Below are 56584 nucleotides of genomic sequence, written 5' to 3'. Positions count from 1 at the left end.
GCAGCAGGCCAGCGCGGCGATCACCGGTCACCAGGTAGTCCGCATCGCCTGCCAAGGCCATGGCCAGCAGAAACGAGTCATCCGGATCATCGGCTTCGACCTCGATGGTCAAACGCTCCAGTACCACAGCCCGTTGCAGGTTATTGATCATGGCTCCCACTTTGGCGGGCTGAAGAATGGCCTGGAGCTTGGGGTAGCGGCTGGCCCGGCGAATTTCATCGAGCTGCATCCACGAGGTCACCACCTCGAAACGCGAGGCGCGCCAGGCACGGTAAATCGCATCGGGCGCGCCATGCGGCGAGATCAGGGCGCTGAACAGGATGTTGGTATCCAACACGACCCGCATCAGCGCTTACGTGCCCAGGCGAGCGCTTCGTCAACCGCGTCGGTCAATTCTGCCTCACTCAGATGGGCATTGGCGGCCTTGGCCTGCTCGGCGCTCAGTTCCAGGATGTGCGCCCGCACAGCCTCTTCGATGAAGCGCGACAGGTCGCCTTTCCGGCCACCGCCCTGGCTGGCCAGAAACATCCGAAGCGACTGGTCGGTGTCGGCCGAGACGGCGACATTCCAGCGAATGGTATTCATGGCGTTCTCCGCTAATAGGTGTTTATGTGTTTATACGCCAACCACAACGGGCAATGCAACGGTTCGACAAAACGAACGTATATGTGACAGGAGAAACATGCTGATCGGCTACATCCAGGTATCGAAGGCGGACGGCTCCCAGGCCACCGATTTGCAGCGCGACGCGCTGATTGCGGCCGGCGTCGATCCGGCGCAGCTCTATGAAGATCAGGCGTCCGGCAAGCGCGAGGATCGCCCTGGCCTGACGGCCTGCCTGAAGGCGCTGCGGGAGGGGGATGCGCTCGTCGTGTGGAAGCTGGATAGGCTCGGGCGCGATCTGCGGCATCTGATTAACACCGTGCACGATCTGACCGGGCGCGGCGTCGGCCTCAAGGTGCTGACCGGCCACGGCGCGGCCATCGACACCACAACCGCCGCCGGCAAGCTGGTCTTCGGCATCTTCGCGGCGTTGGCCGAATTTGAGCGCGAACTGATTGCCGAGCGCACGATTGCGGGCCTAGCTTCGGCACGGGCGCGTGGCCGGAAAGGTGGTCGGCCATTCAAGATGACTGCCGCCAAGCTGCGGCTGGCGATGGCCGCGATGGGGCAGCCCGAAACCAAGGTCGGCGTTCTGTGCCAAGAACTCGGCATTACGCGGCAGACCCTGTACCGGCATATCTCGCCGAAGGGTGAACTGCGCTCAGATGGCGAGAAACTGCTTAGCAAGCCATGACCCCAACATCCAGCCGGATGCTGGGAGCCCCTAGAGCAAGCCAAGGGCCAACCCCGTTCCTATGCCTAGCATGGCTATAGCAACGGTGTGCTGTACCGTGCGCAGCGTGACCTTCTGCAAGACGCGCTTGCCCACGAAAGCGCCGATGAATGCGCAGATTGTCCCAACGGCAACAGGCAGTACCAGTGCCTGAGCCTGGGAAAATTGACCGGCAAGCATGGCGGTGCCATACACCACGAGGCGCACGGCATCGACGATCACCGCCGAGACAACCCCCGTCGCCACGAACGCATCCTTGGACAAGCCAGCTTTCAACAGAAACGCCGAGCGCAATGCACCCTGATTGCCTGAGAGCCCTCCGAAGAAGCCCGAGAGCGCCCCACCAACGGGAAGCCAGCGTGAAGGAAAGGCCAGTGCTTGAATACGCGGGGATAGTTCCAGCAGTGCAAACAGCACGATCAAACCGCCGATAACCGCCTTCACAGGTGTGATCTCGAAAGCCGAGTCAGCGAAGCTGTACTGCCACAAGGCCGGCAGTCGGTCGAACAACGTCAGGGATGCTGCACCAAGAATCGCCGCGATAGCCGCAGGCACGCTGAACTTCGCCACGACAGGCCAATCGGCTTGCCGGGCCATCAGTCCAAACTTGAAGAGGTTGTTGGCGAAATGCACCACAGCAGTCGCCGCGATGGCTAGCGGCAACGGGAAGAACAGCGCGAACACCGGCATCAGGATCGTTCCCAAACCGAAGCCTGAGAAAAAGGTCAGCCCTGATGTCAGCAGCGCCGCAAGGCCGATCAGAACGAGTTCCATGATGCGTACCTTTATGTATCGTGTTTCATTATCGAAATTCGATTATTATGGCCCAACGAAACCAGAAATCAAGATGCGACCATGACCGATACCACCAAGACTGACCGCAGCCCTTGGGCTGTATTTCTGATCTTTCTCCGACTGGGCCTGATCTCCTTCGGCGGCCCGATTGCCCATTTGGGCTACTTTCGCGATGAGTTCGTGATGCGGCGGCAGTGGTTGACCGAGCGCAGCTATGCGGATTTGGTCGCCCTCTGCCAGTTCCTGCCGGGGCCGGCCAGCAGTCAGGTCGGCATCGCAATTGGGCTGTCCCGATCCGGCTATGCCGGGGCGTTGGCTGCGTGGGCGGGTTTCACGCTGCCTTCAGCGATTGCGCTGATCCTGTTTGCGCTGGGCATTGCCAGCTACGGGGACGCGATGCCGTCCGGTGTACTGCACGGATTGAAGGTGGTCGCCGTGGCGGTGGTCGCACAAGCCGTATGGGGAATGGCTCGCAATCTCTGTCCAGACGCACCGCGCATCACCATTATGGCGGCGGCAACCTGTTTTGTTCTTCTGGTGCCGTCCGCCTGGGGGCAGGTGGGGGTCATCGCCATTGCTGCGGTCATTGGCCTGTCGCTATTCAAACCTCAGAAGGGGGCACCGCATGATCCGTTGCCGATTGCCATCCGGCGTCGCGTTGGCTTGTTCTGGCTGACGCTGTTCTTTGCGCTACTGATGGGGTTGCCGTTGTTGACAGCCATGTTCCCGAATCAGACGCTGTCGATGGTGGATGCCTTTTACCGGGCCGGATCACTGGTCTTTGGTGGCGGGCACGTCGTGCTACCGCTGTTACAAGCCGAAGTGGTGCCTTCCGGCTGGGTCAGCAATGACGCATTTCTGGCAGGCTACGGCGCCGCGCAGGCCGTTCCTGGCCCTTTGTTCACCTTTGCGGCGTTTCTCGGTGCTTCGATGAACCAGGCACCCTCCGGCTGGTTGGGTGGCTTGGTCTGCCTGCTGGCGATCTTCGCGCCGTCCTTCCTGCTGGTCGTGGGTGCGTTACCGTTCTGGGAACGTCTGCGCCGCAACACCCGAACTCAAGCGGCGTTGTTGGGCATCAATGCGGCCGTGGTTGGCCTGCTGCTGGCAGCCCTCTATCAACCGGTATGGACGAGCGCGATTCACGTACCGCAAGACTTCGGCTTGGCCCTTGTGGCACTGGTTGCCCTGATGTTCTGGAAGCTGCCGCCCTGGCTGGTCGTAGTTGGTAGTGGTGTCGCGGGCTGGTTGTTGAGCGTGACCCTGTGAGGTTCCGAGCGTGACCGACAAAGACCTTTACGGCGGATTGATCCGTTTGCACATCCTGCATCACGCAGCCGAAGAACCCATCTTCGGCCTCGGCATCATCGAGGAATTGCGACACCACGGTTACGAGATTAGTGCGGGCACCTTGTATCCGATGCTGCACGGATTGGAAAAGAAAGGCTATCTCACCTCACAGCATGAGCGCACCGGTCGACGTGATCGGCGGATGTATGAAATCACCGAACAGGGCCGCGTGGCGCTGACCGATGCCAAAGCCAAGGTCAAGGAACTGTTCGGCGAACTGATTGAAGGCAAATGATGCTGCCATGATCTGTAGTGCAGTTGACTTCTGATGTTTCGTGCATTCGCCTTCCGAAAACGACAGCAGGGCCGCCGATTTGATATGGGCCGAAGACCGGCCAGTAGCAGTTAATGTGAGCCAGACGGCTCCGTCAATTGCAGTTAATCTGAGCTGAAAATTGTGTAACGGCTTGCAATCGAAAACCGCCGTGCTCGCTAGGAGTACCCAGCTCAAACTACCGCTTCCATCAATCCGCCCCTTTTCGGGGCACTAACGCTTAGGGGCACGTCGAGCAAGCCTGACGAGTTCCTACCTCCGGGCACCCATCTCTACCAGGTTCTGTTGGTGGATGACGAACAATTAGTCCGGGAGGTGGCAGCTAATCTCCTCAAAACGATGGGCCATAGAGTCCTTCAGGCGAGCAACAAGATTGCAGCCTTGACCTTGGCATCGCCGGACATCGATCTAGTATTGACTGATTTCGCGATACCCGAGAAGATCGGCAAGGTAGCTCACAGAGCGTATGGAAGGCACCGGGTTCCAGATGTTATTGGCGACCTTGGCGCGGACTCTGTTAATTTCAGGTGTGAACGACGCCCACTATGAATGAGTAGCCCCTGTAAAAAGCTGAATTATTTGGCTATATGCATGCGGCTGACGCTTATCGTCCATCACCTAATCGTTTAGCTCACAGGAACTTAAAATGAAAAAAATGCTGCTGACCGCATTGATTTTGGCCACTGTCACCTTTGGTGCCCAAGCCACGGAGATCTCCGGAGCCTTAGGCGCGACTAGCCAAGGCGGCCTCACGGCTAGGGCCGGTGTAGGGTTCGATTGGGACAAGTCCTGGTTAGAAAGCTCAACGGGCAAGCTGACTGGCTACTGGGATCTTGGGTACACCTACTGGGAAGCTGGTGATGAGGCGGGAGGGCGTCATTCACTCTCATTTGCGCCAGTATTCGTGTATGAATTTGGGCAGGGCTATGTCAAGCCATTCGTTGAAGCAGGCATTGGTGTGGCAATGTTTTCGGGCACTACTGCTGGCGATCAGAAATTCGGTTCATCCTTCAATTTCGAGGACAGGCTTGGTGCGGGTTTGAAGCTTGGAGATACACAGCGAGTGGGGATTCGAGTGATTCACTATTCAAATGCTGGCATCCAAGAACCGAATGACGGCATTGAGTCGTACTTCTTATTTTACAGCCATCAGATTTGATGGTCGAACAAAGTCACATGGGGCATTGGACTTTCCCTCTTGTGGTTTTGATGCAGGTTTGGGATCTTCATCATGGCACCTGAGATGGACGCCTGGGAAGAAGGAACTGAAAAGCGCTGGTAGGGCTTACGTTGGTTTTTGGTTCCATTGCTCCCCAAACCCCACGTTCAAAATTAGTAACGACCCTCATTTTGCCGAGAGGTAGTCGATGTGGTTGGGCTCTACCTGAACCCGCCGGATAACGCTCTGGCGTTGTCGGTTGACGAAATAACCCAGATCCAGGCGCTGGATCGTACTCAGCCGATGTTGCCGCTGAATATAAAGAGACAGACCAGCTTGGCGAGGCGATTTTACTGATCACCCATGCGGCCATTGGAATGATCTACGGGCAGTGCCCATGGAACAACAATGAAGTGGCCGAGCAGCACTTGGCAGAGAAGCTGACTAACTTTATAAAGGGCATTATCGCCAGCGGCGAATAGAATCAGCGCCAAAGGCGGCTCAAGAAAGGGCCAAAAGCAATGTTCACTCACAGCTATTTAGTTGAGGCCTTGGCTCATGCATGACTGATTCTCAAGCCCTTGGTCGAAGGTGTGGTGCCCCGAGTCGATCGTTGACTAACGGTCCTTTCGTGCCGGCAACATTTACTTCAACCAAGTCTACATTTGGTGCCAGATACGAACGGCGCCTATGTAATTTTCGATCTCCCCGGATCATAAGCTGATCCGCAATGTATTGATGCCCTGCGAGAATAGCCCCGTTTCGAGCGGTGTTTTCCCTCGCTGTTCTTCGCAATCATATCAAGGCCCTCCAACCTCATCCTATGCTCCGCGGCCACCTTCCAGCTGAACATTTGGCTGGCAAAGCAAAGCCCTGACGGTTCGTGGCCGTCAGGGCTTCTAATTCCTCAAGCATCTCAACATGGCGGAATGTAAAAATATGATAGCAAGCTAACGATCAAGCGTCGAGGTTCGCAGCCACTATATCGTTTCGACTACAAATTTCAGCTATGCAGCCACGGGCTGCTGTATTTAGTTTCCCAGCCAACCCTTAAGGCCCGGAACTCGTAACTGGTCCTTTTCTATGCGCTTTGAAGAGAGGCGCTCTCGCTACTCCTCAAAGTAAAGCACGCGGCCATAACAGCCTCATGGAAATTAGCTGACGTAACGGCCTCAATCGGCGCGCGGCCATCCAGTACTCCATGGGGATTCAGTAATGCTCGGTAAATCGCCCAGGAATCAGCGTCCTGCGAATGCTTCAGAACAGCCTGCACCAACTTATGTTTCAGAGGATCTAGGTGCCAATCTGGAACGCGCCGCCCTTGGTTACCCAGGCTCAACGCAAGCACTCTTTTGGCCTGAACCTCGTGGCTGATCCACCTGCGTGATTTACCAGCCATCTCAGCAAACACCGCCGCCGGGAGATTATGTGGTGCATTGAACATCTCCAGCATTTCCATTCGCTCTCGCTGTATATCCGAAAGCCCAGGCGCTGATCCTGAAACAGCCGATAGGCGTTGAGCGGCTGCAGGCAGCGTCTGCATTGCGCTTCCTGCGCTTGCCACCCCTAGGATGGGAGCCCGCGTCGCGGTAGGGACCACTTCATCAAAACCTCCCGCCAACTGCGGAACACCTTCTAGGTGAATGGTGATCGGCATGCTAGCCGCTTCAACCTGGCACTGCTCAAAGAGATCCAGTCTATCGGCCCAATCCTGCATCATCCTGCGGCGCTGCTCGACATACTCGGCATGGTTGTACGCTGCGCTCACCTTATCAGGGTCGGCGTGCGAGAGTTGCGCATCTATCCAGACCTTCGGGTAACCAATTTCGTTGAGTGCGGTGGAAATGGTCCCCCTGATGCCATGGCCAGTCAGCTGATCCTTGTACCCCACCCGTTTCAGCGCGGCATTAAGCGTGTTTTCGCTGATGCGCTTTTTCAAGTCACTGTAGTGGGCAAACAGGTACCGCTGGGCCGGCTTCACTTGATCCAGCAGGTGGCGAACGACCTCTACAGCCTGCACAGAAAGGGGCACGATGTAGGGCGGGATATCACCGGGGCGCTTGCCCTCCTTGCGCAGTTCAAGCTGCAGCTGTTTCACCACTTCTGGGGGGATGATCCAGAGGCCCTTATCGAAATGGAATTGATCCGGCATCGCCAACCGCAGCTCCCCCGTACGCACTCCCGTCAAAAATAGCAACCGAAGGCCAAGCTGGGTCTGCAACTTGCCGGGGTACTTGCGTAGTGTTTGGAGCATGGCCGGGAGCTCGGGCATGCGCAGGAATGGATTGTGGCGTACAGGCGACTGAGGCAGCGCGACGACATCCAGATCGAACGCCGGATTCAGCGGTAACCCGGGAGCGATGATCAATGCGTAACGGAACATTTGCCGAAACCAGGTCCGGACTTTTTCGGCAGTGGTGAGCGCCTTTCTGCGTTCTATCCTCGCCACGACCTCCAGCAGGTCGGACCGCTGGATTTCGTAGATTGAGCGCTTCCCAAGAGCAGGAAGGACGTCTTTGACAAAGATACGCTGGATCTGTGAGATCGTGCTCTGCCGCCCTTCCTTAAGGACGAGACTACGATGCTCGACCCACTTGTCGAACACTGCCTTGAATGTGTTTTCGTCCGCGAGGCGGACGGACTGCCGCTTCTGCTTACGGTGTGCTCGGGGGTTGATGCCCTTGGCCAAAAGAGCTCGGGCTTCGTCGCGCAAAGAACGAGCCTCCCGGAGACTGACCTCGGGGTAAGTGCCCAGCGACATGCGTTTCTGCTTACCGGCCCAGTAGTAGCGGTAATGCCACGACTTGCCGCCTTCAGGTGCCACCGCCAGGGATAGCCCATCAAGGTCACCGAGGGTGTAGGGCTTTCCGGTTGCTTTTGCTTGCCGGACAGCCAGATCTGAGAGTGCCATGTTCTAGCTCCTGAACTCTTGGTCAGGACTAGATACTTGTCGCGTAGGCCTCGCTCCTCCAGCAACAATCCGGAAACCGCGACACCCATATTGATGGACTTAAAAATGGACTTAAAAGTCGTGGCTGTCGGTAGTTTTCAGTGGAACTCACTGGAATGAAAAAAGGACCCAAAGGCCCTGATTTCAACGACTTACAGAACCCAATGGAACTCTGCAGACCATAATTTGGAGCGGGAAACGAGACTCGAACTCGCGACCCCGACCTTGGCAAGGTCGTGCTCTACCAACTGAGCTATTCCCGCAAATGGCGTCCCCTAGGGGACTCGAACCCCTGTTACCGCCGTGAAAGGGCGGTGTCCTAGGCCACTAGACGAAGGGGACACACTAACTGAAACACATGGTGTGTATTTCAGTGCCCAAATCCGCATCCGAAGATGTCGGCTCTGGCTTCACTCAGCCTTGCCCGAAAGCAACGCTGTTTAAATTGGAGCGGGAAACGAGACTCGAACTCGCGACCCCGACCTTGGCAAGGTCGTGCTCTACCAACTGAGCTATTCCCGCATTGGCGTCCCCTAGGGGACTCGAACCCCTGTTACCGCCGTGAAAGGGCGGTGTCCTAGGCCACTAGACGAAGGGGACACACGTACAACATTCACTGCTTATCGCGTTTAGCTGAGTGCTTTACGCTGTAAGTGGCGCGCATTCTATGGATGGATTGGAGGGTCGTCAACCCCCGAATATAAATTTATTTAAATCAATGACTTCGCCCGCTTTGGGGCGGCTTCGCAGATTTTCTTCGTCCGGTCTCTGGCGCCTATATTCTGTCGCCCGCCAAGGCGTTATAGTCGCGCCAGGCAAATGGTGGCAATGTGCACCTACTCCGCTACAAGCTCCATAAACAGCACGACGCCCGTCTAATCGCGTCGTTCGGGCCTATGCGCTTAAAAGCCAAGCCACTACACTCATGACATGCGTACCCTATTAAAGAGGTCTTACCGGTGACACCACTCATGATCACCCTGCTCGTCGTAGCCGGGATCGCACTGTTGATCGCCATTGGCTACATGAACCATGTGGTGGAAAACAACAAGCTGGAAAAGGTCCGTACCAAGGTTGAGCTAAACGATCGCTTGCGTCGTTGTGGCGAGCTCACCGAAACCTTCCCCGGCCAGTTGATGAATCCGGCCCTGAAGCTCTTGATCACGCGTCTTGAGCTGAATGTCTGCCAGCGCCTGCTCAATCTCGACAAGTCCAACGCTCAGGTCAAGGCTCGACTGGACGAACTGACGGCGCTGGCCGCCCAGGGTGAGTCGATTCCGGTGAACAACCCGCCGGCGCCGATCCAGACCGAAGCGAAGGCCAAGGATGTGCGGTTCCTGCTCGAGGCCCTGCACGGCCAGATCACTCGCGCCGCCCAGGACGGGTTCCTCCCGCCCAACGAGGCCAAGCGCTGGATCCGTGAGGTGCGGCACATCCTGGTGCTGCTGCACATCGAATTCTTCAACAACCTCGGCCAGCAGGCCTTGCAGCAGGAGCAGCCGGGGCAGGCTCGACTGGCGTTCGAGCGCGGTGTCCAGTATTTGCGCAAGCAGCAGGAACCGCAGGTCTATGCCGAACAGTTGGCTTATCTGGAGAAGCTCCTGGCGCGGGCCAACGCCCAGGTCCTGGCCAGCACTCAGCCTGTGGAGGGTGAGGTGAACCAGTTGACCGAAGGGTTGAAGGAAGACGAGGCCAACGATGAGTGGAAGAAGAAGAAGGTTTACGACTGATCGTTGGGCCTCGCCATCGATGCCGGGTCGCCCACGCCTCGATACCTGATCCTGGTGGCACACCGCTTTTTTGTTGCAAGCGAGCCTGCTGCGAAGGCGGTGTGACCGTCGATGAAGATGCTGAGTGGATTGGCCTGCCAGCAACAGCGATGGCAGCCCACCGCCAATTCACAATCTGAAATGCCCCACCATTGCTTTCAACTCAACCCCAAGCTGCGCCAGCTCGATACTTGAAGCGGCGTTGCCTTGCATCGCAATGGACGATTGATCGGCGCTCGCCCGGATGCTGGTGACGCTGCGGTTGATTTCTTCGGCCACGGAACTCTGTTGCTCGGCGGCCGCGGCGATCTGTTGGTTCATTTGCTGGATCAATGACACCGCCGCCGCGATGCTGCCCAGAGCGCTTTCAGTCTGCAATGCGTCGCTGACCGCCATTTTCACCAGCTCGCCACTGCTCTGGATTTGCTGCACGGAGGCTTGTGCAGCTGAGCGCAGCGCACCGACCAGGCGCTCGATCTCCTCGGTGGACTGTTGCGTACGCCTGGCCAGCGCCCGCACCTCGTCGGCCACGACCGCGAATCCCCTGCCCTGCTCACCGGCCCTGGCCGCTTCGATGGCGGCGTTGAGGGCCAGCAGGTTGGTTTGCTCGGCCACGCTCTTGATCACGCCCAGCACGGTGCCAATGTTTTGTATCTCGGCGCTCAGGCTTTCGATGCTGGTGCTGGTCATCGTGGCCGAGTCAGCCAATTGCTCGATACGCACCATGCTCTGGCGCACCACCTGCTGGCCGCTTTCAACCTTGTCATCCGCTGTCTGCGCCGCTTGCGCCGCCTCCTCCGCATTGCGGGCCACATCGTGCACGGTGGCGGTCATCTGGTTCATCGCCGTAGCGACCTGCTCGGTTTCCTCTTTCTGGCTGCTGACTTCCAGGTTGGTCTGTTCAGTGACGGATGACAATGACTGGGCAGAGCTGGCCAACTGCTCGATGCCGGACTGCAGACCACTGACGATACTGCTCAACCCGGCCCCCATCTGCTGCATTGCCAACATCAACTGGCCAATCTCGTCCCGGCGCGTCACCTCGACCTTGGCGCTCAGGTCACCGGCGGCTATCTGCTGAGCAACACGAATCACGCTGCGCAGCGGGGTGACAATCAACCGGGTGATCACCCAGGCCGCAACCAACCCCACCAACAGGGCCAAGGCCGACGAGCCGATGATCATCAGCGAGTTTTTCTTCAGTTCCGCGTGCATGGCGCTGTCTTCGGCGCTGAACGCCTGGTCGACCCGCGCCACCACCTGATCGGCGCGTTCGTGCAATTGCTGGTAGACAATTTTTTCCTTGGCCAGCAGGCCGGTGTATTCCGCCAGTTGCTGGTTGAACCCGGCGATGTGCCCGGCGACTTCGTTGAGCACCGTTTGATAGCCAGGATCCTTGACCGCCTCCTTGAGTTCTTCAGCCAGTTTCATGGCCTGCTCGGCCTGTTCGATATTGCCTTGCCCAGCGGCTTCATCACTGCCTTTGCGGCTTTGGTCCAGCCGAACACGCGCTTCGTTCATCGACTGCAACATGAGTCGCGACACTTCGCTGACCTGGTTGGCCTGCTCGATAAATTGCACACCCTCCTTGCCCTCGGAGTCCTTCAGGGTATAGGCGCCGTCATCGGCCAGCCCCGCCTGCAAGACATCCAGGTTATTGGCGACGCTGGAAACCGACCAACTGGCCATCTCCAAGGCGAGGTCCTTGCTTTGACTCAGCCCGACGAATTCGTCGAAAGCCTTGCGATAGGCCGCCAAAGCCTGCTGGACATCATCCATCACCGGTACATTGCTGGCAGACTGCGCCTTGAGTTCATTCGCCAGGGCTATCAACCCATCGACGCCCTGGCGCAGGGCATCGGCGGTCTTGGGGTCGGAGCGCAAGGCAAAGTCTTGCTCCAGCAGCCGGACCTTGAGCAACTCGCTGTTAAGGAACGACATCTGCTTCAAACCCGCGAACCGATGGCTGATGGTTTGCAGGGACCAGACGCCAATGGCCGCCACCACTGCGGTGAGCAGCAACACCAGGACAAACCCGATACCCAATTTCTTTGCCATACCCAGATTGGCAAAACGTCCTTGCACGGCCGAAATCATTGCGCCCAATCCTCTGCCGATGTGTGTTGATTTGCAGATTCGCAACGAGACACCCCGCAACACAAGATGCTGGCGTCGGAATAATGGCAAAAAGCTACAGGCGCGTCGTTTTCAGGACACTTGAGGTCGATCCAGGGCCGTGGCTCGGAAAAATGCCAAGGCCCTGGGATCCCGCGCATAGGCGACGTTGACCCGCAGCCAATCCGTCTCGGCACCCGAAGGGCTGAACGCTGTGCGAGAGGACAACTGAATGCCGCACCGCCCGGCCAGATGCTGCAACTGAGCATAGTCACACGACGGCGGACGCGCCCAGATGAAAAGGCCACCCGCCGGTTTGCCAAACACTTTCCAATCGGCGTCTTCCAGCAGTTGCAACGTCACCGCCATGTCGGCATTGAGTCGCTGGCGCTGGCGCTGAACCAGCTTGCGATAGGCGCCGTTGACCAGGAGGCTCGCCAGCACCGACTCGGCGAATCGCGACGCTCCCATGCAGGTGATCTCCTTGACCTCGCCCAGGCGCGCGACAACGGACGGCTCGGCCACTATGAAGCCGACGCGTAAAGAGCTGCTCAAGGTCTTCGAAAAACTGCCCAGATAGATCACATCGGTATTCAGTGCCGCCAATCGGGCCCGCGTTGAGCCCTGGAAATCGGCATAGACATCGTCTTCGACGACCAACATGGCGTGCTCGCTGGCCAGTTGCAGCAGCCGCTGGGCCACGGACGGTGCCAGGCTGCTGCCGGTCGGGTTGTGGCAGGCACTGTTGATGAAAATAGCGCTGGGCCTATGGATCACCAGCAAACGCTGGAGGGCATCGACGTCCGGGCCACGCGGTGTCCTGGGCAATTCGATCATGTCTATCTTGTGCAGCCTGAGCAGGTTGAACAGGTTCGAATAGCCGGGGCTCTCCACCACCACGCTGCACCCGGGCCGCAGGAGTGTCCGCACGATCAGGTCGAGCGCGTGAGTGGCGCCCTGGGTGGTCAGGATGCGATTTTCATCGGCATCGATATCCAGCTGCTTCAACCGCTTGGCGAGTTGCTCGCGCAGGGCGGGTAATCCCAGTGGCGTGTTGTAGTTGAACAGCCCCGCCATGTCGGTCCGCGTGACCTGACGGATCGCATAACCCAGGTCATCACTTTCGCGCCAACTCTCGGGAAGCCCACCGCAGCCCAACTTCAATACGTGACGAGCAGGGTCTACCGGGGCCTTCTGGCCCGGCATTCCGTCTTGCGGCCAGACGAGCTCCGAGCCCCCGGCGACGCAAGCGGCCTGGGCGACAAAAAAACTCGAGCCGTGACGTGACGCCAACAAACCTTGGGCGACCAGGCGCTGGCAGGCCTCATGGACACTGGCCTGACTTAATAGATTATCCCGTGCCAGCTGCCTGATCGATGGCAGGCGAGTCCCCGGTTCCACCGCGTCCTGTCGAATCCAGCCAGCCAACGCGTCGACAATTTGCTGCACGACGGGCACCAGGGCCTGCCGGTCGATTCTCAACTCCATGAGTAACCAAGCTCCTAAGCGTTTGTTTTATTTGCACAAACAGTTAAGCACAGGTCGATGTGGGAGGATGTAAGAGAAAGGCGCGAAAACGCCTCATTCTCATTCTTTGAAATACATTGGCGGAACCCTCAAGGGAACCTTCGTTCTTAAAGGAAAACCCGCAACCAGTGCGGGCTTTGTCCTATCACGAGACGGCAACTCACGCTAGATTGCCGTAGCCCCGCCATCCACCGCCAACGAATGCCCCGTGGTAAACGCCGCGCCATCGCTGCACAAATACAACACGGCGCTGGCGATTTCCTCGACTTTGCCGATTCTCCCCACTGGATGCATCGCGTTGGCGTATTCGCCTTTTTTCGGATCCGCCTCATAGGCCCGACGGAACATATCAGTGTCGATCACCGCCGGGCATACCGCATTCACACGGATTTTCTTCTTGGCATATTCAATCGCCGCCGACTTGGTCAACCCGATGACGGCATGCTTGGAAGCCGCGTAGATACTCATCTTCGGCGCCGCCCCGAGCCCTGCAACGGAGGCCGTGTTGACGATGGCGCCACCACCCTGGGCCAGCAGCAATGGCAGCTGATATTTCATGCACAACCAGACACCCTTGACGTTGACGCCCATGATCGCGTCGAACTCATCCAGCGTACCGTCGGCCAGCTTGCCCTTCTCGATTTCGATGCCAGCGTTGTTGAACGCGTAATCGAGGCGACCGTACGCGGCGATGACTTCGTCCATGAGATCTCGCACATCGCTTTCCAACGTCACGTCGCAACGCACGAACACAGCCTCGCCACCCGCCTCGCGAATCAACTGCACCGTGCCCTCGCCGCCCGCAACGTCCAGGTCGGCGACGACTACTTTGAGGTGCTGCGCCGCGAACGCCTGGGCCGTGGCGCGGCCAATGCCCGCCGCGCCGCCCGTCACCACGGCGACCTGTCCGGAAAACGTCATGCTCATGATCCTGCCTCGAAGAATTACTGACGCTGCGATTTAGCCACCGACCGCAACGGCACGGCAGCACTATCCAATCGCCGGTTGGCTCTGCATGAACGCCAGTGATAACACCACCCAGGGCATCATCACCGTTTTGGATCAACCCGCATTCGCTGGATAGGCAAACCTTGCGGTGAACGCATCAAGGGTCTATCAACAAAGCTCCATTCATCTTGAGTGCCTGTCATGACCGCCCAGATCAACCGCCAGTTCCTGCTCGCCAAACGCCCGGTGGGCGCCGCGACCCGCGAGACGTTCACTTATCAACAAGTCCCGGTTGGCGAACCGGCAGCGGGCCAGATACTGGTCAAGAATGAATACCTGTCCCTGGACCCGGCCATGCGTGGCTGGATGAACGAGGGCAAGTCCTATATCCCACCGGTGGGCATCGGCGAAGTCATGCGGGCATTGGGGGTCGGCCAGGTGGTTGCGTCGAATAACCCGGGATTTGCGGTGGGGGATTACGTCAACGGCGCCCTGGGCGTGCAGGATTACTTCCTCGGCGAACCGCGCGGTTTCTATAAAGTCGATCCGAAACTGGCGCCACTGCCCCGTTATTTGTCCGCGCTGGGCATGACTGGCATGACCGCTTATTTCGCCCTGCTGGATGTCGGCGCGCCGAAGGCCGGTGAAACCGTGGTGCTTTCTGGCGCCGCCGGCGCGGTAGGCAGCATCGCCGGGCAGATCGCCAAGATCAAAGGCTGCCGTGTGGTCGGCATTGCCGGCGGTGCCGACAAGTGCAAGTTCCTGATCGATGAGCTGGGCTTCGACGGTGCCATCGACTACAAGAGCGAAGACGTTCACGCCGGCCTCAAGCGCGAGTGCCCCAAAGGCGTGGATGTGTATTTCGATAACGTCGGCGGCGATATTCTCGATGCGGTGCTCAGCCGCCTGAACCTCAAGGCCCGCGTGGTGATCTGCGGCGCCATCAGTCAATACAACAACAAGGAAGCAGTGAAAGGCCCGGCAAACTACCTGTCGCTGTTGGTCAACCGTGCGCGGATGGAAGGTTTCGTGGTCATGGATTATGCCTCGCAGTTCGCCGCCGCCGGGCAGGAGATCGCCGGCTGGATGGCCAAGGGGCAGCTCAAGAGCAAGGAGGACATTGTCGAGGGGCTGGAAACCTTCCCCGAGACACTGACCAGATTGTTCAGTGGGGAAAATTTCGGGAAGTTGGTGTTGAAGGTCTGACGCGAAACATACGGTGAGACCCGATACCCAAGGCCTGACATAAAACAAATGTGGGAGCGAGCAAGCTCGCTCCCACAAGGTTTACAGCATCCTGGTCAGGCCAGTTCAGCCACAACCGCAGCCAGCGCCTTGGCCGGATCGGCAGCCTGGCTGATCGGACGACCGATCACCAGGTAATCGGAACCTGCGTCCAAGGCCTGGCGCGGGGTCAGGATGCGCCGCTGGTCATCCTGCGCGCTGCCGGCCGGGCGAATCCCAGGTGTCACCAGTTGCAGCGACGGGTGGGCCGCTTTCAGGGCGCCGGCTTCCAGCGCCGAGCAGACCAGACCGTCCATCCCGGCCTTTTGCGCCAGCGCCGCCAGGCGCAGCACTTGTTCCTGGGGCTCGATGTCCAGGCCGATCCCTGCCAAGTCCTCACGCTCCATGCTGGTCAGCACGGTCACGCCGATCAGCAGCGGCTTCGGGCCACTGCGCTGGTCCAGCACTTCACGACAGGCAGCCATCATGCGCAGGCCACCGGAGCAATGCACATTGACCATCCACACGCCCATCTCCGCAGCAGCCTTGACGGCCATGGCGGTAGTGTTGGGAATGTCATGGAATTTCAGGTCGAGGAAAACCTCGAATCCCTTGTCACGCAACGTCCCTACGATTTCCGACGCACAGCTGGTGAACAGCTCCTTGCCGACCTTGACCCGGCAAAGCTTGGGGTCCAATTGGTCGGCCAGCTTCAGGGCGGCGTCACGGGTAGGAAAATCCAGGGCGACGATGATAGGCGTCTGGCAGGCGGACATGAGCGGGCTCTCAGGCAAGTCGAAATCGGCGCGCATTGTAGCGGAACCAGCGCCCGTGCGGGACCCAATGATCGGTAAATCGTCGATTGTCCTTTCGGCCATTTGTGTCAGGGCCGATACATTCATGACACGCACGCAACACGACGGGACGCTACCCTGCGCCGCCGCAACCGCTTCACGGCCCACCGTCCGAAGCTTATGCTCAAACCACGCCCTCGCCGCCTTCTATGCGGTTGGCAGCCCAACTGGCAGATGACGCCCCCATGCAGAACACCCCTGTTGCAAATGCTGGCGACCCAAGAGCGTCCGACGACGATAAGCGTTGGAGCACCCGCGCGCTGATCGTCGATGACGACGTACCGCTCCGCGAATTGCTGATCGGCTACCTGGCCCGCTTCAACATCCGCGCCAGTGGCGTAACCGATGGCGTGGCCATGCGCCAGGCAATGGAGGCCGAACATTTCGATGTGGTCGTCCTGGACCTGATGTTGCCAGGAGAAGACGGTTTGCAGCTGTGCCGCTGGTTGCGGGCCGAGTCGGACATTCCCATCCTGATGCTGACAGCGCGCTGCGAGCCCACCGACCGCATCATCGGCCTGGAACTGGGCGCAGATGACTACATGGCCAAACCCTTCGAGCCGAGGGAGCTTGTGGCGCGAATCCAGACCATCCTTCGCCGCGTGCGCGATGACCGCAGCGAGCAGCGGGCCAATATCCGTTTCGATAACTGGCGACTCAATAGCGTGCTGCGCCAGTTGGTCTCTGCCAATGGATTGGTGGTGCCTCTATCCAACGCCGAATTCCGTCTGCTGTGGGTGTTCATCGAGCGTCCGCGCCGAGTGCTCAGTCGTGAACAACTGCTGGACGCCGCCCGCGGTCGCTCGATCGAGGCGTTTGACCGCAGTATCGACCTGCTGGTCTCGCGCTTGCGCCAGAAACTGGGTGACGACCCCAAGGCCCCACAGCTGATCAAGACCGTGCGCGGTGAAGGCTACCTGTTCGATGCGCGGGATATCGGTTGATGCGCCTGCGCGTCGATTCCCTGTTCGGCCGCCTGTTCGGCATGCTGCTGGTGGCGATCGTGCTGGCGCACCTGTTGGCCTTTGCCTGGTTCTTTCATTACGACAAGCCGCCACCTCCCGGGCCGCCACCGGAATTCTCCCATCAAGCCGGAGGTTCCGCGCGCTCCGGCCCGCCACCGGGCACACGCCCATGGTTCGGCGGGCCTGTGGTGCCGCTGACATTTCAGTTTGTGTGCTTGATCGTTGCGGCTTGGTACGGCGCCAAGCTCCTGACCCGGCCGATCCAACGCCTGAGCGATGCCGCCGAACGGCTGAGCGAGGACCTCGATAGCCCACCACTCCAGGAAACGGGTCCGCGAGAGGCCCGCCAAGCCGCCCATACGTTCAACCTGATGCAACAACGGATCCGTGAACAGGTGCAGCAGCGCTCGCGCATGCTTGGCGCGGTCTCCCATGACCTGCGCACCCCGCTTGCGCGGCTCAAGCTGCGCCTGGAGCAGATCAACGACACCCGGTTGCAGGATCAGATGCGCCAAGACCTGGACGATATGATCGCCATGCTCGATGCCACGCTGACCTATCTGCATGAGCAACGCACCAGCGAGGCATGGCAATGGATGGACGTGCAGGCCCTGGTGGAGTCATTGAGCGAAAACGCCCAGGACCAAGGCGCCAATGTCCACGCCAGCGGCAACTGTGCGCCCTTGCAGGTGCAGCCGATGGCGCTGCGTTCCTGCATCAATAACCTCGTCGATAATGCCCTGCGCTACGCTGGCGACGCATCGATTGTCCTGGAAGACCAGCAGCACCAATTGCTGATCCGGGTGATTGACCATGGACCCGGCATCGCTGAAGACCAGCGCGAAGCGGTGTTCGAGCCATTCTTTCGCCTGGAGGGTTCGCGCAATCGCAACTCCGGTGGCGTCGGCCTGGGCATGACCATCGCCCGGGAGGCCGCCGAACGCCTGGGCGGACAATTGAGCCTGGAGCAAACCCCCGGAGGCGGATTGACTGCGGTGATTCGTTTGCCCCGCGTGGCCTGAACCGCTGCGTTACCGCGCCTGGCTCTTGCTCCAATCCGTCAGCAAACTGTACGCCACCGCCAGCAGGGTCGGGCCGATGAACAGCCCGATAAAGCCGAAGGCAATCAGTCCGCCGAACACCCCAAGCAACACGATCACCAGCGGCAGGTTTCCGCCACGGCTGATCAGGTAAGGCTTGAGCACGTTGTCCACGCCGCTGATGATGAACGTGCCCCAGATGCCGAGGAACACCGCCATCCCATACTCGCCCTTCCACGCCAGCCAGGCCGTGGCGGGGATCCAGACCAGCGGAGGCCCCATGGGAATCAGGCTGAGCAGGAAGGTGACGATGCCCAGCACCAGCGCCCCCGGCACTCCGGCGATCAGGAAGCCGATCAGCGCCAGCACGGCCTGGGCCGCGGCAGTACCGATCACGCCATTGACCACTCGCTGCACCGTGCCGGCGACCAACTCGACGTAGTACCCGGCACGGTCGCCGATCAGCCGCTCCAGCAGCCCTTGGACAAATGCTGCCAAGCGCGGGCCGTCCCGGTAGAAGAAGAACACGAACACGATGCTCAGTGTCAGCTCGAGGATCCCACCACCAATCTGCGCGCTACGCGCCAGCAACCAATTGCCGACACGCCCCAGGTACGGCTTGATGGAGACCATCATCGCCGCACCCTGCTGGTCGATGCTGTTCCAGAGGGTGACCAGCCGCCCGCCCACCAGCGGCACCCCGGCCAGCCAGTCGGGCGCTTCGGGCAGGCCATCGACCTGCACATCCCTGATGAACGCCGTGGCATCGCGCACATGATCGGCGAGGTTGAACCCCAGCCACACCAGCGGCACCGCCACCAGCAACATCCAGCCCACCGTCAGCAGGGCCGCGGCCAATGATTCACGACCGTTGACCCAACGGGTCAACAGGCGCATCAGTGGCCAACTGGCGAAAGCCAGCACCGCGCCCCAGAACAGCGCCGACCAGAACGGCGCCATCACCCAGAGGCTGGCGCCGAACAACACCAGGAGCAGGATTTGCACCAACAGTCGATCGTTATTGAGCATGGAAAGTCTCGAAAAATGAACAAGGCCGGGCTAACGACAGCAAACGCGTTTGCCCGTCAGCTTATCGCAACAGCTCAAGGCGCAAGCCCGCCGCGTCAGCGCCGGACGCCTCCATCCTGGCCGCCCGGACGCCCTGCCCGACCAGCGCCTGGCGCCACGCCTCGGCGTGTGGGCCGGCGATGCTGACCCGAAGGCCAGTGTCCAGGTTCAAGGCCCGGGACAGCAGGCGCGACCAGGCATCTTCCGGTTCTCCGGCAAGACGCGGCAAGTCCAGCACACCGGTGTCCTTGAGCTGGCGCAACAACGTGGCCGAGGTCGGCAGCACATCCCCCAACGGCGCGCTCGCTTCGAACTGCTCGACATGCAGGTAGGCCTTGCGGTTGCCACGGGTGATGGCATACAGCGCGATCAGCGTGTTGTCCGCCGGCGGCGCCAGGCGCAGCAACAGGTAGGCCTGGCCATTATCGGCGCCATAGAGCTTGGCATTGCCGAATACCTCGTTGGCCCACAGGCTGCTTTCGCCACAATCGCGGGCCTGGCACCAGAACAGTAGCCCGGCGCCCTGTTTCTGCAACGCTTCGCGGGCAGCGGTAAATGCCTGCGTGGCGGTATGTTCCGGCGGCAGTTCATAAGTCACCGAGGTGGCGTTGCCACGGGCATCCACCTGCCCGTCGAAACGCAGCTGGCCGCTGATCTTGCGGATCGACCCCATGGGGTAGATACGCTCCAGGTCGCTGGTTTGCCGATAATCGACGATCTGCGCGTCGGGCATGCGCGGCACGCTTTCCAGATCCTGGCTGCCCGGCACATCGGCAGCCAGCGATAACGGGCCGAAACTGGCCAGCGCCAGCAGGACGAATGAATGAATGGACAGTTTCATTGGATCGGCTTCGCCAGGGTCCGCGCGACGCAAAGGCGTTCGTCAATGCGCAGCAAGGCGAGTGGACAGGTATCAGTCATGGTTGGCTCCCTTTCAACCCGCCCAGCCTCGACACTTGTCCGGCGCAAGTCAAGAAACGCTGAAGAACCGATTGAAACAGTCTGCTACAAGCGCGGCACCGACCTCATCGTTCAGGTGCAGATGATGGCCGCCAGGTACCTGCTCATGACTGAAGGGTAGACGCTCCAGCAATTCCCGGTGTTGCCCCAGCATGCCCTCGGCCGCAACCACCAGATGGGCAGGACAGGCGACCCGCGCCACGAAAGCCATGGCCTGCTCGTCGGTCAGGCGCAGCGGGGACGGCAGGGTCAGGCGATTGTCGGTACGCCAGGTATAGCCTCCAGGCACCGGCATCAGGCCGCGCTGGGCCAGTAATTCGGCGGCTTCGCGACTGACCGCCACCAGCCCTTTCATTCGGGCCTCAATAGCGCGGTCGAGGGTCTTGTAGACCGGTTTGCTTTTTTGTTGCAGATCCAACTGCGCCTGCAGGGCCATGCCCATGCGCTCCGCCGCATTGTCGCCTTTGCCTGTAGGAGGAATCAGCCCATCGATCAGGCCCAAGTGTGTGATCCGCTCCGGCAAGGCACCGGCCAGCACCAACGAGACAATGGCGCCCATGGAATGCCCCAACAGGGCAAAACGCTGCAGGCCCAACTGTTCGGCGACTTGCAGCACATCGTGGGCATAGTCCCACAAGGCATAGCCGGCGCCAGGTGGACGGTGCCCGGAATGACCATGGCCGGCCATGTCCAGGGCGATCACCCGCACGCCGTGCAACCGGGGCGCCAGCCGGGCGAAACTGTTGGCGTTGTCCAGCCAGCCATGCAGGGCAATCACTGGCCGGCCATCTTCCGGCCCGAACAGATGGGCCGCCAGCTCGATATGAGGCAGGCTCAGGCGGACTTCTTCAACGACGCTCATGGGCGGCGCCCTTCCCAGCGCTGGAAAAGGTCCTTGAGCAGATTGGCAGTGTCTTGCGGACGCTCCAGAGGAAACATGTGGCCGCCAGGCATGCTCAGCGACTCGCCAAAGGGCATACGGCCCACCGACCGGGCGTGATGACGCATCACCACTCGGCTCTGCCGCCCCCGTACCACCGCCAGCGGTACTTCGAGTTTTCGAGCCTTTCCGGGGCTGGTATGCGGCACACCTCGGTAGATGCTGATTTCCGTCGCCGGGTCGAAGCGCAGCCGCAACCGATCACCCACCGGTTGCAAGCCATGTTGCAGGTACGCTTCGAAGCACTCCGGGTCGAAACCGCGAAAAAGCGTCTTGCCGGCGAAATAAGCCCGGGCCGACTCCAGGTCACTGAACTCCTCCCGCCGCCCCAGGGTCCGCCCCGCCGGCGTCAGGCGATCAATGAAGCCCAGGCGTTTGGCGGCCAGGATCAGCCAACGGTCCACCCGGGTCAGCACTGGAGAATCGAGCATGACCACGCCCCGATACAACTGAGGGCTGCGCAACGCCGCGTGCAGATGCAGCACACCCCCCAAGGAATGACCCACACCCCACACCGGTTCCGGTTGCTGCTCCAGATGATGAATCAGCTCGTCCACCAAGTTGTTCCAGTTGTCATCGACCGGGAATCGAGGGTCATGGCCATGCAACTCAAGGTGCGCAACCTCGTACTGCGGCGCCAGGGCGGCGAACAGCTTGCCGTACGTAGCCGAAGGGAAACCGTTGGCGTGAGCGAAAAACACCTGTTGCGACATAGTGACCGATCCATTGCGAGAACTGCGACCGATTGTCCGCAGAACCCGATGGCGCAGCAATGACCGTAACTGACAGGAATGATGACCGCCGGGGTTGGGATATGGAGTCCTGCCCTCGCCACAACGGACTGCTCCAGCCCGGCAGACATTAACGCACTGGCGGCTGTTCTCCCAACGGCACCACCGCCATGGTCAGCCGCGATACGCAGTTGACTTTGCCGTCGTCATTGACCAGGCGGATGTCCCAGACCTGGGTGGTGCGGCCCAGGTGAATCGAGCGGGCCGTGGCCGTGACCCGTCCGCTGCGCACGCCACGCAGGTGGTTGGCGTTGATCTCCAGGCCCACGCAATAGAATTTGCTGGTGTCCACGCACAGATAGGCAGCCATGGAACCCACTGTCTCGGCCAGCACCACCGAAGCGCCGCCGTGCAGCAGGCCGAACGGCTGGTGGGTGCGGTGATCAACGACCATGCTCGCGGTCAGGGATTCGTCGTCGAAGGCTTCGAAACGGATATCCAGCACTTCGCTGATGGTGTTTTTACCGGCGGCGTTCAGTTGTTCGATATTCGGGATAGTGCGCCACAGACTCATCGTTGCCTTCCTATGTGATTTTCTTGTTTTGTTCAACCGGCCACCGGCTGCTCAGGGATGCCTGAGTTCCTTGAGCTTCATCGCACCGGCAAGCAGCAGGTCGCCTTCCAGCTCGGCCAAGCCCGCCGTCGACACTTGTTCAGGTTGCTGCAAATGACCGTGCTGCAAAAAACCCAGCAGGCTGCCCACCAATGGGTTATGGCTGACCAGCAGTACATTGTCCTGATGGTCCAGGTGTTTCAACACGTCAGCCGGTCGGGTTTCCGGCGTCAACCAGTCTACGGTGATCAATTCGGGCTCGAATCCGAGGGCCTCGCGCATCAACTGCGCGGTCTGCTGGGCGCGCACATAAGGGCTGGCATAAATGGCCTGCAATGGCTCGCCCATCAGCCGACCGGCGCTGAGCAACACTTCCTCACGACCACGGACCGTCAACACCCGCTCCGGATCGGGACGGGCCCCGTGCGGCTCGGCCTCGCCATGACGCAATACCCACAGTTTCATAGCTTCGGCTCCTCATCCCGGACCGGATGCGGAGCCGGCGCCACTGCGTGGGGCGCTTCGCCTTCCGGTGTACGTGGGGTCGGCCAGTCGGCGAATGGCCAAGGTTTCTGGTCGCTGTGGAAGGTGCCGAAACGGCCGATCTGCGCCAGGAACTGGCTCAGGCTGTCGCCGAAATTCATCAGGCTGGCGCTGGGTGCGCCGTAGATCAGCCGGTAAATCAGTTGCACCAGCACCACGGCGCCGAGAATGAATTGCGCCACCTGCCAGACCAACAGGTAAATCACCATCCATAGCACGCGCAGCAGGATGGATTCGTATTGGGGCTGCCCTTTCGGATCGTTCATGGTTCGCTCCTGCTTGCGGTAAAAAGAGGCTCAGTTGAAACCACTGGTGGAAATAAAGTCGACGTCAGTCTTGGGTTCGCCACGCATCAACAGTTCAATCACCTGTTCCAGCGTGCGCCCTTCGAACAGGATCGCATGCAGACCGGCGACCAGCGGCATGTACACGCCGGCCTCCTGGGATTTGGCCTTGAGTACCTTGAGCGTGTTGACCCCTTCGGCCACTTCCCCCAGGCGCGACACGGCCTCGTCCAGGCTCAGGCCCTGGCCGAGGGCAAACCCCACCTGGTAGTTGCGGCTCTTGGGCGAGGAACAGGTGACGATCAGGTCACCGACCCCGGCCAGCCCGAGAAAGGTCATCGGATTGGCGCCCTGGCTGACCGCGAAACGGGTCATTTCCGCCAGTGCCCGGGTGATCAGCATGCTCTTGGTGTTCTCGCCCATGCCCAGCGCGACCGCCATGCCGGCAATGATCGCGTAGACGTTCTTCAGCGCCCCGCCCAGTTCCACGCCGAAACGATCGGCGCTGGCATAGACGCGGAATGTGCGGCCATGCAGTGCAGCCTGGACGCACTGGCACAACGCTTCATCTTCGCTGGCCACCACGGTTGCCGTCAGGGCATGTTCGGCAATCTCGCGCGCCAGGTTCGGCCCGGAGATCACGCCGATTCGCGCCTTGGGGGCGATCTCTTCGAGGATCTCGCTCATCAGTTTGAAGGTCTGCGCCTCGATGCCCTTGGTCAGGCTCACCAGCATTTTGCCGCTCAAGCTTTCGGCATGGGGGGCCAGCACCGAACGCAGGGCGCTGGAGGGCAAGGCGACGAAAAACAGGTCGCTGCCTTGGAGCGTGACCTGTAGATCGGTAACCGGTTCGACTTCTGGCCGGATCTTGATGCCTTTGAGGTAACGCGGATTCTCCCGGTTGACCCGGATGGCCTCGGCCTGCTCCGGGTCACGCATCCATTGGCGCACCGCGTGACCATTCTCCGCCAGCAGGTTAGCCACGGCGGTGCCGAAACTCCCGCCTCCCAGGACCGCAATCGGGCGCTGTTCAGTCATATGCAATCCGCTCTTCCATACCAAGTGGCAATGCCGGGCATTATACGGAGCAGCCGGAGCGCGACCAGCCCCGTCCGCAATTACCCATCGCTGTAGGAAGCTGACCACCAATCCCTAGGAAAATGCTGTCAACGTGAATGGAAAAGTCGTTCGGCTCGGTTAACATGCCCGCCATCCTTCTTCTTATCCAAAGGCTGTGCCGTGTCCGTTGGCCCCTCCCGTCCAGGTTCATCCCTGTTATTGGCGCTGATCATCAGCCCGCCAGCGGTGGCCGACGACCTGTTTGTGGATAACCAGCCCCTCCCCCAGGTTCTGACCGCCACGCGCCTGAAACAGTCGCCGGCGGCGGTACCGGGCAGCATGACCGTGCTCGACAGCGAATTAATCAAGGGCAGCGGTGCCCGGGACATCAGCGAACTGTTGCGCCTGGTGCCCGGCATGATGGTCGGCAACCTCAGCGGCAACCAGGCCACGGTCAACTACCACGGCACCAGCGCCAGCGAAGCGCGGCGCATGCAAGTGCTGATCGACGGCCGTTCGGTGTACCGCTCCGGCCTGGCGACGGTGGATTGGAGCGATATACCGGTCGCCATGGAAGACATCGAGCGGATCGAGGTCTTTCGCGGGCCCAACACCGTCAGCTACGGCGCCAACGCCCTGATGGCCGTCGTCAATATCATCACCCGCGCTCCCGCCGACAGCCACGGCACCCGCTTCAAGATGACCCGGGGCCAGAACGGCATCAACGACTGGTACGCCAGCCAAGGCAGTGGCTGGGAAAACGGTGACATGCGACTTTCGCTGTCCGGCCAGGAAGACGACGGCTTCGACAGCGATCGCAACGGCGTCGACTACCGCGACAGCCGGCGCCTGAACCGCTTCAACCTGTCAGTCAGCCAAACCCTGGACGAATACCAGAGCATCGATTGGCAATTGAACGCCAAGGAGGGAACCAATCAGCGGCCCTACACCTATCGCCCAGTATTCGCCGGGATTACCGCGGCTGGTGATAACTCCGACGTCACTGCCAAGGACTACGCCGGTTCGCTGCGCTGGAACCTCGACCTGTCCCCCAATCACAGCCTCTACGTACAGGGTTCGATGCAACACTGGGATCGCCAGCAGACCTGGCGCGCCTGCGATGCCGAGGTGTCCTTCAGCCCGCAGTTGACCGACCTATGGCAGCTCAACCCCAACTATGCCGAGAAACTGGCGCGCAACATTCCGAGTTTCCTGGGCACGGGGGCGCCCGCCGGCACCGCCGAGGAACAGGCGCTGGCCAATCAAGTGCTCGATCAATGGCGCAACGGCGCTTCCCGCACGCTGTGCGGCGACATCGACCAGAGCGCCCGGGAGTCGCGCTATGACCTGGAAATCCAGGACACCCTCAGCCTGTCCGACAGCCTGCGGCTGGTCACCGGGGCGAATTATCGCTACGACCGGGCCGACTCGGAGACCTACTTCAACGGCACGCTGGATGACACCACCTACCGATTGTTCGGCCAGCTCGAATGGCGAGCCAGCGAACATTGGTTGCTGCAGGGTGGCGCGATGTTCGAGGACACGCGCCTGACGGGCAGCTCGCTGACCCCAAGGATGGCGATCAACTACCTGATTACCCCGCGACACGGCCTAAGGGCCGTCTACTCCGAGGCGGTGCGCTCGCCGGACATGTTCGAGAACAACGTCAATTGGAGCTATCAGGTCACCAACCTGCGGCCCACCGCCTTCGGCCAGGACAGCGCCCGTTATTTCGTGCGCACGCGCGGCCCGGGGAACCTGGACCAAGAACACATGCGCTCGCGGGAACTGGGCTACAACGGTTACTTCCTGGATTGGGGCCTGGCGGTGGACGTGAAGCTGTTCCATGACGAAATCACCGGCATGATCAGCGAACCGTTGCGCAACAACCAGTACATCGCCAGCAACAGCAACGAATCGCAATTCAGCGGCGCCGAGACCCAACTCGACTGGCGGGTGACCCAAGCCGATCGGCTGCGCCTGACCTACGCCTATGTCGATGCGCAGGCCAGCAATCCCCTCGACGAACAATTGACCGCACGCAACAGCGGTTCGGCCGGCTGGCTGCGCGACTGGGGCCGGGGCTGGAACAGCGCGGTCTTCTATTACGCCGCCGACGCCCTCAATGGCTATCGCTACGAACGGGTCGATACCCGTCTCGCCCGGCGCATCCCCCTGGGCAAGGCCAGCCTGGAACTGGCAGGCACCCTGCAACAGCGCCTCGATGATCAGCCAACCACGTTCGCCGACAACCGCTACGACTCCCGCCATGTCGTGTATTTCAGCGCGGAGTTGTCCTTCTAGATGGCCCGGGGCCAACCTTGCACGACGCCCTTTCGTGGCGGCCTGTGGTGGTTGCCGTGCCTGGTATTTGCCAGCCTGCTGGTCACGCTCGAGGCCCGCGCCGCTGAGATCCTGTTGACTGGCGCCCAGGACGGCGCCGGCGTGCAGTCATTTACCCAGGCCTTGCAGGCCCGGCGTCCCCAGGATCGCGTGCGATTCGCTCCCTTGGCCAACCTGCCGGCGCCGGATCGGTTGCCTGACGATGTGCGCCTGATCCTGCTCGACCCACCGAGCCTCGATTGGCGCCTGCAAACGCCTCGCGGACCGGCCACCCTGGTGCTGCGCATCAGTCGCCAGCAGGCCCGGGAACGCCTGGGCGATGGGGTACCCGGCCACCTGAGCCTGCTCTGGAGCGATCCGCCGATGGGCCGGCAATTGCGCCTTATTCGTCAAGTCCTGCCACAAGTGCGACGGGTCGGCGTGCTGTACGACAGGCACAGCGAGTTCCTGCTCAAGGACCTTCAGCAGGCCGCGCTGCCGCTGGGCCTGGAGATCGTCAGCGAACGCTGGGACGACACCAACGACAGCCGCCCGCTGCAGAACCTGCTGGGCCAGAGCGATGTCTTGCTGGGCCTGGACGACCCCGACCTTTATAACCCCAAGACCGTGAAGAACCTGCTGCTCAGCAGCTACGCCCGGCAACGCGCGCTGATAGGGCCGAGCGCCGCCTTCGTCAAGGCCGGCAGCCTGGCCAGTACCTACAGCGACCAGGAAGACTGGCTGGCGATACTCGACGAACTGCTGGACCGCCCCGCTTCCACCTGGCCGCGCAGCCTGTACCCGCCCCGCTTCAAAGTCTTGAGCAATCAACAGGTCGCCCGCTCGCTGGGGATCGAACCGATTGACGCCGAATCCGTCGCTGCGCAGTTGGCAGAAGGAGAACACCGCCCATGACCTTGCGTCGCCGTTGGGATATCAATACCCGCACCCAACTCGTAGCCCTTGGCCCGGCACTCCTGCTGACGGTGCTGTTGATCAGCTTTTTTACCTTCGTGCGAATCCAGGACCTGCGCCAGGAACTCAACCACACCGGGCAACTGATCGCCAATCAGCTGGCTCCGGCTGCGGAGTACGGTGTCATCTCGGGCAACAACGACGTACTGGAGAGCCTGCTCACGGCCACGCTCGCCACCCCTCACGTGCGTTTCCTGGAAGTCCAGGACCGCACTGAGCGGGTCCTGGTGTATGTCGAGCAACCGTCGCAAACCCACAATCATTCCCAGCAGGTCGAAGTATTCCAGGCCCCGGTTCGCCTGCAGCGCATTACCCTGAACAATGACTTCCTGCAGGGCAACACCCCGTCCACCGAGGCGCCAGGCGAGGATTACCTGGGCCGCGTCATTGTCGGCATGTCCAACGACGCCTTCAGCCAACGGCAGCAGGAGATCCTGCTCAAGGCCGCGGTCCTGGCCCTGTTTGCGCTGCTGTTCACGTTCCTGGTGGCGCGCCGCCTGGCAGCGAGCCTGTCGCAGCCGATTCGCGACATCGGTCATGCGGTCAAGGCTATCCAACAGGGCGACTACAGCATGCCCTTGCCCATTGTCGACGACGGTGAGTTGGGCGCCCTGTCGCGCCATATCAACAACTTGGCCGCGGGCCTCGAACAAGCAAGCCGCGAACAACACCAGGCCATGGCGCAATTGATCAAGACCCGGGAGGAAGCGGAAAAGGCCAACAGCGCCAAGTCGGAATTCCTGGCGATGATGAGCCACGAGCTGCGCACGCCCATGAATGGCGTGCTGGGCATGCTGCAATTGCTGGAAACCACCCACATGACCGATGAGCAGCACGAATACACCGCGCTGGCATCGGAATCCACCGAGCACCTGTTGAAGGTCATCAACGACATTCTCGACTTCTCGCGCATCGAACGCTCTGCACTTGAGCTGGAACATATCCCGTTCAACCTGGCCGAGCTGGTGGGCAATTGCGCCCAGTCGTTCCAGCACAGCGCCGCGCAGCGCAAGCTGGGCCTGGACCTGCTGGTCCCCGCCGACATGAAGCCGCTGCAGGTACAAGGCGACCCGACGCGGATCCGGCAGATCCTCGTCAACCTGATCGGCAATGCGCTGAAATTCACCGACCAGGGGCGCGTTACCGTGCAGTGCCAATGGCAAGCCCTGGATCACGAACTGCTGTGGTTCACCTGCACGGTGCGCGACAGCGGCATCGGCATTCCGGCCGAAAGCCTGGAGCGCATGTTCGATGCCTTCCAGCAAGCCGACAGTTCGATTTCGAGGCGCTACGGCGGCACCGGCCTGGGCTTGCCCATTGCCCGCACCCTGGCCGAACGCATGGGTGGCACGCTCAGAGCGCAGAGCCAGGAGGGCCAGGGCTCCGTGTTTACCCTGGAAATTCCGTTGGCCCTGTCGCGCCAGGCCCCCGCGCCGCTGACCCCACGCCTGCCGGGAGGAACTGGCGATGGAGAAGGCCGTAACGTCTTGTTGGTGGAGGACAATCCGGTGAACCAGACGGTGATCGAAGCGATGCTGCGCAGCCTCGGCTTCAAGGTCAGCGTCGCCACCGATGGCGCCCAGGCCGTACGCAGCGCCGAGAGCCTGATTTTCGAAGCGATCCTGATGGATTGCCGGTTACCGGTGATCGATGGTTACGAAGCCACGCGGCAAATCCGTCAATTGCCCGGCTGCACCGAGGTGCCCATCATTGCCCTGACCGCCAACGCCCTGCAGGGTGACCGCGAAGCCTGCCTGGCAGCAGGCATGAACGATTACCTGGCCAAACCCTTCAAACGAATTGACTTGCAGCAGATTCTGCAGCGCTGGGTGGGGTAAATGCAGTCCCTTGGACCATCTGCGACTGGCGTGAAAGTCGAAAGTGCGGCAGTCTTAAGCACCCGGCCACGCCTCGATCGGGGAAGGAATAACTATTTCAGTGCACAGGTGTACATCGATTTTCCCGTGTGCTGTGACTTTCACTACAACGCAATAGTCTATGAGTAGGCTGCCGACTCGAGGCGTGAACGCTTCGATCGGCCGGGAAGATTTGCCCCACCCTGCCGCATGGGACTATTGAGGAGCTCGCATGACCAAACAAAACGCCTTTACTCGGGAAGATCTGCTGCGCTGCAGTCGCGGTGAGCTGTTCGGCCCAGGTAACGCGCAACTGCCCGCCCCGAACATGCTGATGGTGGATCGCATCACCCATATCAGCGACGAGGGTGGCAAGTACGGCAAAGGTGAATTGGTCGCCGAGCTGGATATCACTCCGGACCTGTGGTTTTTCGCCTGCCATTTCGAAGGCGATCCGGTAATGCCGGGCTGCCTGGGCCTGGACGCCATGTGGCAGCTGGTCGGTTTCTTCCTCGGCTGGCAAGGCCTGCCGGGTCGCGGTCGCGCCCTGGGTTCGGGCGAAGTGAAGTTCTTCGGTCAGGTCCTGCCGACCGCAAAGAAGATCACCTATAACATCCATATCAAACGCGTCCTCAAGGGCAAGCTGAACATGGCCATCGCCGATGGTTCGGTGGCTGTCGACGGTCGCGAGATCTACACCGCCGAAGGCCTTCGGGTCGGCGTTTTCACCTCCACTGACAACTTCTAAGGGTTATCCGCATGCGCCGCGTCGTTATCACTGGTCTGGGCATCGTTTCGTGCCTGGGCAATGACAAAGAGACCGTCTCCGCTAACCTGCGTGCAAGTCGCCCTGGCATCCGGTACAACCCGGAATATGCCGAAATGGGTCTGCGTAGCCAGGTTTCCGGCTCCATTGACCTCAACCTCGAAGAGCTGATCGATCGCAAGATCTACCGTTTCGTCGGCCACGCGGCGGCTTATGCCTACCTGGCCATGAAGGACGCCATCGCTGATTCCGGCTTGACCGACGAACAGGTGTCCAACGTGCGCACCGGCCTGATCGCCGGTTCCGGCGGCGCGTCGACCCTGAACCAGATGGAAGCGCTGGACATCCTGCGCGAGAAAGGCGTCAAGCGCGTTGGTCCTTACCGCGTCACGCGGACCATGGGCAGCACCGTTTCGGCCTGCCTGGCCACGCCATTCAAAATCAAGGGCCTGAACTACTCGATCTCCTCCGCTTGCGCCACCAGTGCCCACTGCATTGGCAACGCTGTCGAGCAGATCCAGATGGGCAAGCAGGACATCGTCTTCGCCGGTGGCGGTGAAGAAGAGCACTGGAGCCAGTCGTTCCTGTTCGACGCAATGGGCGCCCTCTCCAGCAAACGCAACGACACCCCGCAAACCGCTTCCCGTGCCTACGACGCCGACCGTGACGGTTTCGTCATCGCTGGCGGTGGCGGCATGGTCGTGGTCGAAGAGCTGGAACACGCCCTGGCCCGTGGCGCGAAGATCTACGCGGAAATCGTCGGCTACGGCGCCACTTCCGACGGCTACGACATGGTTGCGCCAAGCGGCGAAGGTGCCGTGCGCTGCATGCAGATGGCCATGTCCACCGTCGACACACCTATCGACTACCTGAACACCCACGGCACCTCGACCCCGGTCGGCGACGTTGCGGAAATGAAAGGCGTGCGTGAAGTGTTCGGTGACAAGGCTCCGGCCATCAGTTCCACCAAGAGCCTGTCGGGTCACTCCCTGGGCGCCGCCGGCGTTCACGAAGCGATCTACTGCATGCTGATGATGGAAGGCAACTTCATGGCCGGTTCGGCCAACATCGACGAGCTGGATCCGGAAGTGGCCGACCTGCCGATCCTGACCAAGACTCGTGAAAACGCCACCATCAATACTGTAATGAGCAACAGCTTCGGCTTCGGTGGCACCAACGCCACCCTGGTGATGAAGCGCTGGCAGGGCAAGTAAGCCCCGCCGCTACGCCGCACAGAAAAACGCCCCGACTGGTTCGGGGCGTTTTTTTGCCTGGCAAATATGCCTGGGTTCTTTGTGGGGACGGTTTTGCTCGCCCCCACATGAGACCTACAGTGGGTGGAATTCAGCGCACGACAAACCGCTGCTGCGTCAACAACCGATCCCCCTGGAACACCATGAACCGCCACTCCCCCGGCACCACTTCGTGGCTTTCGGTGAATTCGTAGGCCATGACATCCTGAGGCGCACCGGGTACCAATTTCTGAATGACTTCGAACTTGTCGTGGCGCACGCCGTCGGGGGTGCGGATACCGGGGGTGAAGTACAACAGGGTCAACGGCTGGTCATCCGCGACCTTGCCCGCCAACTGGTAGCGCATGCCGAACTTGGTGCCCAGCTTGGCCGGAACACTTTCGGTCTGGCGGATCTGCTCATTGCTGCGACGCAGGACCCGCTCGCCCGATTGCAGCTCGGCTTGGGGCCCTTCAAAGACACCGTACTCCACTGGGCCTTCGACACGAACTTCCGCCTGGGCCAGGCCGCAGGTCAACAACAGCGCGAGCAGTGCGCTTGGACGGGTGAGGTGCATGGTGCGCTCCTTGATTGAGATGAGCGCGAGGGTATGACGCGGGGGTGACAGGCTGATGACAAAGCCAAGTTCATGCAGATCGCTTCTGTGGCGAGGGGCAATCTCAACGCGGGACTGAACGGGGCAACACTGCCAGGAAGTTATCCCGCGCCACTTTCCTCGCCACGTCTTCCGGCAACGCATCGAGGAACGGATCGAAGCTGCGCAATTCCTTACCCAATTTGTTGAATCGTCCTACCACGTCCGACCCCACCATGAAGCGCTCCGGGAAGCGCTCCACCAGCTTTAGCCACTCATCCCGGGGCTTGCCGGTCTCATCCAGCAAATACGGCGTGAGCATGCTCCAGGACAGGTCGATGAAAAGATTGGGATAAGACTCAAGCATCCGCGTCAGGGTAGGCAGCAGGAAGGGCAACTGTGTCTGGTGTCGGTGAATCTCCATGCTCGTGCCTGCATGGGCCCAGATGAACCGCGTGTGTGGATGATTGCGTAACGGTTCTTCGATTTCTGCCAGGTACAGCGGATTTCTTTCGCGCTTGGAGGTGATGTTGGAATGCAGCATTACCGGCAGATCGTTCTCCGCCGCCAGGTGATAGATGCGCGTCATGGCCTCGTTGTTGGCCCGCGGCGTGTCGCCGGAGGTCAGCGCCGTCAGGTCGTCATGACGCGTGAATACTTCGCCGATGCCTTGCCACAGCCCCGGATAGAGATCGAGCATGCGCTGGATATGCGCATCGGAGTTCTTGTCGTTGGGGTTGAAGCCCGACAGGAAGGGATGGAAGTGCTGGCGTTGCTCGGCGGGGAGCTTGGATACCGCCGCCGCAACGATCACATCGGTGGCGCTGTACCAATAGGCATCCGCATCATCACCGGCGTAATAACGCGGGCGCTTGGGTTCGTCTTCATGCCATTTCTTCGCCACCGGCACGCCGGAAATCATGACGTGCTCGATGCGATTGTCCGCCATTGCCTTGAGGAGCTTGGGCATGCCGGCGCTTTCCTGGAAGAAATCGACGTAATGCAGGTGCGCGTCACTGTAGGCATATTCGCGAGCCACGGCGGCGCTGCCGGTAACGGCCAGCAAACAGGCGAGCATCAAACGGATCAAGGGCACGGGGATTCTCCAAAGGCCATGAGCAGCATAGACCCCCGCCGTCCCGCCTGGGTTCAGCCTTGGCTGCCGTGCGTTGCAAGCTCGGTTATGCTCTGCGCATTCGTCGCTCAACCTGGAAGCCACCATGACCGCTCCCCTGATCGTTCGCCCCCGTGCAGAAGACGTGGAAGGCCAGCCGATTCTTCGACCACTGCCGTCCGCCAAATGCCGCAGCGTGGGACCTTTCGTGTTTTTCGATCACATGCTGCAGACGTCCTACGCGGCGGGTAAAGGCATGAACATTCGCCAGCATCCGCATATCGGCCTCTCCACCCTCACCTACCTGTTCGAAGGACAGATCCAGCACAAGGACAGCCTCGGCTCCGATCAGGTGGTAAACGCCGGAGACGTCAGCTGGATGACCGCTGGCAGCGCGATTGCCCATGTCGAGCGCACTCCACAAGCCTTGTTGGAGCGTGGATTTGTCATGCATGGGCTGCAAGTCTGGCTGGCTTCACCCCAATCCCAAGAAGAAGGCCCTGGGCACTATAGTCACCATCCGGCCAGCAGCCTCCCAGTCAGCGAGAACCTGGGCGTCAGCATTCGCATGATCGCCGGGTCAGGCTTTTGCCTCGAATCGCCGGTTCCGGTGCTGTCCTCTACGTTGTATGCCGAACTTCACCTGCAAACCGCGACGACGCTGCTGATTCCCACCGAGCATGCGGAGCGGGCCCTGTATGTGCTGAGCGGCGAGGCGCTATTGGATGGGGAGCCGGTAGAAACCCACTCCTTGGTGATATTACCGAGCGACGAGGAAATGACACTGTTCGCCGACAGCGATTGCCATGCCGTGCTGTTCGGCGGTGCACCCCTGGACGGGCCACGGCGGATGAACTGGAATTTTGTTTCCAGCGACCCGGCCCGGATAGACGAAGCCCGCCGGCGCTGGGCGGCCGGGGATTGGCCAACCGTGCCCGGGGAAAGCGAGCGGATCGAACTGCCCTAGTGGTACGCGCAACGTGGCGAGGGAGCTTGCTCCCTCGCCACGGGGTTATGCAAGACCATCAACCCTTGAACACTTCATCGAGCAAATTGTGCATCGCGCGGAACGCGCGCCCGGCGACCTTGGCGTTGTACATCATCTTGCCCGGCACGTTGGCCTGCGGGTCGGTAAAGGAATGCACCGCGCCACCGTAGCTCAGCAATTGCCAATCCACCCCAGCCGCGTTCATTTCATCTTCGAAGGCCGGCAGTTGCTCTTTCGGCACCAACGGGTCGGAGGCGCCGTGCATGACCAACACCGCGCCCTTGATGTACTGGGCGTCGGCCGGGTCAGGCGTATCCAGGGTGCCGTGGAACGAAATCGCAGCCTTGAGCGGTGCACCGGTGCGAGCCAGTTCCAGGGCACAGCAACCACCAAAACAGAAGCCGAACGTGGCCAGGTTTGAAACGTCAACCTGCGCTTCGCCCTGGCTTTGCAACTGCTCGAACGCAGCCTGCATGCGCTTGCGCAAGAGGGCCCGGTCATTCTTGAGCGGCATCATCGCCGCACCGGCCTCGTCGGCATTGGTTGGGCGCACCGTCTGCCCATACAAGTCGGCAATCAGCACCACGTAACCGTTCGCCGCCACCGACCGGGCGATTTCCTCGGCCCCCGCGCCTACCCCCATCCAATTCGGTGCCATCAGCAACCCCGGGCGCGGGCCTTGCTGATTTGTATCGAAGGCCAGGCGGCTTTCATAGGTTTGGCCATCGAGCTGGTACACCACCGAACGAACCGTAATCTGACTCATGATTGACTCCCCTTGGCGGAACAATGGAAATGAAAAAACCCGCCGAAGCGGGTTTTTCCTTCAACTTGATTAAGCTGACAGTTCAACCAACAGCTTGTTCAGGCGACGGACATAGGCCGCCGGGTCTTTCAAGCTGTCGCCGGCCGCCAGGGCCGCCTGGTCGAAGAGAATGTGCGACAAGTCGCCGAAACGCTCTTCGTTCTGCTCGCTGTCGAGCTTCTCGACCAGCGGGTGGGCAGGGTTGAATTCGAAGATCGGCTTGGAGTCCGGGACTTTCTGACCGCTGGCTTCGAGGATCTGGCGCATTTGCAGGCCAAGGTCCTGCTCGCCGATGGCCAGGATCGCCGGGGAATCGGTCAAGCGATGCGAGACCCGCACTTCGCTGACGGCTTCGCCCAACGCAGTCTTGATCCGCTCGACCAGGCCTTCCTTGCTCTTGGCGACTTCTTCGGCGGCTTTCTTGTCTTCTTCCGAATCCAGGTTACCGAGGTCCAGGTCGCCACGGGCCACGTCGACGAAGCTCTTGCCGTCGAACTCGTTGAGGTAGCTCATCAGCCACTCGTCGATGCGATCCGTCAGCAACAGCACTTCGATGCCTTTCTTGCGGAAGACCTCCAGGTGCGGGCTGTTCTTGACCTGTGCATAAGTTTCGCCGGTCAGGTAGTAGATCTTGTCCTGGCCTTCCTTGGCGCGAGCCAGGTAGTCGGCCAGGCTGACGATTTGCTCGCCATCTTCGCCCTGGGTCGAGGCAAAACGCAGCAGGCCGGCGATCTTCTCTTTATTGGCGAAGTCTTCGGCCGGGCCTTCCTTCATGACCTGGCCAAAGTTCTTCCAGAAGCTCTTGTACTGCTCTGGCTCGTTCTTCGCCAGTTTTTCCAGCATGTCCAGCACGCGCTTGGTCAGTGCTGTCTTCATGGAATCGATGATCGGGTCTTTCTGCAGGATTTCCCGCGAAACGTTCAGCGACAGGTCGTTGGAATCCACCACACCCTTGATGAAGCGCAGGTACAGCGGCAGGAACGATTCGGCCTGGTCCATCACGAACACGCGCTGCACATACAACTTCAGGCCGCGTGGCGCTTCGCGCTGGTACAGGTCGAACGGCGCGCGGGCCGGCACGTACAGCAGCGAATTGTATTCCAGCTTGCCTTCGACCTTGTTATGGCTCCAGCTCAGCGGGTTTTCGTAATCATGGGCGATGTGCTTGTAGAACTCCTGGTATTCCTCGTCCTTCACCTCGGTGCGCGGACGGGTCCACAGGGCACTGGCGCGGTTGACGGTTTCCCATTCCACTTCAGGCTTTTCTTCACCTTCGGCAGCGGTGACTTCCTTCGGCAGCTCGATCGGCAGCGCGATGTGGTCGGAGTACTTCTTGATGATGTTGCGCAGGCGCCAGCCATCGGCGAACTCGTCTTCGCCGGACTTGAGGTGCAGGACAATGCGGGTACCGCGGTCAGCCTTGTCGACAGTGGCGACTTCAAACTCGCCCTCGCCCTTTGACGACCAGTGCACGCCTTCGCTCGCGGCGAGGCCGGCACGGCGGCTGAACACTTCGACCTGCTCGGCAACGATGAACGCCGAATAGAAACCGACGCCGAACTGACCGATCAGGTGGGAATCTTTCTTCTGGTCGCCGGACAGGTTCTTCATGAAATCGGCGGTGCCGGACTTGGCGATGGTGCCCAGGTGCGTGATCACCTCGTCGCGGCTCATGCCGATGCCGTTGTCTTCGAGGGTGACGGTCTTGGCGTCCTTGTCGAAGCTCACACGGATTTTCAGCTCGGCGCCGCCTTCCAGCAATTCTGGCTTGGACAGCGCTTCGAAACGTAATTTGTCGACAGCGTCGGAGGCGTTCGAAATCAGCTCGCGAAGGAAAATTTCCTTATTCGAATACAGCGAGTGAATCATCAGGTGCAGCAGTTGCTTCACCTCGGTCTGGAAGCCCAGGGTTTCCTTTTGAGTTTCCACGCTCATGGTCATCAAACTCCAAGTGGATGGTGGTGTCCGCCTCGCAGAGATTGGCGGCGGGATGTTCACAAGGTGGGGGCAACGACGATGATTTCAAGTGTCGGTCGGCCTGGAAGGGGCCGGTATCTTGAAATGGGCCCGGGCCGTTGCAATGGGTTCGGCTTCGGTTTCCTGCCAGGCGGTAATGGCCACGTTGGCCACGCGCCGCCCCTGGCGCCAGACCTGGCATTTGGCATAGGTGTCGCGAAACTGCCCGGCGCGCAGGTAATCCAGGGAAAAATCGATGATTTTCGGCACACCGGTCGCACGAGTGGCGATCAGCAAATGAACCGCAGCCGACAGCTCCATGAAACCGGCGATGACCCCACCGTGGATGGCGGGCAATAAAGGGTTACCAATGTTGTCCTTATTGGCCGGGAGGCGAAACAGCAGCTCATCGCCCTGGCGCGTGCATTCGACTCCGATGAGTTGCGCGTAGGGAATCGAGGCCAGCAGCATCGCGAAGTCGCCTTGCTCGCAGGCTTGGCGCAGGTGCTCTTCGGTCATATTGGTCATGGCTTTTGCGCGGCAGCCGTCAGGCCACTCCTCTTTATTCCCCGAGCGCCGTCACCCAGGCGCATGAACGTGCCCACCACATGGGCGATGGGGTGCTCGGGATCGTCCTGGTAGGCAAATCCCCGGCTGAAAATCACATCCGGCGTGACCCGATAACATTGGGCGAAGCCATAAATGGCCTTGTTGGGCATGGCAGCGTGCATGTAGTCGATGCGCAGGTCCAATGTCGGGCAGACTTCGAATTGCGGCAGCACACATAAGGTCGACATACCGCAGGCAGTATCCATCAACGAAGTCAGCGCTCCGCCATGGACAATTCCCGTCAGGGGATTGCCGACAATATGCGGACTAAAGGGCAGCTCCAGCGTGAGCCCTTCGCGACTGGCGCTGTGCAGTTTGATGCCCAGCACATGACAGTGCCTGAGCGCCGACAAGAAGCGGGCCGCACGCTCAAAAACGGGATCTTCAGCCATATTCGTAAATGCCCTGATGTGTGAAGGCGGCCGACAACAGTTGTGTGCAATAAAGTTCCGCTGGTTGCAAAGTTATATATCTAGCGCAAAAGAGGAACTTAACCAGAGGGTGCGTGCTCAAAAGGCCAGTAGTTATATCCATAAGGAGAAACACCCCATGCGTAAGACTTTTGCTATTGCCTTGATGTTGGCCGCCTCCCTCGGTCTCGCTGCCTGCGATAAAAAATCCGAGGACAAAGCTCAAGATGCCAACCAACACGCTGAGCAAGCTCAGCAAGACATGAACAAAGCACAGGATAAAGTGAACGACGCGGCGAAAGAAAACGCCGAAGCTGCCAAAGCTCAGTCTGAATCGAACAGTGCCGCCCAGCAGGAACAAGCGCCTGCTACCGCACCTAAAACCAACTGATACGGTTTTAGCGATAAAGGAAAACCCGCCTGGTGCGGGTTTTCTTTTGCATGCGATTCAACAAGCAGCGGCGCCGTCAGGCGGTTTCCTTGACGGTTTCAGGCGCTGGCGCCTCGGTAGGTGTATAGACCATGACGTCCAGCACGTCCGAATGAAATTCGCGCTGATACAACACAAACACCACGCCGGCACTCATCAACATGAATAACCAGGGGCTGACGAACCAGGCCAACATGGTCATTCCAAAGTAATAAGCACGCAGGCCGAAGTTGAACTGGTTGGCCGCCATGGAAATAACCCGCGCGGCCCGCGAAGCGAAGGCCTTGCGCTCCAGCTCGGACACGTGCCGCTCGCCAATCATCGGCGCCGATCCCACCAGGACGGCCGCAAAATTGTATTGGCGCATGCACCAACTGAACGTGAAGAACGCATAGACAAACACCAGCGCCAGGCACAGCAGCTTCACTTCCGCCATGCCTTGGGAGGCCTGTTGCACGAGTGGCAGGTCCGCCAGCAACGACACCGCCCGATCGGATGCTCCCAGCACCGTCAGGATACCGGCCAGGATGATCAGCGTGCTGGAGGCGAAAAACGAAGCATTGCGCTCCAGGTTGCCGATCACGCTGGCGTCGGCGATTCGGTTGTCACGCAGCAGCATGCGACGCATCCAGTCCTCACGGTACAAGTGCATCACGCTGGCCAGGCAGGCCGTGTCGCGGGCTTTCCAGGAGGCGTAACGGGTATAGCCGGCCCAGCAGACAATGAACCATACCGCGGCCAGGAGATGGATCAGGTTGGCTTGGATGAATGACATGCAATTCCCTGTGGCAGAAACAAAATCGGTGGCAATAGTATCAGCGAACCCTGGCGGAGAAAGCCTGCTGCGGCGGCGATCCGACGATTTCGGTATAACCGTCACTTCATTGTCGGCAGTTCCAACGCTTTCGCGAGCAGGCTCGCTTCCACAATCCACGGACATGCACTCAAGAAAAATGCCCCGTATCGACTGATACGGGGCATTTCGGTTCTTGCCGGTGGAGTTGCCTGTTGTCGCTTACGCCAACGCTTCGCTCCGCTTGCCCAGCAACCGATCACACACCACCGCGACCACCAGGGTCATGACCGAAGGCACCAGCCAGGCCAGGCCCTGTTCACTGAGCGGCAGGTGGGCCAGTTCCGTCGGCATCCAATCCGCCAACCCGGCGCCCTTGAGGGCATCGATCAAGCCGAACAGGAACGACACCAGCATGACCGGGCCGACGATGCGCCCTTGCTCATGCCAGAAATCCTTGCAGAAGCTCAGGGCCACCAGGGCAATGCACGGCGGGTAGATCGCGGTGAGGACCGGAATCGAGAAAGCGATCAACTTGGTCAGGCCCAGGTTGGACACCAGCAGCGAGAACGCCGCCAGGATCACCACCAAGGTCTTGTAGGACAACGGCAGGACGCGGCTGAAGTATTCGGCGCAAGCGCAGGTCAGGCCGACCGCAGTCACCAGGCACGCCAGGGAAATCAACACCGCTAGGAAACCGCTGCCCAGGCTGCCGAAGGTGTGCTGTACATAAGCGTGCAACACGGCGGCGCCATTGGTCGCGCCCGCCGCCACTTCGTGGCTCCCGGACCCCAGGCGGAACAGGCTGATGTAGACCAGCGCCAGGCCCACCCCGGCAATCAGCCCGGCGATGATGGCGTAACGGGTGATCAAGGCCGGCGACTCGACGCCACGGGAGCGGATGGCGTTGACGATGACGATGCCGAACACCAAGGCGCCAAGGGTATCCATGGTCAGGTAACCATTGATAAAGCCCTGGGAGAACGGCGCCGCCACGTACTCGGGTGTCGCCACGCCGATATTACCGGCTGGCAGGGCAAACGCAGCGATGCCCAATACGGCCAAGGCGATGATCTTCAACGGTGCGAGAAAGCGTCCCACGGTATCCAACAGGCGGCCCGGATAGAGCGAAATGAAGAACACCAGCAGGAAATACACCGCGCTGTAGAGAAACAGCGCCAGCGGGCTTTCGCCGGTCAGCGGCGCCAGGCCGACTTCGAACGACACGGTGGCGGTACGCGGCGTGGCGAACAGCGGACCGACAGCCAGATAGCACACCGCCGCCAGCAACCCGCCGGCGATTTTGCCGATGGGGCTGCTTAACGCATCCATCGCCCCGCCGACCTTGGCCAGCGCAACGACGGTAATCACTGGCAAGCCGACCGCGGTGACCAGGAAGCCCAGCGCCGCCATCCAGACATGAGGTCCGGACTGCAAACCGACGATAGGCGGGAAGATGATATTGCCGGCCCCGACGAACAGGGCAAATGTCATGAAACCAAGCGCCAGGATGTCCTGGCCTTTCAACACTTTCATTAAGGAAACCACACTACTGAATCGGAATTTAGAGAGGGATTTCCCTGAGGGGTGAGGGAAATGCTGCCGATCCGTATGGGATCGACCCGTTTAGCGCGTCGCTACCTTGTGGGCTGCGGTCGCAAAATTGGCCGCCAGACTAACGAATTTGGACGCAAAACGCACTGTTACAGGGCGAACTATCCGATACACGACGTTTCCGTGTCGCGTTTACATATCTATTTTTCCGGGTCGCTGTAGTTTGTGCAGGCCACAAAGGCAGGTCAGCATGCCCAAAGGCCAGAAACGACAAAGGCCCCCCGAAGGTGGCCTTTGTTGCTGGAACAAAAAAGTCAGCCGAAGCTTACTTCTTCATTTCCCAGCCTGTCAGCTCGGCCAGGGCCTTGCCGATGTCTGCCAGCGAACGCACGGTTTTCACGCCTGCGTCCTGCAGTGCAGCGAACTTCTCGTCTGCAGTGCCTTTGCCGCCAGAGATGATTGCGCCAGCATGGCCCATGCGCTTGCCCGGAGGAGCAGTCACACCTGCGATGTAGGAAACAACCGGCTTGGTCACGTTTGCCTTGATGTAGGCAGCGGCTTCTTCTTCAGCGGAACCGCCGATCTCACCGATCATGACGATCGCTTCGGTCTTCGGGTCTTCCTGGAACAGCTTCAGGATGTCGATGAAGTTGGAGCCTGGGATCGGGTCACCGCCGATGCCGACGCAAGTCGACTGGCCGAAACCGGCGTCAGTGGTCTGCTTGACGGCTTCGTAGGTCAGGGTGCCGGAACGGGAAACGATACCGACCTTGCCTGGCAAGTGAATGTGACCTGGCATGATGCCGATCTTGCATTCGCCTGGAGTGATCACGCCTGGGCAGTTAGGGCCGATCAGGGTGATACCCAGCTCGTCGCACTTGACCTTGGCTTCCAGCATGTCGATGGTCGGGATGCCTTCGGTGATGCAGACGATCAGCTTGATGCCGCCGAACGCTGCTTCAAGGATGGAGTCCTTGCAGAAAGGAGCCGGAACGTAGATCACGCTGGCGGTGGCGCCAGTGGCAGCTACAGCGTCTTTGACGGTGTTGAAGACAGGCAGGCCCAGGTGTTCGGTGCCGCCCTTGCCCGGCGTTACGCCGCCAACCATCTGGGTGCCGTACTCGATGGCTTGCTGGGTGTGGAAACTACCTTGCGAACCGGTAATGCCCTGGCAGATAACCTTGGTGTCTTTGTTGATCAGGACGCTCATTATTTGCCCTCCGCAGCTTTAACGACTTGTTGAGCAGCGTCGGTCAGGCTGGTAGCAGCGATGATGTTCAAACCGCTTTCTGCCAGTACTTTAGCGCCCAGCTCAGCGTTGTTGCCTTCGAGGCGAACAACAACCGGGATTTTCACGCCGACTTCTTTCACGGCGCCGATGATGCCTTCGGCAATCATGTCGCAGCGAACGATGCCGCCGAAGATGTTGACCAGTACTGCAGCGACGTTGGTGTCGGACAGAATGATCTTGAACGCTTCGGTAACACGTTCCTTGGTAGCACCACCGCCCACGTCGAGGAAGTTGGCTGGCTTGCCACCGTGCAGGTTGACGATGTCCATGGTACCCATGGCCAGGCCGGCACCGTTGACCATGCAGCCGATGTTGCCTTCCAGGGCTACATAGTTCAGTTCGAACTTGGCAGCGTGCGCTTCGCGCGGATCGTCTTGCGACGGATCGTGGAAAGTCTTCAGCTTAGGCTGACGGTACATGGCGTTGGCGTCGATGTTGATCTTGGCATCGAGGCAGTGCAGGTCGCCGTCGGCCTTGATCACCAGCGGGTTCACTTCCAGCAGCGCCAGGTCGTGGTCCTGGAACAGCTTGGCCAGGCCTACGAAGATCTTGGCGAACTGAGTGACCTGCTTGCCTTCCAGACCCAGCTGGAATGCCAGCTCGCGACCCTGGAATGGCTGTGCGCCAACCAGTGGATCGATGGTGGCCTTGAGGATTTTCTCAGGGGTGTCGTGAGCGATTTTCTCGATGTCCACGCCACCTTCGGTGGACGCCATGAACACGATACGACGGCTCGAACGGTCAACGACAGCGCCCAGGTACAGCTCTTTAGCGATATCAGTGCACGATTCAACCAGGATCTTGGTGACTGGCTGACCGTTGGCGTCGGTCTGGTAAGTCACCAGACGCTTGCCCAGCCACTGCTGTGCGAAGGCTTTGGCGTCTTCTTTGCTGCGAACCAGCTTGACGCCGCCCGCTTTACCGCGACCACCGGCGTGAACCTGGGCTTTGACAACCCATTCGCTGCCGCCGATTTTGTCGCAAGCTTCTGCTGCCGCTTCCGGGGTGTCTACAGCGTAGCCGGTGGATACTGGCAGGCCGTACTCAGCGAACAGCTGCTTACCCTGATACTCGTGAAGATTCATGCTTATTACCGTCTTCGTTAGGTACTGCGCATTCGGTGCTGCACCGTTGTGGTGCCGCACCACCTGTGACTGCTGCTTGCGTAGCGTTCCGGTCAACCGGGGCAGCTACGCAAGACTGCGTCCAGCGGACATTCCGCGGTGAGTCTTGCGCGCAAGGCTCACGACGGGCCGAACCGCCGTGGTTTCTTATTATCTCTTAACGCTTTTTGCGGTTGGCCACGTGGATGGCGCCGCCATTCACGGCCAGGGCCGCTTCGTGCAAGGCTTCGGACAGGGTCGGATGGGAGAAGACCATCATGCCCAGGTCTTCAGCGCTGGTGCCGAATTCCATACCGATCGCGCCTTGCTGTACCAGCTCGGCAGCGCTTGGGCCGATAACGTGAACGCCCAATACGCGATCCGTCTTGGCATCGGCGATGACTTTCACGAAACCACCGGTATCGTTGGCTGCCATGGCACGGCCGGAGGCTGCGAACGGGAAGGTGCCGACGTTAACTTCAACGCCTTCGGCTTTCAAGGCCTGCTCGGTTTTACCGACCCATGCGATTTCCGGGTGGGTGTAGATAACCGATGGGATCAGGTCGTAGTTCATCTGGGCCTTGTGGCCCTTGATGCGCTCGACGACCATGATGCCTTCTTCCGAAGCCTTGTGGGCCAGCATCATGCCGCGAACCACGTCACCGATGGCGAAGACGCCCGGTACGGCGGTAGCACAATGGTCATCGACCGCGATGAAACCGCGCTCGTCGATTTCAACGCCGCAATCGGCGGACAGCAGGTCGGTGGTCACTGGACGACGACCAACGGCTACGATCAGCTTGTCGAAGGTGATGGTCTGTTCGCCGTTGCTGTCGGTGTAGTTCACCACGACTTCTTCGCCGTTGACCTTGGAGCCGGTGACGCGAGCACCCAGCTTGATATCCAGGCCTTGCTTGGTCAGGGTTTTCAGCGCTTCCTTGGAGACCGCGGTATCGGCAGCCATCAGGAAGGTATCGAGGGCTTCGAGCACGGTCACTTCAGCACCGAGGCGCGACCATACAGAACCCAGTTCGAGGCCGATCACGCCGGCGCCGATCACGCCGAGGCGTTTTGGCACGGTCTGGAATTCCAGCGCGCCGGTGGAATCGACGATCACCTTCTGGTCGACTGGCGCCGGTGGAATGTCGATCGGACGCGAGCCTGGCGCCAGGATGACGTTTTCGGCTTCGATCACTTCAACCGAGCCGTCAGGCTTGGTCACTTCGACTTTCTTGCCCAGCAGCAGCTTGCCGTGGCCTTCGATGGAGGTCACGCCGTTGGCCTTGAACAGGGTGGCAACACCGCTGGTCAGGTTCTTGACGATACCGGCCTTGCGGCCAACCATCGCGGCGACGTCCATCTTCACTTCACCGGTAGAGATACCGTGAACGTTGAAGCTTTCTTTTGCTTCCTTGTATTTCCAGGAGCTGTCCAGCAACGCCTTGGATGGAATGCAACCGACGTTCAGGCAAGTACCGCCCAAGGCCAGTTTGCCTTCCTTGTCGGTGTATTTCTCGATGCAGGCAGTGGAGAGGCCCAGTTGCGCAGCCTTGATGGCCGCTACGTAGCCGCCAGGGCCCGCACCAATCACTACCACGTCGAATTTCTGAGTCATGAGTCATTCCTTTTCGAATCAAACCGGACGATCACTTGTGGTGACCGTCGAGGGACGAAACCGGTTGTTTCAGCAAGAGGCCGGTCGACAGACCGGCCCTCGCGGCGAAAATCAGATATCCAGCAGCAGACGAGCCGGATCTTCAAGCAGGTTCTTGATGGTGACCAGGAACGTCACGGCTTCTTTGCCGTCGATCAGGCGGTGATCGTAGGACAGAGCCAGGTACATCATCGGACGAATCACGACCTGACCGTTGATCGCCATCGGACGCTGCAGGATGTTGTGCATGCCCAGGATAGCCGCTTGTGGCGGGTTGACGATCGGGGTCGACATCATCGAACCGAATGTACCACCGTTGGTGATGGTGAACGTACCGCCGGTCATCTCTTCGATGGACAGCTTGCCGTCACGGGCCTTCTTGCCGAAGGTGGCGATGCCGCCTTCGATTTCGGCCAGGCTCATCAGTTCGGCGTTGCGCAGGACCGGAACCACCAGGCCACGGTCGCTGGAAACAGCAACACCGATGTCGGCGTAGCCGTGGTAGACGATGTCAGAACCGTCGATCGACGCGTTGACGGCCGGGAAGCGCTTCAGTGCTTCGGTGGCAGCCTTGACGAAGAACGACATGAAGCCCAGGCGTACGCCGTTGTGGGACTTCTCGAACAGGTCCTTGTACTTCGAACGCAGGGCCATGACTTCGGTCATGTCGACTTCGTTGAAAGTAGTCAGCATCGCCATGTTCGACTGGGCTTCAACCAGACGCTCGGCAACCTTGGCACGCAGGCGGGTCATCGGAACGCGTTTTTCAACGCGGTCACCGGCAGCGAATACTGGCGCGGAAGCGGCAGGCGCGGCTGGCTTGGCCGGTGCAGCGGCTGGAGCGGCTTTCTTGGCGGCAACGGCTGCCACCACGTCTTCCTTGGTCACACGACCGCCCTTGCCGGTCCCGGCAACGGAAGCGATGTTGATGCCGTTCTCTTCAGCCAGCTTGCGAGCAGCCGGTGCAGCGACTGGATCGTCTTCGCCCGAAGCAGCAGGCGCAGCGGCCTGGGCAGCAGCCGGTGCAGCGGCTGCTGGAGAGGCGGCGGCAGCGCCGCCCTCTTCGATCGAGCCCAGGACCTGGTTCGACAGAACGGTAGCGCCCTCTTCGGCAACGATTGCGCCCAGCACGCCGTCAGCTTCGGCCAACACTTCCAGCACGACCTTGTCGGTCTCGATGTCGACGATCAGGTCGTCACGCTTGACGGCCTCGCCTGGTTTCTTGTGCCAGGTGGCAACGGTGCCATCGGCAACCGATTCCGGGAATGACGGGGCTTTGATTTCGATAGCCATTATCTGTGGGTCCTTAAAATTCGGTTTCAGTCAGCGCGAAGGCGTTAAACAGTGAAGGCATCTTGCAGCAGTTTTTCCTGCTGCTCGGCGTGCATCGATGCATAACCACAAGCAGGTGCAGCCGAAGCGTCACGACCGGCATATTCAAGGCCCAGGGCCTTGTTATGGTTGCCAATGCTGCGACGCAGGTGATGCTGGCTGCTGTACCACGCGCCTTGGTTCATCGGTTCTTCCTGACACCACACCACGTGGGTGAGGTTGGTGTAAGGCGCGATGGCCTCCATCAGGTCCTCTTCCGGGAACGGATAAAGCTGCTCGATACGCACGATGGCGATGTCTTCGCGGCCTTCGGCACGACGTTTTTCCAGCAGGTCGTAGTAGACCTTGCCGCTGCACAGGATCAGGCGAGTCACCTTCGCCGCGTCCAGGGTATCGATTTCCGAAATGACGGTCTGGAACGAGCCTTCGGCCAGGTCTTCAAGCGTGGAGATTGCCAGCTTGTGACGCAGCAGCGACTTCGGTGTCAGCACGATCAGCGGCTTGCGCAGCGGACGGATGACCTGGCGACGCAGCAGGTGATAGATCTGCGCCGGAGTCGTCGGTACGCAAACCTGGACGTTGTGCTCGGCGCACAGCTGCAGGTAGCGTTCCAGACGTGCCGACGAGTGCTCCGGTCCCTGCCCTTCATAACCGTGTGGCAGCAACATGGTCAGGCCGCAGAGACGACCCCACTTGTGCTCGCCGCTGGTGATGAACTGGTCGACCACCACCTGGGCACCGTTGGCGAAGTCGCCGAACTGGGCTTCCCAGATCACCAGCGCATTCGGCTCGGTGGTGGAGTAGCCATATTCGAACGCCAGGACGGCTTCCTCGGACAGCAGCGAATCGTACAGGTCGAAACGTGGCTGGCCTTTGTACAGGTGTTGCAGCGGGATGTAGGTGCTGGCGTCTTTCTGGTTGTGCAGCGCCGCGTGGCGGTGCGAGAAAGTGCCACGGCCTACGTCCTGGCCGGTGATGCGGATCGGGTGACCTTCGAACGCCAGGGTCGCGTACGCCATGGTTTCGGCGTAACCCCAGTTGATCGGCAGGCCGCCGGCTTGCATCTTCTGACGGTCTTCGTAGATCTTCGCGACCTGGCGCTGGACCACGAAGCCTTCCGGGATTTCCAGCAGCTTGGCGGACAGTTCCTGCAAGGTCTTGAGATCGAAACGCGTGTCGTGACGAGCGGTCCAGGCGTGGCCCAGGTACGGACGCCAGTCCACGAACAGTTCCTTGTTCGGTTCCTTGACCAGGCTCTTCACAACGTGCAGGCCATTGTCCAGGGCGTTGCGATATTCATCGACTTTTTCCTGGACGCGGGCAGCATCCAGAACACCGCTCTGGGTCAGGCGATCGGCGTACAGCTCACGGGTGGTGCGCTGCTTGGCGATCTGCTGGTACATCAGCGGTTGGGTACCGCTTGGCTCGTCGGCCTCGTTGTGGCCGCGACGACGGTAGCAGACCAGGTCGATCACCACGTCGCGCTTGTACTGCATGCGGTAGTCGATGGCCAACTGGGTCACGAACAGCACGGCTTCCGGGTCATCGCCATTCACATGGAGAATCGGCGCCTGGATCATTTTCGCGACGTCGGTTGCGTACTCGGTGGAACGCGAGTCCAGCGGGTTGCTGATGGTGAAACCGACCTGGTTGTTGATCACGATGTGCACGGTGCCGCCGGTCTTGAAACCGCGGGTCTGCGACATCTGGAACGTTTCCATGACCACGCCTTGACCAGCGAATGCCGCGTCACCGTGGATGGAGATCGGCAATACCTTCTCACCGGTCGGGTCGTTGCGACGATCCTGGCGGGCACGGACCGAACCCTCGACCACCGGGGAAACGATTTCCAGGTGGGACGGGTTAAAGGCCATGGCCAGGTGGACTTCGCCACCGGTAGTCATCACGTTGGACGAGAAGCCCTGGTGGTATTTCACGTCACCGGAGCCCAGTTCGACCTTCTTCTTGCCTTCGAACTCGTCGAACAGCTCGCGCGGGTTCTTGCCGAAGGTGTTGACCAGTACGTTCAGGCGGCCACGGTGGGCCATGCCGATGACGACTTCCTTGGTGCCGTAGGAACCGGAACGCTGGATCAGCTCGTCGAGCATCGGAATCAGGCTTTCGCCGCCTTCCAGGCCGAAACGCTTGGTGCCCGGGTATTTGGTACCCAGGTATTTTTCCAGGCCTTCACCGGCGGTGACGCGCTCAAGCAAGTGGCTCTTGATGTCGGCGGAGTACGTCGGACGGCCACGAACGCTTTCCAGACGCTGCTGGAACCACTGGCGCTGCTCGGAATCGGTGATGTGCGTAAATTCAGCGCCGATGGTGCGGCAATATGTCTGCTGCAACGCTTCGTGAATTTCGCGTAGGCTCGCTTCCTCTTTGCCGATGAACAGGTCGCCGGCACGGAAGGTCGTATCAAGATCGGCATTGGTCAAGCCGTAGTGAGTGATCGACAGGTCTGCAGGTGCAGGACGCTGCCACAGCCCCAGCGGGTCAAGCTGGGCTGCCTGGTGGCCACGCATCCGGTAGGCCTGGATCAGTCGCAGCACTTCAACCTGCTTCTTCTCATGCTCGGAGCTCACGCTGCCGGCAGACACCGGTTGAGCGCGGCGCTGGTTCTTTGCCAGCAGCACGAAATGATCGCGAATCGTCGAGTGCGAAACATCGGTGGCAGAGTTACCGTCAGCCGGCAACTTCTGAAAGTAGGTGCGCCATTCTTCTGGCACAGCGTTAGGGTCGTGCAGGTAGAGCTCGTAGAGCTCTTCCACATAGGCAGCGTTACCACCGGAGAGGTGGGCACTGTTCCACATGCGCTGCATCACGCTTTCTTGCATGCTTGGTCACCCTCGATTAGGGGAACACCACCGGCGAAAACACCGAGCAAACTTGCAGAAGTCCGAGTGCAGCGACTAAAACAAGCCACTTAGGATCACGCTGATAGTCCGGGTACCAGCCCGGATGCCCCTGCTTGTCTCATTTCTTCAAAATAAGAACCGCCGCTTTGTGAGCGACTGTCCTGGTTATAGCCAGGACGTGGGTTGAAGCCCACGCCCTCGCCTCTGCGGGTACAGCGGTTCTACGGGTACAGCAGCTGAATCACACGCCGTTTTGCAGCAGCATGTTACGTACGTGACCGATGGCCTTAGTCGGGTTCAGGCCTTTCGGGCAGACGTTGACGCAGTTCATGATCCCGCGGCAGCGGAATACGCTGAACGGATCATCCAGTGCGGCCAGACGCTCGGACGTCTTGGTATCACGGCTGTCTGCCAGGAAGCGGTAAGCTTGCAGCAGGGCGGCCGGGCCCAGGAACTTGTCCGGGTTCCACCAGAAGGATGGGCACGAGGTCGAGCAGCAAGCGCACAGGATGCACTCGTACAGACCGTCGAGCTTTTCACGCTCTTCAGGGGACTGCAGACGCTCGATGGCCGGAGCCGGCGTGTCGTTCTGCAGGAATGGCTTCACCTTCTCGTATTGCTTGTAGAAGATGCTCATATCGACGACCAGGTCACGGATGACCGGCAAACCTGGCAGCGGGCGAACGATCAGCTTGTTGCCCTTGACCACGGCCGACAGCGGCGTGATGCAGGCCAGGCCGTTCTTGCCGTTGATGTTCATGCCGTCGGAGCCACAAACGCCCTCGCGGCACGAGCGACGATAGGAGAAACCTTCGTCCTGCTCTTTGATCAACGCCAGCACGTCCAGCACCATCAGGTCTTTACCACCGGTATCGACCTGGAAGTCCTGCATGAACGGCGCAGCGTCCTGATCAGGGTTGTAGCGATAAACACTGACTTGCAACATAGCGGTCACCCTTAATAAGTCCGGACTTTTGGTTCGAAAGTCGGAACAGTCTTCGGCGAGAAGTTCACGGCACGCTTGGCGACGCGTTTTTCACCCGGGAAGTACAAGGTGTGGCACAGCCAGTTTTCGTCGTCACGGTCTTCGAAGTCTTCGCGGGCGTGAGCGCCACGGGACTCTTTACGCACTTCTGCGGCGATGGCGGTGGCTTCGGCCACTTCCAGCAGGTTCTGCAGTTCCAGCGCTTCGATACGTGCAGTGTTGAACGCCTGCGACTTATCGTTGATCTTCACGTTGGCGATTCGTTCACGCAATTGTGCGAGCTGGGCAATACCCTTCTGCATGTATTCGCCGGTACGGAACACACCGAAATAGTTCTGCATGCAGCTTTGCAGCTCGCGACGCAGGGTGGCGACGTCTTCGCCTTCGGTACGCTCGTTCAGACCAGCCAGACGCTTCAACGCCACATCGATGTCGGTGTCGCTGGCGTCGCGGTATTCGATACCGTCGGTCAGCGCTTTTTCCAGGTGCAGGCCGGCAGCGCGACCGAAGACCACCAGGTCGAGGAGCGAGTTGCCGCCCAGGCGGTTGGCACCGTGAACCGATACGCACGCCACTTCACCTACTGCGAACAGGCCAGGGATGATTTCGTCCACGCCTTCGGCGTTCTGGGTGATTGCCTGGCCGTGGATGTTGGTGGCAACGCCGCCCATCATATAGTGGCAGGTTGGAACCACTGGGACCGGCGCAACGACTGGGTCGACATGAGCGAAGGTCTTGGACAGTTCGCAGATACCTGGCAGGCGGCTGTGCAGCACTTCCTCGCCGAGGTGGTCGAGCTTGAGCATCACGTGGTCGCCATTCGGGCCACAGCCGTTGCCGGCGATGATCTCTTTAACCATCGAACGAGCCACGACGTCACGACCGGCAAGGTCCTTGGCGTTCGGCGCATAACGCTCCATGAAACGCTCGCCGTGCTTGTTGATCAGGTAACCGCCTTCACCGCGGCAACCTTCGGTGACGAGTACACCGGCGCCGGCGATGCCGGTCGGGTGGAACTGCCACATTTCGATGTCTTGTACCGGCACGCCCGCACGCAGGGCCATGCCAACGCCGTCACCGGTGTTGATCAGGGCGTTGGTGGTGGACGCGTAGATACGGCCTGCACCACCAGTCGCCAGCACGGTGGCTTTCGAGCGGATGTAGGTGGTTTCGCCGGTTTCGATGCAGATCGCGATCACGCCGACAAAAGCGCCGTCCTGGTTTTTCACCAGGTCAACGGCATAGTACTCGTTCAGGAACGTGGTACCGGCTTTCAGGTTGCCCTGATAAAGGGTGTGCAGCAGAGCGTGACCGGTACGGTCGGACGCCGCGCAAGTACGCGCAGCCTGGCCGCCCTTGCCGTAGTCCTTGGACTGGCCACCGAACGGACGCTGGTAGATGCGGCCGGTTTCGGTACGCGAGAACGGCAGGCCCATGTGGTCCAGCTCGAACACCGCAGCCGGGCCTTCCTGACACATGTATTCGATAGCGTCCTGGTCACCGATGTAGTCGGAACCCTTGACGGTGTCGTACATGTGCCAGCGCCAGTCATCGTTCGGGTCGGCCGAAGCGATGGCGCAGGTGATGCCACCCTGGGCGGAAACGGTGTGCGAACGTGTCGGGAAAACCTTGGTGATCACGGCAGTCTTGTGACCGCCCTGTGCCAGTTGCAGCGCTGCGCGCATGCCGGCACCGCCACCACCAATGATGATGGCGTCGAAAGAAATCGTTGGAATGTTAGCCATGAATCAGATACCCCAGAGAATCTGCACACCCCAGACGAAGTAAGCGAACATCGCAACGCCGCATACTGCCTGGAAGAGGAAACGTACGGCAGTCGCCGACTTGCCGAACGCCATTTGCGTCAGGTAGTCGGTCGCGATGGTCCACATGCCGACCCAGGCGTGGGCGCCCAGTGCGACGAGTGCCAGCAGACTGAAGATACGCATCCAGTTGTTTGCAAACAGTTCATGCCATTGGGCATAGCCCAGGCCGGGGTTGGCTACGACATATCCGATCAGGAAGATGAAATAAGCCGCGAGAACGACCGCAGACACACGCTGCGCCATCCAGTCATAAAGGCCAGAACGCGAAAGGTTCGTGACGTTGGTTACCATATCCAGACTCCTGCCAGAACGATTACCACCACGGAAACGGCGATAACGATTTTCGAGCCCAGCTTGCCGCCTTCCAGCGTCTCACCGATGCCCATGTCCATGATCAAGTGGCGCACACCGGCAACCAGGTGATACAGCAAGGCGGACAGGATGCCCCAAATCACTAGCTTGGCTAGCGGACTGGTCAGACACGCTTTCACCTGACCGAAGCCTTCTTCCGAATCGAGCGACTTGTCCAATGCATAAAGCATGATGGCCAGGCTGACGAAGAGGATGACACCGGAAATACGGTGAAGAATGGACGTGTAAGCAGTGACTGGGAGTTTGATGGTCCTTAGGTCTAGGTTTACAGGTCGTTGGCTTTTCACGGCTTTTTTTTCACACTGAAGAGCCCCTAACAATCAGGGCAAAGTTGTTGGGGCGCGCACTGGTCAGGTACTCACCACCCAGGGAGTGACGACCCCCAAGAAAGCAGGCCCAAAAGCCCCTGGCGGTCGGTGGCCGAGTATAGACAGTTAGGCTACTAATGACAACGCGTTCACCTTCCCCTAATAGCGCATTGCACATATAGCGCAAAAGGCGTAAACGGCAGGCAATTTCGCGGAAAAAGTCCGGTTAAAGCCTTCTGGAGCAAGACTTTAGGCAAATTGACATTCGGATTTATCTCACTATAGTGGTGCGGGCCCTGCGTGGGGGGTCTGTCTGATGATTCCAAGCATTAATAGGAGGCCACATGGCTGACAAAAAAGCGCAGTTGATCATCGAGGGCGCAGCCCCCGTCGAGCTGCCCATTTTAACCGGCACCGTTGGTCCCGATGTAATCGACGTACGGGGCCTGACGGCCACGGGCCGTTTCACCTTTGACCCAGGTTTCATGTCGACCGCCTCGTGCGAGTCGAAAATCACCTATATCGACGGCGACAACGGCATCCTGCTGCACCGCGGCTACCCGATCGAGCAACTGGCTGAAAAATCGGACTACCTGGAAACCTGCTACCTGCTGCTCAACGGCGAGCTGCCGACCGCAGAGCAAAAGGCCCAGTTCGTCAGCACCGTGAAGAACCACACCATGGTTCACGAACAGTTGAAGACCTTCTTCAACGGCTTCCGTCGCGATGCCCACCCGATGGCCGTCATGTGCGGCGTTGTCGGTGCCCTCTCGGCCTTCTACCACGACTCCCTGGACATCAATAACCCCCAGCATCGCGAAATCTCCGCGATCCGCCTGGTGGCGAAGATGCCGACCCTGGCAGCCATGGTCTACAAGTACTCCATGGGCCAGCCCATGATGTACCCGCGCAACGACCTGACCTATGCAGAGAATTTCCTGCATATGATGTTCAACACCCCGTGCGAGATCAAACCGATCAGCCCGGTGCTCGCCAAGGCCATGGACCGGATCTTCATCCTCCATGCCGACCATGAGCAGAACGCCTCCACGTCCACCGTGCGCCTGGCCGGTTCGTCGGGTGCCAACCCGTTCGCCTGTATCGCCGCCGGTATCGCCGCGCTCTGGGGCCCTGCCCACGGCGGTGCGAACGAAGCGGTGTTGACCATGCTCGATGAAATCGGCGATGTCTCGAACATCGACAAGTTCATCGCCAAGGCCAAGGACAAGAACGATCCGTTCAAGCTGATGGGCTTCGGTCACCGGGTCTACAAGAACCGCGATCCGCGCGCCACCGTCATGAAGCAGACCTGCGACGAAGTGCTCAAGGAACTGGGGATCAAGAACGATCCGCAACTCGAACTGGCCATGCGCCTGGAAGAGATCGCCCTGACCGACCCTTACTTCATCGAGCGCTCGCTGTACCCGAACGTCGACTTCTACTCGGGGATCATCCTCAAGGCGATCGGCATTCCAACCAGCATGTTCACCGTGATCTTCGCCTTGGCGCGGACCGTGGGCTGGATCTCCCACTGGAAGGAAATGCTCTCCAGCCCGTACAAGATCGGCCGCCCGCGCCAGCTGTACACCGGCTACGAGTCGCGTGACATCACCAAGCTGGAAGACCGCAAGTAAGGCCTGCCTTGCGATAGGTCCCACGCTGTACTGAACCAGCCCCTGCTTCTTATATAAGAGCAGGGGCTGTTTTGTTTGTGCCCCCTTTGATATCCGCGGCGACTGGTCCGACACCTTCGCGAGCGAGCTCGCACACACTGGACCCTGTGTATGACGCAAATCCCCTGTGGGAGCGTAGTGCTGTTCACTTAAGGAAACGGCGCTTTTCCGAGGGAGTGCCGTTTTCTTTGGGGTTGGGTTGGATTGGGTACAGATCCGTTGCCGCGGTAACGGATATACACCCTTACCCCAATCCACAGCCTTAAGTGAACAGCCTTACCTGTGGGCGGGCTTGCTCGCGAAGACCTCATTACTCAAACCACAGCTATCGCACACAAAAAAAATACCCCAGCCTCTCGACCGGGGTATTTCTTCAAACACTTGTCTCTACATCAGTGATTAACCGCCCCACTCGCCCCCAGGCCAGTCTGTGAACGCACGAACTGCGGGAAGAACAGCGCCCGCTCGTTGGCACCTTCAGCCGACTTGTCAGTGATGGAGAAGAACCAGATGCCGGTAAACGCAATGATCATCGAGAACAGCGCAGGGTATTCATACGGGAAGATAGCCTTCTCGTGACCCAGGATCTGTACCCAAATGGTCGGGCCGAGGATCATCAGGCCCACGGCACTGACCAGGCCCAGCCAGCCGCCGATCATGGCGCCACGGGTAGTCAGCTTCTTCCAGTACATCGAAAGCAGCAGCACCGGGAAGTTGCAGCTCGCCGCGATGGAGAACGCCAGGCCCACCATGAACGCGATGTTCTGCTTCTCGAACAGGATGCCCAAGCCGATCGCCAGCACTGCCAGGGCAATGGTGGTGATCTTCGAGACGCGGATCTCATCCTTCTCGTTGGCCTTGCCTTTCTTGATCACGCTGGCATACAGGTCATGGGACACCGCCGAGGCACCGGCCAGGGTCAGGCCCGCTACCACCGCCAGGATGGTCGCGAACGCCACCGCCGAGATGAAGCCCAGGAAAATGCTGCCGCCAACGGCGTTGGACAGGTGCACCGCCGCCATGTTGTTGCCGCCCAGCAAGGCACCTGCCGCGTCCTTGAAGGCCGGATTGGTGCTGACCAGCAGGATCGCGCCGAAGCCGATGATGAAGGTCAGGATGTAGAAGTAGCCGATGAAGCCAGTGGCATACAGCACGCTTTTGCGCGCTTCCTTGGCGTCGCTCACGGTGAAGAAGCGCATCAGGATATGGGGCAGGCCTGCGGTGCCGAACATCAGCGCCAGGCCGAGGGAGAAGGCCGAGATCGGATCCTTCACCAGACCGCCAGGGCTCATGATCGCTTCACCTTTAGGGTGAACCTTGACCGCTTCGGCAAACAGCATGTTGAAGTCGAAGTTGACGTGCTTCATGACCATCAGGGCCATGAACGACGCACCCGACAGCAGCAATACCGCCTTGATGATTTGTACCCAGGTGGTGGCCAGCATGCCGCCGAACAACACGTAGAGGCACATCAGGATCCCCACCAGGATCACCGCGACATGGTAGTCCAGGCCGAACAGCAGCTGGATCAGCTTGCCGGCACCAACCATTTGCGCGATCAGGTAGAACGCCACCACCACCAATGAGCCGGAGGCGGACAGACTGCGGATCTGGGTTTGCCCGAGGCGATAGGACGCCACGTCGGCAAAAGTGTATTTACCCAGGTTGCGCAGGCGCTCGGCGATCAGGAACAGAATGATCGGCCAGCCCACCAGGAAGCCGATGGAGTAGATCAAGCCATCATAGCCGGAGGTGAATACCAGCGCGGAAATCCCCAGGAAAGACGCCGCCGACATGTAGTCACCGGCAATTGCCAGGCCGTTCTGGAAACCAGTGATCTTGCCGCCGGCCGCATAGTAGTCGGACGCCGAGTTGTTTTTCTTCGACGCCCAGTACGTGATGTACAGGGTCGCGCCAACGAACGCCACGAACATCAGGATAGCCGCGACGTTGAGGGGTTGTTTCTGCACGGCGCCGGTCAGGGCGTCAGCCGCCCAGGCACCCGGTGCAAATGCTGCAATGCTCAAAAGAGCCAGTAGACGCCGGATCATTGCTGAGCCTCCTTGAGAATCGCATTGTTCAGGTCGTCGAACTCGCCGTTGGCACGTCGCACGTAGATACCGGTCAGGACGAAGGCCGACAGAATCAGGCCGACCCCGATAGGGATACCCCAGGTGATGGTGGATCCGGGGGACATCTTGGCCCCGAGAATATGCGGCCCGTAGGCGATCAGAAGGATGAAGCCGGAATACAGCCCAAGCATGATCGCCGAGAGG

At 60.1% G+C, this 56584-nt stretch carries 52 protein-coding genes, 4 tRNA genes and 2 pseudogenes (1 of these 58 cut by a window edge); 18 read left to right on the top strand and 40 right to left on the bottom strand.

Annotated elements, in window-relative coordinates:
- Together JZ00_RS26435 and JZ00_RS26430 are read right to left on the bottom strand one after the other, a co-directional pair.
- Positions 1 to 346, bottom strand: partial view of a putative toxin-antitoxin system toxin component, PIN family gene (locus JZ00_RS26435; protein WP_039594174.1) — the 5' portion only. Its footprint begins 65 nt before the window's first position; the window shows 346 of its 411 coding nt (coding positions 1-346); it begins with the start codon at positions 344 to 346; its stop codon lies off the left edge, out of view.
- The gene (locus JZ00_RS26430) at positions 346 to 585 is read right to left on the bottom strand and encodes a ribbon-helix-helix domain-containing protein (protein WP_039594173.1); all 240 of its coding nucleotides are present in this window, start codon (positions 583 to 585) and stop codon (positions 346 to 348) included. The genes JZ00_RS26435 and JZ00_RS26430 overlap by 1 nt, the downstream gene beginning before the upstream one ends.
- Positions 586 to 682: 97 nt before the next feature.
- On the opposite strand from JZ00_RS26430, the gene JZ00_RS26425 reads away from it, so the two are divergent.
- Complete coding sequence (locus JZ00_RS26425; RefSeq protein ID WP_039594172.1) at positions 683 to 1297, top strand: recombinase family protein; 615 nt, start codon at positions 683 to 685, stop codon at positions 1295 to 1297.
- Positions 1298 to 1327: 30 nt separating this feature from the next.
- Here the strand turns inward: JZ00_RS26425 and JZ00_RS26420 are convergent, their stop codons facing one another.
- Complete coding sequence (locus JZ00_RS26420) at positions 1328 to 2110, bottom strand: TSUP family transporter (protein ID WP_039594171.1); 783 nt, start codon at positions 2108 to 2110, stop codon at positions 1328 to 1330.
- Between the two features lie 81 nt (positions 2111 to 2191).
- Between JZ00_RS26420 and chrA the strand changes: the two genes are divergently transcribed.
- The 5 genes and pseudogenes from chrA to JZ00_RS30545 all read left to right on the top strand — a co-directional run.
- Positions 2192 to 3397, top strand: a complete 1206-nt coding sequence (gene chrA, locus JZ00_RS26415) for a chromate efflux transporter (protein ID WP_039594170.1) — start codon at positions 2192 to 2194, stop codon at positions 3395 to 3397.
- A gap of 10 nt (positions 3398 to 3407) precedes the next feature.
- Positions 3408 to 3713 (top strand): PadR family transcriptional regulator, encoded by a 306-nt coding sequence (locus JZ00_RS26410; RefSeq protein WP_039594169.1) that lies wholly within the window; start codon positions 3408 to 3410, stop codon positions 3711 to 3713.
- A gap of 327 nt (positions 3714 to 4040) precedes the next feature.
- A complete protein-coding gene (locus tag JZ00_RS32100) occupies positions 4041 to 4301 on the top strand; it encodes a response regulator (RefSeq protein ID WP_039594168.1) in 261 nt (86 codons plus the stop codon).
- A gap of 97 nt (positions 4302 to 4398) precedes the next feature.
- Complete coding sequence (locus JZ00_RS26400; RefSeq protein WP_039594167.1) at positions 4399 to 4911, top strand: acyloxyacyl hydrolase; 513 nt, start codon at positions 4399 to 4401, stop codon at positions 4909 to 4911.
- Positions 4912 to 5074: 163 nt separating this feature from the next.
- Positions 5075 to 5244 (top strand): annotated as a pseudogene (locus JZ00_RS30545) (IS630 family transposase); the annotation flags it as partial.
- Between the two features lie 748 nt (positions 5245 to 5992).
- Here JZ00_RS30545 and JZ00_RS26395 read toward each other — a convergent pair.
- The 5 genes from JZ00_RS26395 to JZ00_RS26375 form a co-directional block, all read right to left on the bottom strand.
- Complete coding sequence (locus JZ00_RS26395) at positions 5993 to 7822, bottom strand: tyrosine-type recombinase/integrase (protein ID WP_039594166.1); 1830 nt, start codon at positions 7820 to 7822, stop codon at positions 5993 to 5995.
- A gap of 226 nt (positions 7823 to 8048) precedes the next feature.
- A tRNA-Gly gene (locus JZ00_RS26390) sits at positions 8049 to 8124 on the bottom strand.
- A 3-nt stretch (positions 8125 to 8127) separates the two neighbouring features.
- A tRNA-Glu gene (locus JZ00_RS26385) sits at positions 8128 to 8203 on the bottom strand.
- Between the two features lie 104 nt (positions 8204 to 8307).
- Positions 8308 to 8383, bottom strand: a tRNA-Gly gene (locus tag JZ00_RS26380).
- Between the two features lie 2 nt (positions 8384 to 8385).
- Positions 8386 to 8461: transfer RNA gene (locus tag JZ00_RS26375), tRNA-Glu, on the bottom strand.
- A 371-nt stretch (positions 8462 to 8832) separates the two neighbouring features.
- On the opposite strand from JZ00_RS26375, the gene JZ00_RS26370 reads away from it, so the two are divergent.
- Entirely contained in the window at positions 8833 to 9591 is a 759-nt protein-coding gene (locus JZ00_RS26370; RefSeq protein WP_039594165.1) for a VHS/ENTH/ANTH domain-containing protein, read from the top strand.
- 168 nt (positions 9592 to 9759) lie between these two features.
- Here the strand turns inward: JZ00_RS26370 and JZ00_RS32095 are convergent, their stop codons facing one another.
- The 4 genes and pseudogenes from JZ00_RS32095 to JZ00_RS26355 form a co-directional block, all read right to left on the bottom strand.
- Positions 9760 to 10623, bottom strand: coding sequence for a methyl-accepting chemotaxis protein (locus JZ00_RS32095; protein ID WP_412177692.1), 864 nt, complete (start codon positions 10621 to 10623; stop codon positions 9760 to 9762).
- Positions 10621 to 10815 (bottom strand): annotated as a pseudogene (locus JZ00_RS32090) (HAMP domain-containing protein); the annotation flags it as partial. The pseudogene JZ00_RS32090 and the gene JZ00_RS32095, both read right to left, overlap by 3 nt.
- A gap of 1023 nt (positions 10816 to 11838) precedes the next feature.
- Positions 11839 to 13233: an aminotransferase-like domain-containing protein gene (locus JZ00_RS26360; RefSeq protein ID WP_039594163.1), complete on the bottom strand. Its 1395-nt coding sequence runs from the start codon at positions 13231 to 13233 to the stop codon at positions 11839 to 11841.
- Between the two features lie 204 nt (positions 13234 to 13437).
- Positions 13438 to 14199 (bottom strand): SDR family oxidoreductase, encoded by a 762-nt coding sequence (locus tag JZ00_RS26355; RefSeq protein ID WP_039594162.1) that lies wholly within the window; start codon positions 14197 to 14199, stop codon positions 13438 to 13440.
- Positions 14200 to 14421: 222 nt separating this feature from the next.
- Between JZ00_RS26355 and JZ00_RS26350 the strand changes: the two genes are divergently transcribed.
- Positions 14422 to 15426: an NADP-dependent oxidoreductase gene (locus tag JZ00_RS26350; protein ID WP_039594161.1), complete on the top strand. Its 1005-nt coding sequence runs from the start codon at positions 14422 to 14424 to the stop codon at positions 15424 to 15426.
- A 95-nt stretch (positions 15427 to 15521) separates the two neighbouring features.
- Here JZ00_RS26350 and pyrF read toward each other — a convergent pair whose 3' ends face one another.
- Complete coding sequence (gene pyrF, locus JZ00_RS26345) at positions 15522 to 16220, bottom strand: orotidine-5'-phosphate decarboxylase (RefSeq protein ID WP_162488982.1); 699 nt, start codon at positions 16218 to 16220, stop codon at positions 15522 to 15524.
- Positions 16221 to 16483: 263 nt separating this feature from the next.
- On the opposite strand from pyrF, the gene JZ00_RS26340 reads away from it, so the two are divergent.
- On the top strand, positions 16484 to 17242 hold the full coding sequence (locus tag JZ00_RS26340; protein WP_039594159.1) for a response regulator: 759 nt from the start codon (positions 16484 to 16486) through the stop codon (positions 17240 to 17242).
- Positions 17242 to 18285, top strand: coding sequence for a sensor histidine kinase (locus JZ00_RS26335; RefSeq protein ID WP_039594158.1), 1044 nt, complete (start codon positions 17242 to 17244; stop codon positions 18283 to 18285). Before JZ00_RS26340 ends, JZ00_RS26335 begins: the two co-directional genes overlap by 1 nt.
- Before the next feature lie 9 nt (positions 18286 to 18294).
- Here JZ00_RS26335 and JZ00_RS26330 read toward each other — a convergent pair whose 3' ends face one another.
- The 8 genes from JZ00_RS26330 to JZ00_RS26295 form a co-directional block, all read right to left on the bottom strand.
- Positions 18295 to 19332 (bottom strand): AI-2E family transporter, encoded by a 1038-nt coding sequence (locus JZ00_RS26330; RefSeq protein WP_039594157.1) that lies wholly within the window; start codon positions 19330 to 19332, stop codon positions 18295 to 18297.
- Between the two features lie 61 nt (positions 19333 to 19393).
- Positions 19394 to 20212 carry a DUF4892 domain-containing protein gene (locus JZ00_RS26325; protein ID WP_039594156.1) on the bottom strand — a complete coding sequence of 273 codons (819 nt, stop codon included), beginning with the start codon at positions 20210 to 20212 and terminating at the stop codon, positions 19394 to 19396.
- A 129-nt stretch (positions 20213 to 20341) separates the two neighbouring features.
- Complete coding sequence (locus JZ00_RS26320; RefSeq protein WP_039594155.1) at positions 20342 to 21193, bottom strand: alpha/beta hydrolase; 852 nt, start codon at positions 21191 to 21193, stop codon at positions 20342 to 20344.
- Positions 21190 to 21984, bottom strand: a complete 795-nt coding sequence (locus tag JZ00_RS26315) for an alpha/beta fold hydrolase (RefSeq protein ID WP_039594154.1) — start codon at positions 21982 to 21984, stop codon at positions 21190 to 21192. Before JZ00_RS26315 ends, JZ00_RS26320 begins: the two co-directional genes overlap by 4 nt.
- Before the next feature lie 148 nt (positions 21985 to 22132).
- Positions 22133 to 22576 (bottom strand): hotdog fold thioesterase, encoded by a 444-nt coding sequence (locus tag JZ00_RS26310; protein WP_039594153.1) that lies wholly within the window; start codon positions 22574 to 22576, stop codon positions 22133 to 22135.
- A 51-nt stretch (positions 22577 to 22627) separates the two neighbouring features.
- Positions 22628 to 23080 carry a phosphohistidine phosphatase SixA gene (gene sixA, locus JZ00_RS26305; RefSeq protein ID WP_039594152.1) on the bottom strand — a complete coding sequence of 151 codons (453 nt, stop codon included), beginning with the start codon at positions 23078 to 23080 and terminating at the stop codon, positions 22628 to 22630.
- Positions 23077 to 23424, bottom strand: coding sequence for a DUF4389 domain-containing protein (locus JZ00_RS26300; protein ID WP_039594151.1), 348 nt, complete (start codon positions 23422 to 23424; stop codon positions 23077 to 23079). The genes sixA and JZ00_RS26300 overlap by 4 nt, the downstream gene beginning before the upstream one ends.
- 30 nt (positions 23425 to 23454) lie before the next feature.
- On the bottom strand, positions 23455 to 24480 hold the full coding sequence (locus JZ00_RS26295) for an NAD(P)H-dependent glycerol-3-phosphate dehydrogenase (protein WP_039594150.1): 1026 nt from the start codon (positions 24478 to 24480) through the stop codon (positions 23455 to 23457).
- A gap of 201 nt (positions 24481 to 24681) precedes the next feature.
- On the opposite strand from JZ00_RS26295, the gene JZ00_RS26290 reads away from it, so the two are divergent.
- The 5 genes from JZ00_RS26290 to fabB all read left to right on the top strand — a co-directional run bounded on the left by JZ00_RS26290 (position 24682) and on the right by fabB (position 31634).
- Entirely contained in the window at positions 24682 to 26805 is a 2124-nt protein-coding gene (locus tag JZ00_RS26290) for a TonB-dependent receptor plug domain-containing protein (protein ID WP_039594149.1), read from the top strand.
- Entirely contained in the window at positions 26806 to 27738 is a 933-nt protein-coding gene (locus tag JZ00_RS26285; protein ID WP_039594148.1) for an ABC transporter substrate-binding protein, read from the top strand.
- Positions 27735 to 29636, top strand: a complete 1902-nt coding sequence (locus JZ00_RS26280) for an ATP-binding protein (protein ID WP_039594147.1) — start codon at positions 27735 to 27737, stop codon at positions 29634 to 29636. The genes JZ00_RS26285 and JZ00_RS26280 overlap by 4 nt, the downstream gene beginning before the upstream one ends.
- A 250-nt stretch (positions 29637 to 29886) precedes the next feature.
- On the top strand, positions 29887 to 30402 hold the full coding sequence (fabA, locus tag JZ00_RS26275) for a 3-hydroxyacyl-[acyl-carrier-protein] dehydratase FabA (RefSeq protein WP_030138344.1): 516 nt from the start codon (positions 29887 to 29889) through the stop codon (positions 30400 to 30402).
- 11 nt (positions 30403 to 30413) lie between these two features.
- Positions 30414 to 31634, top strand: coding sequence for a beta-ketoacyl-ACP synthase I (fabB, locus tag JZ00_RS26270; protein ID WP_039594146.1), 1221 nt, complete (start codon positions 30414 to 30416; stop codon positions 31632 to 31634).
- Positions 31635 to 31764: 130 nt separating this feature from the next.
- Here fabB and JZ00_RS26265 read toward each other — a convergent pair whose 3' ends face one another.
- Together JZ00_RS26265 and JZ00_RS26260 are read right to left on the bottom strand one after the other, a co-directional pair.
- Positions 31765 to 32229, bottom strand: a complete 465-nt coding sequence (locus tag JZ00_RS26265; RefSeq protein ID WP_039594145.1) for a DUF3859 domain-containing protein — start codon at positions 32227 to 32229, stop codon at positions 31765 to 31767.
- Between the two features lie 103 nt (positions 32230 to 32332).
- The gene (locus tag JZ00_RS26260; protein WP_080942567.1) at positions 32333 to 33325 is read right to left on the bottom strand and encodes an amidohydrolase family protein; all 993 of its coding nucleotides are present in this window, start codon (positions 33323 to 33325) and stop codon (positions 32333 to 32335) included.
- A gap of 142 nt (positions 33326 to 33467) precedes the next feature.
- Between JZ00_RS26260 and JZ00_RS26255 the strand changes: the two genes are divergently transcribed.
- Positions 33468 to 34328: a pirin family protein gene (locus JZ00_RS26255; RefSeq protein ID WP_039594143.1), complete on the top strand. Its 861-nt coding sequence runs from the start codon at positions 33468 to 33470 to the stop codon at positions 34326 to 34328.
- A gap of 58 nt (positions 34329 to 34386) precedes the next feature.
- On the opposite strand, the gene JZ00_RS26250 is transcribed toward JZ00_RS26255, so the two are convergent.
- The 4 genes from JZ00_RS26250 to JZ00_RS26235 form a co-directional block, all read right to left on the bottom strand.
- On the bottom strand, positions 34387 to 35115 hold the full coding sequence (locus JZ00_RS26250; RefSeq protein ID WP_039594142.1) for a dienelactone hydrolase family protein: 729 nt from the start codon (positions 35113 to 35115) through the stop codon (positions 34387 to 34389).
- Between the two features lie 69 nt (positions 35116 to 35184).
- The gene (gene htpG / locus JZ00_RS26245; protein ID WP_039594182.1) at positions 35185 to 37089 is read right to left on the bottom strand and encodes a molecular chaperone HtpG; all 1905 of its coding nucleotides are present in this window, start codon (positions 37087 to 37089) and stop codon (positions 35185 to 35187) included.
- An 87-nt stretch (positions 37090 to 37176) separates the two neighbouring features.
- A complete protein-coding gene (locus JZ00_RS26240) occupies positions 37177 to 37638 on the bottom strand; it encodes a PaaI family thioesterase (protein WP_039594141.1) in 462 nt (153 codons plus the stop codon).
- A complete protein-coding gene (locus JZ00_RS26235; protein ID WP_039594140.1) occupies positions 37635 to 38111 on the bottom strand; it encodes a PaaI family thioesterase in 477 nt (158 codons plus the stop codon). Before JZ00_RS26235 ends, JZ00_RS26240 begins: the two co-directional genes overlap by 4 nt.
- Before the next feature lie 157 nt (positions 38112 to 38268).
- Here JZ00_RS26235 and JZ00_RS26230 point away from each other — a divergent pair, with 157 nt between their 5' ends.
- A complete protein-coding gene (locus JZ00_RS26230) occupies positions 38269 to 38520 on the top strand; it encodes a hypothetical protein (protein WP_030138335.1) in 252 nt (83 codons plus the stop codon).
- A gap of 76 nt (positions 38521 to 38596) precedes the next feature.
- Here JZ00_RS26230 and JZ00_RS26225 read toward each other — a convergent pair whose 3' ends face one another.
- From JZ00_RS26225 to sdhC, 11 genes are all read right to left on the bottom strand, one after another.
- A complete protein-coding gene (locus JZ00_RS26225) occupies positions 38597 to 39334 on the bottom strand; it encodes a DUF599 domain-containing protein (RefSeq protein WP_039594139.1) in 738 nt (245 codons plus the stop codon).
- Positions 39335 to 39574: 240 nt separating this feature from the next.
- A complete protein-coding gene (gene brnQ / locus JZ00_RS26220) occupies positions 39575 to 40888 on the bottom strand; it encodes a branched-chain amino acid transport system II carrier protein (RefSeq protein ID WP_039594138.1) in 1314 nt (437 codons plus the stop codon).
- A 343-nt stretch (positions 40889 to 41231) separates the two neighbouring features.
- On the bottom strand, positions 41232 to 42116 hold the full coding sequence (gene sucD, locus JZ00_RS26215) for a succinate--CoA ligase subunit alpha (protein WP_039594137.1): 885 nt from the start codon (positions 42114 to 42116) through the stop codon (positions 41232 to 41234).
- The gene (sucC, locus tag JZ00_RS26210; protein WP_003179235.1) at positions 42116 to 43282 is read right to left on the bottom strand and encodes an ADP-forming succinate--CoA ligase subunit beta; all 1167 of its coding nucleotides are present in this window, start codon (positions 43280 to 43282) and stop codon (positions 42116 to 42118) included. The genes sucD and sucC overlap by 1 nt, the downstream gene beginning before the upstream one ends.
- A gap of 196 nt (positions 43283 to 43478) precedes the next feature.
- Entirely contained in the window at positions 43479 to 44915 is a 1437-nt protein-coding gene (lpdA, locus tag JZ00_RS26205) for a dihydrolipoyl dehydrogenase (protein ID WP_039594136.1), read from the bottom strand.
- A gap of 111 nt (positions 44916 to 45026) precedes the next feature.
- A complete protein-coding gene (gene odhB, locus JZ00_RS26200) occupies positions 45027 to 46247 on the bottom strand; it encodes a 2-oxoglutarate dehydrogenase complex dihydrolipoyllysine-residue succinyltransferase (RefSeq protein WP_039594135.1) in 1221 nt (406 codons plus the stop codon).
- A 44-nt stretch (positions 46248 to 46291) separates the two neighbouring features.
- A complete protein-coding gene (locus tag JZ00_RS26195) occupies positions 46292 to 49123 on the bottom strand; it encodes a 2-oxoglutarate dehydrogenase E1 component (RefSeq protein ID WP_039594134.1) in 2832 nt (943 codons plus the stop codon).
- Positions 49124 to 49385: 262 nt separating this feature from the next.
- Positions 49386 to 50090 carry a succinate dehydrogenase iron-sulfur subunit gene (locus JZ00_RS26190; protein ID WP_039594133.1) on the bottom strand — a complete coding sequence of 235 codons (705 nt, stop codon included), beginning with the start codon at positions 50088 to 50090 and terminating at the stop codon, positions 49386 to 49388.
- An 11-nt stretch (positions 50091 to 50101) separates the two neighbouring features.
- The gene (gene sdhA / locus JZ00_RS26185) at positions 50102 to 51874 is read right to left on the bottom strand and encodes a succinate dehydrogenase flavoprotein subunit (protein WP_039594132.1); all 1773 of its coding nucleotides are present in this window, start codon (positions 51872 to 51874) and stop codon (positions 50102 to 50104) included.
- Positions 51875 to 51877: 3 nt separating this feature from the next.
- Positions 51878 to 52246 carry a succinate dehydrogenase, hydrophobic membrane anchor protein gene (gene sdhD, locus JZ00_RS26180; protein WP_003179222.1) on the bottom strand — a complete coding sequence of 123 codons (369 nt, stop codon included), beginning with the start codon at positions 52244 to 52246 and terminating at the stop codon, positions 51878 to 51880.
- Complete coding sequence (sdhC, locus tag JZ00_RS26175) at positions 52240 to 52614, bottom strand: succinate dehydrogenase, cytochrome b556 subunit (RefSeq protein WP_024780620.1); 375 nt, start codon at positions 52612 to 52614, stop codon at positions 52240 to 52242. The genes sdhD and sdhC overlap by 7 nt, the downstream gene beginning before the upstream one ends.
- 365 nt (positions 52615 to 52979) lie before the next feature.
- Between sdhC and gltA the strand changes: the two genes are divergently transcribed.
- Entirely contained in the window at positions 52980 to 54269 is a 1290-nt protein-coding gene (gene gltA, locus JZ00_RS26170) for a citrate synthase (RefSeq protein ID WP_003172803.1), read from the top strand.
- A 431-nt stretch (positions 54270 to 54700) separates the two neighbouring features.
- Here the strand turns inward: gltA and JZ00_RS26165 are convergent, their stop codons facing one another.
- Together JZ00_RS26165 and JZ00_RS26160 are read right to left on the bottom strand one after the other, a co-directional pair.
- A complete protein-coding gene (locus tag JZ00_RS26165) occupies positions 54701 to 56359 on the bottom strand; it encodes a cation acetate symporter (RefSeq protein ID WP_039594131.1) in 1659 nt (552 codons plus the stop codon).
- On the bottom strand, positions 56356 to 56584 hold a 229-nt coding region (locus JZ00_RS26160), incomplete at its 5' end, for a DUF485 domain-containing protein (protein WP_046510188.1). The genes JZ00_RS26160 and JZ00_RS26165, both read right to left, overlap by 4 nt.

This window comes from Pseudomonas frederiksbergensis (genome assembly GCF_000802155.2).
GTDB lineage: Bacteria > Pseudomonadota > Gammaproteobacteria > Pseudomonadales > Pseudomonadaceae > Aquipseudomonas > Aquipseudomonas frederiksbergensis_A.
This window is presented reverse-complemented; position numbering and strand designations above follow the sequence as displayed.

What these genes read in the sequence shown, in the direction of transcription:
- JZ00_RS26430 (WP_039594173.1), bottom strand. Translation starts at nt 585, where the DNA reads ATGAATACCATTCGCTGGAATGTCGCCGTCTCGGCCGACACCGACCAG.
- JZ00_RS26425 (WP_039594172.1), top strand. Translation starts at nt 683, where the DNA reads ATGCTGATCGGCTACATCCAGGTATCGAAGGCGGACGGCTCCCAGGCC.
- JZ00_RS26420 (WP_039594171.1), bottom strand. Translation starts at nt 2,110, where the DNA reads ATGGAACTCGTTCTGATCGGCCTTGCGGCGCTGCTGACATCAGGGCTG.
- chrA (WP_039594170.1), top strand. Translation starts at nt 2,192, where the DNA reads ATGACCGATACCACCAAGACTGACCGCAGCCCTTGGGCTGTATTTCTG.
- JZ00_RS26400 (WP_039594167.1), top strand. Translation starts at nt 4,399, where the DNA reads ATGAAAAAAATGCTGCTGACCGCATTGATTTTGGCCACTGTCACCTTT.
- JZ00_RS26395 (WP_039594166.1), bottom strand. Translation starts at nt 7,822, where the DNA reads ATGGCACTCTCAGATCTGGCTGTCCGGCAAGCAAAAGCAACCGGAAAG.
- JZ00_RS26370 (WP_039594165.1), top strand. Translation starts at nt 8,833, where the DNA reads ATGATCACCCTGCTCGTCGTAGCCGGGATCGCACTGTTGATCGCCATT.
- JZ00_RS32095 (WP_412177692.1), bottom strand. Translation starts at nt 10,623, where the DNA reads ATGGGGGCCGGGTTGAGCAGTATCGTCAGTGGTCTGCAGTCCGGCATC.
- JZ00_RS26360 (WP_039594163.1), bottom strand. Translation starts at nt 13,233, where the DNA reads ATGGAGTTGAGAATCGACCGGCAGGCCCTGGTGCCCGTCGTGCAGCAA.
- JZ00_RS26355 (WP_039594162.1), bottom strand. Translation starts at nt 14,199, where the DNA reads ATGAGCATGACGTTTTCCGGACAGGTCGCCGTGGTGACGGGCGGCGCG.
- JZ00_RS26350 (WP_039594161.1), top strand. Translation starts at nt 14,422, where the DNA reads ATGACCGCCCAGATCAACCGCCAGTTCCTGCTCGCCAAACGCCCGGTG.
- pyrF (WP_162488982.1), bottom strand. Translation starts at nt 16,220, where the DNA reads ATGTCCGCCTGCCAGACGCCTATCATCGTCGCCCTGGATTTTCCTACC.
- JZ00_RS26340 (WP_039594159.1), top strand. Translation starts at nt 16,484, where the DNA reads ATGCAGAACACCCCTGTTGCAAATGCTGGCGACCCAAGAGCGTCCGAC.
- JZ00_RS26335 (WP_039594158.1), top strand. Translation starts at nt 17,242, where the DNA reads ATGCGCCTGCGCGTCGATTCCCTGTTCGGCCGCCTGTTCGGCATGCTG.
- JZ00_RS26330 (WP_039594157.1), bottom strand. Translation starts at nt 19,332, where the DNA reads ATGCTCAATAACGATCGACTGTTGGTGCAAATCCTGCTCCTGGTGTTG.
- JZ00_RS26325 (WP_039594156.1), bottom strand. Translation starts at nt 20,212, where the DNA reads ATGAAACTGTCCATTCATTCATTCGTCCTGCTGGCGCTGGCCAGTTTC.
- JZ00_RS26320 (WP_039594155.1), bottom strand. Translation starts at nt 21,193, where the DNA reads ATGAGCGTCGTTGAAGAAGTCCGCCTGAGCCTGCCTCATATCGAGCTG.
- JZ00_RS26315 (WP_039594154.1), bottom strand. Translation starts at nt 21,984, where the DNA reads ATGTCGCAACAGGTGTTTTTCGCTCACGCCAACGGTTTCCCTTCGGCT.
- JZ00_RS26310 (WP_039594153.1), bottom strand. Translation starts at nt 22,576, where the DNA reads ATGAGTCTGTGGCGCACTATCCCGAATATCGAACAACTGAACGCCGCC.
- sixA (WP_039594152.1), bottom strand. Translation starts at nt 23,080, where the DNA reads ATGAAACTGTGGGTATTGCGTCATGGCGAGGCCGAGCCGCACGGGGCC.
- JZ00_RS26300 (WP_039594151.1), bottom strand. Translation starts at nt 23,424, where the DNA reads ATGAACGATCCGAAAGGGCAGCCCCAATACGAATCCATCCTGCTGCGC.
- JZ00_RS26295 (WP_039594150.1), bottom strand. Translation starts at nt 24,480, where the DNA reads ATGACTGAACAGCGCCCGATTGCGGTCCTGGGAGGCGGGAGTTTCGGC.
- JZ00_RS26285 (WP_039594148.1), top strand. Translation starts at nt 26,806, where the DNA reads ATGGCCCGGGGCCAACCTTGCACGACGCCCTTTCGTGGCGGCCTGTGG.
- JZ00_RS26280 (WP_039594147.1), top strand. Translation starts at nt 27,735, where the DNA reads ATGACCTTGCGTCGCCGTTGGGATATCAATACCCGCACCCAACTCGTA.
- fabA (WP_030138344.1), top strand. Translation starts at nt 29,887, where the DNA reads ATGACCAAACAAAACGCCTTTACTCGGGAAGATCTGCTGCGCTGCAGT.
- fabB (WP_039594146.1), top strand. Translation starts at nt 30,414, where the DNA reads ATGCGCCGCGTCGTTATCACTGGTCTGGGCATCGTTTCGTGCCTGGGC.
- JZ00_RS26265 (WP_039594145.1), bottom strand. Translation starts at nt 32,229, where the DNA reads ATGCACCTCACCCGTCCAAGCGCACTGCTCGCGCTGTTGTTGACCTGC.
- JZ00_RS26260 (WP_080942567.1), bottom strand. Translation starts at nt 33,325, where the DNA reads ATGCTCGCCTGTTTGCTGGCCGTTACCGGCAGCGCCGCCGTGGCTCGC.
- JZ00_RS26255 (WP_039594143.1), top strand. Translation starts at nt 33,468, where the DNA reads ATGACCGCTCCCCTGATCGTTCGCCCCCGTGCAGAAGACGTGGAAGGC.
- JZ00_RS26250 (WP_039594142.1), bottom strand. Translation starts at nt 35,115, where the DNA reads ATGAGTCAGATTACGGTTCGTTCGGTGGTGTACCAGCTCGATGGCCAA.
- htpG (WP_039594182.1), bottom strand. Translation starts at nt 37,089, where the DNA reads ATGAGCGTGGAAACTCAAAAGGAAACCCTGGGCTTCCAGACCGAGGTG.
- JZ00_RS26240 (WP_039594141.1), bottom strand. Translation starts at nt 37,638, where the DNA reads ATGACCAATATGACCGAAGAGCACCTGCGCCAAGCCTGCGAGCAAGGC.
- JZ00_RS26235 (WP_039594140.1), bottom strand. Translation starts at nt 38,111, where the DNA reads ATGGCTGAAGATCCCGTTTTTGAGCGTGCGGCCCGCTTCTTGTCGGCG.
- JZ00_RS26230 (WP_030138335.1), top strand. Translation starts at nt 38,269, where the DNA reads ATGCGTAAGACTTTTGCTATTGCCTTGATGTTGGCCGCCTCCCTCGGT.
- JZ00_RS26225 (WP_039594139.1), bottom strand. Translation starts at nt 39,334, where the DNA reads ATGTCATTCATCCAAGCCAACCTGATCCATCTCCTGGCCGCGGTATGG.
- brnQ (WP_039594138.1), bottom strand. Translation starts at nt 40,888, where the DNA reads ATGAAAGTGTTGAAAGGCCAGGACATCCTGGCGCTTGGTTTCATGACA.
- sucD (WP_039594137.1), bottom strand. Translation starts at nt 42,116, where the DNA reads ATGAGCGTCCTGATCAACAAAGACACCAAGGTTATCTGCCAGGGCATT.
- sucC (WP_003179235.1), bottom strand. Translation starts at nt 43,282, where the DNA reads ATGAATCTTCACGAGTATCAGGGTAAGCAGCTGTTCGCTGAGTACGGC.
- lpdA (WP_039594136.1), bottom strand. Translation starts at nt 44,915, where the DNA reads ATGACTCAGAAATTCGACGTGGTAGTGATTGGTGCGGGCCCTGGCGGC.
- odhB (WP_039594135.1), bottom strand. Translation starts at nt 46,247, where the DNA reads ATGGCTATCGAAATCAAAGCCCCGTCATTCCCGGAATCGGTTGCCGAT.
- JZ00_RS26195 (WP_039594134.1), bottom strand. Translation starts at nt 49,123, where the DNA reads ATGCAAGAAAGCGTGATGCAGCGCATGTGGAACAGTGCCCACCTCTCC.
- JZ00_RS26190 (WP_039594133.1), bottom strand. Translation starts at nt 50,090, where the DNA reads ATGTTGCAAGTCAGTGTTTATCGCTACAACCCTGATCAGGACGCTGCG.
- sdhA (WP_039594132.1), bottom strand. Translation starts at nt 51,874, where the DNA reads ATGGCTAACATTCCAACGATTTCTTTCGACGCCATCATCATTGGTGGT.
- sdhD (WP_003179222.1), bottom strand. Translation starts at nt 52,246, where the DNA reads ATGGTAACCAACGTCACGAACCTTTCGCGTTCTGGCCTTTATGACTGG.
- gltA (WP_003172803.1), top strand. Translation starts at nt 52,980, where the DNA reads ATGGCTGACAAAAAAGCGCAGTTGATCATCGAGGGCGCAGCCCCCGTC.
- JZ00_RS26165 (WP_039594131.1), bottom strand. Translation starts at nt 56,359, where the DNA reads ATGATCCGGCGTCTACTGGCTCTTTTGAGCATTGCAGCATTTGCACCG.